This window comes from Pseudomonas wayambapalatensis (assembly GCF_049942315.1).
Classification (GTDB): domain Bacteria; phylum Pseudomonadota; class Gammaproteobacteria; order Pseudomonadales; family Pseudomonadaceae; genus Aquipseudomonas; species Aquipseudomonas wayambapalatensis.
Window position 1 is genome coordinate 1 of sequence record NZ_JBNFMU010000161.1, and the last position, 44,578, is coordinate 44,578.

The window sequence follows — 44,578 nt, forward strand, 5'->3', positions numbered from 1 at the left end:
GCCTGCGGATTCGACGCTGGCTATCGATGAAAGGCACACTGAGGTTGTGAAAACCATCTTGCCAGGGCGGGCCTGTTCGCGGGCAAGCCCGCTCCTACAGAAACAGTAGCCAGCAAAAAGCCCCGCATCCTTTCGGATACGGGGCTTCGGGCTCAAACATCCAGCAAGTGTCAATAGGCTTGTGGCCAGCACCCGCTGCAGGCTTCACCCATCAGGCCAGCGCCTCGCGTGGCTTGCCGAGCAGACGATCACAGACCACCGCGGCGGCCAGGGCGATCACCGAAGGCACCAGCCAGGCCAGGCCCTGCTCGCTCAGCGGCAAGTGCGCCACCGCGTCCGGCAGGATGTGCGCCAGGCTGCTGCCCTTGATCGCATCGACCATGCCGAACAGCAGCGAAACGAGCATGACCGGCGCGAGAATGCGTACCGGCGAGTTCCACAGGTCCTTCACGAAGCTCAGGCCCACGACCACGATGCATGGCGGGTAGATGGCGGTCAGCACCGGGATCGAGAACATGATCAGCTTGGTCAGGCCCAGGTTCGAGATCAGCAGCGAGAAGCCCGCCAGGATCACCACCAGGGCACGGTACGACAGCGGCAGGATCTGGCTGAAGTACTCGGCACAGGCACAGGTCAGGCCCACGGCAGTGACCAGGCAGGCCAGCGCGATCAGCACGGCCAGGAAACCACTGCCCAGCGAGCCGAAGGTGTGCTGCACGTAGGCATGCAGAACCGCAGCACCGTTGCTCGCGTTCGCAGCGATCTCATGGCTGCCGGCGCCGAGGCGGAACAGGCTGATGTACACCAGCGCCAGGCCGACACCGGCGATCAGGCCGGCGATGATGGCGTAGCGAGTGATCAGCTTGGGCGACTCCACACCGCGCGAACGGATGGCGTTGACGATGACGATGCCGAACACCAGGGCACCGAGGGTATCCATGGTCAGGTAGCCATTGATGAAGCCTTGGGAGAACGGAGCTGCGACGTAAGCCGGCTGCGCGTCACCAATCGAGCCCGCTGGCAGCGCGAAGGCAGCAATGCCGAGCACCGCCAGGGCGATGATCTTCAGCGGTGCCAGGAAGCGACCGACGGTATCGAGCAGCTTGCCCGGATACATCGACACGGCCAGCACCACAGCGAAGTACACCAGGCTGTAGATGAACAGCGCCAGCGGGCTTTCACCGGTCAGTGGCGCCACACCCACCTCGAACGAAACGGTCGCGGTGCGCGGGGTAGCGAACAGCGGGCCGACCGAGAGGTAGCAGACTGCCGCCAACAGGCCGCCGAAGAACTTGCCGATCGGGCTGCTCAGGGCATCCATCCCGCCACCGACCTTCGCCAGGGCAACCACGGTAATGACTGGCAGACCCACGGCGGTGACCAGGAAGCCCAGCGCCGCCATCCACACGTGCGGACCGGACTGCAGGCCAACGATAGGCGGGAAGATGATATTGCCCGCACCGACGAAAAGCGCGAACGTCATAAAGCCAAGCGCCAGGATATCCTGGCCTTTTAACACTTTCATTTAAGGAAGTACCACACTGCTGAAATCGGGATTCGAGAAGGGATTTCCACATGGATGAGGGAAATGCTGCCCGGCTTGATGAGCCAGACCCGTTTAGCGTGTCGTTCCCTTTTGGGGTACGGGCACAGAGTGAACGCGTAGGTTACAGAATTTGCCGGGCAAACGCACTGCAATGGTGCTGGTTGTCCGATGTGTGTATGTGTTTGACGTCTGCGTGACCGAGGATGGCTGGATTATCCTCGGATTGAAACCATCGTCTGCTGGAAAAATCCTATGGGCCCGATCGAATAATCTGAGTTGTCATTTCCGGGCCCATCGCGGGACGACCCAGAACGACAAAGGCCACCCGTAGGTGGCCTTTGTGCGCGTGGGGGGTATAGCGTGTTACTTACTTCTTGGCTTCCCAGCCAGTCAGCTCGGCCAGGGCCTTGCCGATGTCAGCCAGGGAACGCACGGTCTTCACGCCAGCGTCCTGCAGTGCAGCGAATTTCTCGTCTGCAGTGCCTTTACCGCCGGAGATGATGGCGCCAGCGTGGCCCATACGCTTGCCCGCAGGAGCGGTAACACCAGCGATGTAGGAAACGACAGGCTTGGTGACGTTGGCCTTGATGTAGGCAGCAGCTTCTTCTTCAGCCGAACCGCCGATCTCACCGATCATGACGATCGCTTCGGTCTTCGGGTCTTCCTGGAACAGCTTCAGGATGTCGATGAAGTTGGAGCCTGGGATTGGGTCGCCGCCGATGCCGACGCAGGTCGATTGGCCGAAGCCGGCGTCGGTGGTCTGCTTGACCGCTTCGTAGGTCAGGGTGCCGGAACGGGAAACGATACCGACCTTGCCTGGCAAGTGAATGTGGCCTGGCATGATGCCGATCTTGCACTCGCCCGGAGTGATGACGCCTGGGCAGTTAGGGCCGATCAGGGTGACACCCAGCTCGTCGCACTTGACCTTGGCGTCCAGCATGTCGAGGGTAGGAATACCTTCGGTGATGCAGACGATCAGCTTGATGCCGCCGAAGGCCGCTTCCAGGATCGAGTCCTTGCAGAACGGAGCCGGAACGTAGATGACCGAAGCGTCAGCGCCGGTAGCTTCCACAGCTTCCTTGACGGTGTTGAACACCGGCAGGCCCAGGTGGGTGGTGCCACCCTTGCCTGGGGTGACGCCGCCGACCATCTTGGTGCCGTAGGCGATGGCTTGTTCGGAGTGGAAAGTACCCTGCGAGCCGGTGAAGCCCTGGCAGATGACTTTGGTGTCTTTATTGATCAGGACGCTCATTACTTGCCCTCCGCAGCTTTGACAACTTGTTGAGCAGCGTCGGTCAGGCTGGTTGCCGCAATGATGTTCAAACCGCTTTCTGCCAGTACTTTAGCGCCCAGTTCGGCGTTGTTGCCTTCGAGGCGGACAACGACCGGTACTTTCACGCCGACTTCTTTCACTGCACCGATGATGCCTTCGGCAATCATGTCGCAACGAACGATACCACCGAAGATGTTGACCAGAACGGCCGCGACATTGCTGTCGGACAGGATGATCTTGAACGCTTCGGTAACGCGTTCCTTGGTAGCACCACCACCAACGTCGAGGAAGTTGGCTGGCTTGCCGCCGTGCAGGTTGACGATGTCCATGGTACCCATGGCCAGACCGGCACCGTTGACCATGCAGCCGATGTTGCCTTCCAGCGCTACGTAGTTCAGTTCGAACTTGGCAGCGTGGGCTTCACGGGCGTCGTCCTGGGACGGGTCGTGGAAGGTCTTCAGCTTAGGCTGACGGTACATGGCGTTGGCGTCGATGTTGATCTTGGCATCGAGGCAGTGCAGGTCGCCGTCGGCCTTGATCACCAGCGGGTTCACTTCCAGCAGGGCCAGGTCATGGTCCTTGAACAGCTTGGCCAGACCTACGAAGATCTTGGCGAACTGTTGTACTTGCTTGCCTTCCAGGCCCAGCTGGAAAGCCAGCTCGCGACCCTGGAACGGCTGAGCGCCGACCAGCGGGTCGATGGTAGCCTTGAGGATCTTCTCAGGAGTTTCGTGAGCGACTTTCTCGATGTCCACGCCACCTTCGGTGGAAGCCATGAACACGATACGACGGCTCGAACGATCCACTACAGCGCCCAGGTACAGCTCTTTGGCGATGTCAGTGCAGGATTCGACCAGGATCTTGGAGACTGGTTGACCGTTGGCGTCAGTCTGGTAGGTCACCAGATTCTTGCCCAACCACTGCGCAGCGAACGCCTTGGCGTCTTCCTTGCTGCGAACCAGCTTGACGCCGCCCGCCTTACCGCGACCACCAGCGTGGACCTGGGCTTTTACAACCCACTCGGAACCGCCGATCTTGTCGCAGGCTTCTGCGGCTTGCTCAGGGGTATCGACAGCGAAACCCTTGGAAACTGGCAGGCCGTACTCAGCGAACAGCTGTTTACCCTGATACTCGTGAAGATTCATGCTTTTTACCGTCTTCGTTAGGTACTGCGCTTCGGCGCTGCGCTGTTTCCAGAGCCGCGCCACCTGTGACCGTTAACCCCGGATTTTTCCGGTGGCCCGGTCCGGCGGACATTCCGCGGTGGATCTTGCACGCAAGACCCACGACGGGCAGCCCGCCGTGGTTTTTATAATTAACGCTTCTTACGGTTGGCCACGTGAATGGCACCGCCATTCACAGCCAGCGCTGCTTCATGCAACGCTTCGGACAGGGTCGGATGGCTGAAGACCATCATGCCCAGGTCCTCGGCACTGGTGCCGAATTCCATTGCGATCGCGCCTTGCTGAACCAGCTCGGCAGCCGATGGGCCGATCACGTGAACACCCAGGACGCGGTCGGTCTTGGCATCGGCGATGACCTTGACGAAGCCACCGGTGTCGTTGGCAGCCATCGCACGGCCGCTGGCCGCGAACGGGAAGGTGCCCACGTTAACCTCAACGCCTTCGGCTTTCAATGCTTGTTCGGTCTTGCCGACCCAGGCGATTTCCGGGTGGGTGTAGATAACCGACGGGATCAGGTCGTAGTTCATCTGAGCCTTGTGGCCCTTGATGCGCTCGACGACCATGATGCCCTCTTCCGAGGCCTTGTGTGCCAGCATCATGCCGCGAACTACGTCGCCGATGGCGTAGACGCCCGGCACGCTGGTGGCGCAGTAGTCGTCGACGAAGATGTAGCCACGCTCGTCGATGTTCACACCGCTATCGGCAGCCAGCAGATCGGTGGTCACAGGACGACGGCCGACCGCAACGATCAGCTTGTCGAAGACGATCTTCTGCTCGCCTTCGGCGTTGGTGTAGGTCACTTCGACTTCGTCGCCGTTGACTTTCGAGCCGGTGACGCGCGCGCCCAGCTTGATGTCCAGGCCTTGCTTGGTCAGGGTCTTCTGAGCTTCTTTCGACACGGCGGTGTCGGCAGCCATCAGGAAGGTGTCCAGCGCTTCCAGCACGGTCACTTCAGCACCCAGGCGAGCCCAGACCGAGCCCAGCTCCAGGCCGATGACGCCAGCGCCGATCACGCCCAGGCGCTTGGGTACCGATTGGAATTCCAGGGCGCCAGTGGAGTCGACGATCACATTCTGGTCGACCGGAGCCGGCGGAATGTCGATCGGACGCGAGCCGGAGGCCAGGATCACGTTCTCGGCTTCGATGACTTCGGTGGTACCGTCAGCCTTGGTGACTTCGACTTTCTTGCCAGCCAGCAGCTTGCCGTGGCCCTGGATCGAAGTAACGCCGTTGGCCTTGAACAGGGTGGCAACGCCACCGGTCAGGTTCTTGACGATGCCAGCCTTGCGACCAACCATCGCGGCGACGTCCATCTTCACTTCGCCAGTGGAGATGCCGTGGACGTTGAAGCTCTCTTTTGCTTCCTTGTATTTCCAGGAGCTGTCCAGCAGCGCCTTGGAAGGAATGCAACCTACGTTCAGGCAGGTGCCGCCCAGGGCCAGCTTGCCCTCGGCGTCGGTGTACTTCTCGATACAGGCAGTCTTCAGACCAAGTTGGGCAGCCTTGATGGCAGCAACATAGCCGCCAGGACCCGCACCAATCACCACTACGTCGAATTTCTGGGTCATAAAAGATTCCTTATCAGCTTCAAGCTACAAGCCGCACGCGGCAAGGCGACCTGCTCCGGTCGGGAGCCTGTCGCCTGCAGCGTGCAGCTGCGTGATTAGATGTCCAGCAGCAGACGGGACGGATCTTCCAGCAGGTTCTTGATGGTCACCAGGAAGGTTACCGCTTCCTTGCCGTCGATCAGGCGGTGGTCATAGGACAGCGCCAGGTACATCATCGGGCGAATGACCACTTGGCCATTGATCGCCATCGGACGCTGGATGATGTTGTGCATACCCAGGATCGCGGCCTGCGGCGGGTTGACGATCGGGGTCGACATCATCGAACCGAAGGTACCACCGTTGGTGATGGTGAAGGTACCGCCGGTCATCTCTTCGATCGACAGCTTGCCGTCACGGGCCTTCTTGCCGAAGGTGGCGATGCCGTTCTCGATCTCGGCCAGCGACATCGACTCGGCATTGCGCAGCACCGGTACCACCAGGCCACGGTCGCTGGAGACGGCAACGCCGACGTCCGCGTAGCCATGGTAAACGATGTCGTTGCCATCAATCGAAGCGTTGACTGCCGGGAAGCGCTTCAGCGCCTCGGTGGCGGCCTTGACGAAGAACGACATGAAGCCCAGGCGTACGCCGTTGTGGGTCTTCTCGAACAGGTCCTTGTACTTCGAACGCAGGGCCATGACTTCGGTCATGTCGACTTCGTTGAAGGTAGTCAGCATGGCCATGCTCGACTGGGCTTCGACCAGACGCTCAGCGATCTTGGCGCGCAGACGGGTCATCGGCACACGCTTCTCGGTGCGATCGCCAGCAGCGACGACAACCGGAGCAGCGGCAGCGGCAGCCGGCTTGGCAGCAGGTGCGGCAGGGGCCGACTTCTTGTTGGCGACTGCAGCCACCACGTCTTCCTTGGTGATACGACCGCCTTTGCCAGTACCGGAAACGGTGGCCAGGTCGATACCGTTCTCTTCGGCCAGTTTGCGCGCGGCAGGCGCGGCAACCGGGTCGTCCTCACCTGCATCGGCGGCGGCCGGAGCGGCAGCCGGAGCAGCGGCAGCAGCAGGCGCAGCAGCAGCGGCGCCACCTTCAACGATCGAACCCAGGACTTCGTCGGACAGTACGGTGTCGCCCTCGCCCTTGACGATGTCGCCCAGCACGCCATCAGCGGTGGCCAGAACTTCCAGGACGACCTTGTCGGTCTCGATGTCGACGATCAGCTCGTCACGCTTGACGGCTTCGCCCGGCTTCTTGTGCCAGGTGGCAACGGTGCCATCGGCAACCGATTCCGGGAAGGTTGGGGCTTTGATCTCGATAGCCATTATCAGTGTTTCCTTAAATTCGGTTTCAGGTGCGCGAAGGCGTTAGACAGTGAACGCGTCTTGCAGCAGTTTTTCCTGCTGCTCGGCGTGCTTCGATGCGTAACCACAGGCTGGCGCGGCAGAAGCGTCGCGACCGGCGTATTCCAGGACCAGCGCCTTGTTGTGGCGGCCCAGGATACGGCGCATGTGATGCTGGCTGCTGTACCAGGCACCCTGGTTCATCGGCTCTTCCTGACACCAAACTGCATGCTTGAGGTTGGTGTAAGGCGCCAGGATCTCGACCAGGTCGTCCTCAGGGAACGGATACAGCTGCTCGATACGCACGATGGCGATGTCTTCGCGGCCTTCGGCACGACGTTTTTCCAGCAGGTCGTAGTAGACCTTGCCGCTGCACAGCACCAGGCGCTCGACCTTGGCCGGATCGATGGCATCGATTTCCGGGATCACGGTCTGGAACGAGCCTTCTGCCAGATCTTCCAGCGTCGAGATGGCCAGCTTGTGGCGCAGCAGCGACTTTGGCGTCAGCACGATCAGCGGCTTGCGCAGCGGGCGGATGACCTGACGACGCAGCAGGTGGTAGATCTGCGCCGGCGTGGTCGGCACGCACACCTGGATGTTGTGCTCGGCGCACAGCTGCAGGTAACGCTCCAGACGGGCCGAGGAGTGCTCGGGGCCCTGGCCTTCGTAGCCGTGCGGCAGCAGCATGGTCAGGCCGCACAGACGACCCCACTTGTGCTCGCCGCTGGTGATGAACTGGTCGATCACCACCTGCGCACCGTTGGCGAAGTCACCGAACTGGGCTTCCCAGATCACCAGCGCATTCGGCGTGGTGGTGGAGTAGCCGTATTCGAAGGCCAGTACGGCTTCTTCCGACAGGTAGGAGTCGTACAGTTCGAACTTCGGCTGGCCTGGGAACAGGTTCTTCAGCGGAACGTAGGTGCTGGCGTCCTTCTGGTTGTGCAGCACCGCGTGACGGTGCGAGAAGGTGCCACGGCCGATGTCCTGGCCGGTCATGCGGATCGGGTGACCTTCGAACTGCAGGGTGGCGTAGGCCATGGTCTCTGCATAACCCCAGTTGATCGGCAAGCCACCGGCCTGCATCTTCTGACGGTCTTCGTAGATCTTGGCGACCTGGCGCTGGACGACGAAACCTTCTGGCAGCTCGAGCAGCTTGGCCGACAGTTCCTGAAGGGTCTTGAGGTCGAAGCGCGTGTCGTGACGCGCAGTCCAGGCATGGCCCAGGTACGGACGCCAGTCGACGAACAGCTCGCGATTCGGCTCCTTGACCAGACTCTTGACCACGTGCAGGCCGTTGTCCAGCGCGTTGCGGTATTCGTCGATCTTGGCCTGGGCGCGCTCGGCGTCGATGCGACCGGCTTGAATCAGCGCGTCGGCGTACAGCTCACGGGTGGTGCGCTGCTTGGTGATCTGCTGGTACATCAGCGGCTGGGTGCCGTTCGGTTCGTCGGCCTCGTTGTGGCCGCGACGACGGTAGCAGACCAGGTCGATCACCACGTCACGCTTGAACTGCATGCGGTAGTCGATGGCCAGTTGTGTCACGAACAGCACAGCTTCCGGATCGTCGCCGTTCACGTGCAGGATCGGCGCCTGGATCATCTTGGCCACGTCGGTGGCGTACTCGGTGGAGCGCGCGTCCAGCGGGTTGCTGATGGTGAAGCCGACCTGGTTGTTGATCACGATGTGCACGGTACCGCCGGTCTTGAAACCGCGGGTCTGCGACATCTGGAAGGTTTCCATGACCACGCCCTGGCCTGCGAAGGCCGCGTCGCCGTGGATCGAGATCGGCAGGACCTTGTCGCCAACGGTGTCGTTGCGGCGGTCCTGGCGGGCACGAACCGAACCCTCTACCACTGGCGAGACGATTTCCAGGTGGGACGGGTTGAACGCCATTGCCAGGTGGACTTCACCACCAGGGGTCATGACGTTGCTGGAGAAGCCCTGGTGATACTTCACGTCACCGGAGCCCAGCTCGTTCATCTTCTTGCCTTCGAACTCGTCGAACAGCTCGCGCGGGTTCTTGCCGAAGGTGTTGACGAGCACGTTCAGACGGCCACGGTGGGCCATGCCGATCACGACTTCCTTGGTGCCGTAGGAGCCGGAACGCTGAATCATTTCGTCCAGCATCGGAATCAGGCTTTCGCCGCCTTCCAGACCGAAGCGCTTGGTACCCGGGTACTTGGTGCCCAGGTATTTTTCCAGGCCTTCGCCCGCGGTAACGCGCTCGAGCAGGTGAGTCTGCACGTCAACGGAGAAGTCAGGACGGCCACGAACGCTTTCGAGGCGCTGCTGGAACCAGCTGCGTTGCTCGGAATCGACGATGTGGGTGAACTCGGCGCCAATGGTGCGACAATATGTCTTCTGCAGCGCCTCGAAGATTTCGCGTAGGCTCGCTTCCTCTTTGCCGATGAACAGGTCGCCGGCACGGAAGGTCGTATCAAGGTCGGCATTGGTCAAGCCGTAGTGATTGATCGACAGGTCTACGGGCGCAGGGCGCTGCCACAACCCCAACGGGTCGAGCTGGGCAGCCTGATGGCCGCGCATACGATAGGCCTGGATCAGTCGCAGCACTTCAACCTGCTTCTTCTCGTGTTCACTGCTCACGCTCCCGGCGGAAACCGGTTGGGCGCGGCGCTGGTTCTTTGCCAGCAGTACGAAATGGTCGCGGATCGTAGAGTGCGATACGTCGGTAGCGGTGCTGCCGTCGGCGGGCAACTTCTGGAAGTAGGTGCGCCACTCTTCTGGCACAGCGTTAGGGTCGTGCAGGTAGAGCTCGTAGAGCTCTTCCACATATGCAGCGTTACCACCTGAAAGGTGGGCGCTTTCCCACATGCGCTGCATCACGCTTTCTTGCATGCTTGGTCACCCTCGGTTAGGGGACGGATCGGCAAGAGCCACGCAAACCTGGAAAAGTCCGAACACAGCGACTAACCACGCCACCTGGATCCTGCAGATTTTCCGGGTACCAGCCCGGAAGCCCCTGCTGGTCTCATATCTTCATAGGTAATGAGCGCGGGCTTTTTGGGCCCTTGCTCGGGTTTTACCTCGGCGCGGGCTCACCACCCGCGCTTCGGCTTACTGCTGGTGCAACATTTTCGAATCAGGTGCCGCTTTGCAGCAGCATGTTACGTACGTGGCCGATCGCCTTGGTCGGGTTCAGACCCTTCGGGCAGACGTTCACGCAGTTCATGATCCCGCGGCAGCGGAATACGCTGAACGGGTCATCCAGCGACGCCAGACGCTCTTGCGTCTTGGTGTCACGGCTGTCGGCCAGGAAACGATAGGCCTGCAGCAACGCGGCGGGGCCCAGGAACTTGTCCGGGTTCCACCAGAACGATGGGCAGGAGGTCGAGCAGCAAGCGCACAGGATGCACTCGTACAGACCGTCCAGCTTGTCGCGATCTTCCGGCGACTGCAGACGCTCGATGGCCGGAGCCGGGGTGTCGTTCTGCAGGAATGGCTTCACCTTCTCGTACTGCTTGTAGAAGATGCTCATATCGACGACCAGGTCACGAATGACTGGCAAACCTGGCAGCGGACGCAGGACCAGCTTGTTGCCCTTGACCACACCCGACAGCGGGGTGATGCAAGCCAGGCCGTTCTTGCCGTTCATGTTCATGCCATCGGAACCGCAAACGCCTTCACGGCAGGAGCGACGGTACGAGAAGCCCTCGTCCTTCTCCTTGATCAGTGCCAGTACGTCCAGCACCATCAGGTCCTTGCCACCGGTATCGACGTCGAACGACTCCATCTTGGGCGCCGAGTCGGTGTCCGGGTTGTAACGATAAACTTCGACTTTCAACATAGCGGCCACCCTTAGTAAGTCCGGACTTTTGGTTCGAAGGCAGGAACTGTCTTCGGCGCAAAGTTGACGCCGCGCTTGGCAACGCGCTTCTCACCCGGGTAGTACAGGGTGTGGCACAGCCAGTTCTCGTCATCACGGTCTTCGAAGTCTTCACGGGCGTGAGCGCCGCGGGATTCTTTACGGGCTTCGGCCGCGATGGCGGTCGCCTCGGCAACTTCCAGCAGGTTCTGCAGCTCCAGCGCTTCAATACGCGCGGTGTTGAAGGCCTGGGACTTGTCGTTGATCTTGACGTTGGCAATGCGGTCACGCAGGCCGGCCAGCTGCTCGATACCCTTCTGCATGTATTCGCCAGTACGGAATACACCGAAGTAGTTCTGCATGCAGCTCTGCAGCTCGCGCTTGAGGCTTGCAACGTCTTCGCCGGTGGTACGCTCGTTGAGCTTGTTCAGGCGGTTCAGGGCAACGTCGACATCGGTGTCGCTCGCGTCGCGGTACTCGACGCCGTCGCTCAGTGCTTTTTCCAGGTGCAGGCCGGCAGCGCGACCGAAGACCACCAGGTCGAGCAACGAGTTGCCGCCCAGGCGGTTGGCACCGTGAACCGATACGCACGCCACTTCACCCACAGCGAACAGGCCTGGGATGATTTGATCCTTGCCTTCGGCGTCCATGGTGATGGCCTGGCCATGAATGTTGGTGGCAACGCCGCCCATCATGTAGTGGCAGGTCGGTACGACCGGAACCGGCGCGACCACCGGGTCGACGTGGGCGAAGGTCTTGGACAGTTCGCAGATACCTGGCAGGCGGCTGTGCAGCACTTCCTCGCCCAGGTGGTCCAGCTTCAGCAGTACGTGGTCCTTGTTCGGGCCCACGCCGTTGCCGGCGATGATTTCCTTGACCATGGAACGGGCGACCACGTCGCGGCCAGCCAGGTCCTTCGCGTTCGGCGCGTAACGCTCCATGAAGCGCTCGCCGTGGGCGTTGATCAGGTAGCCACCCTCACCGCGGCAACCCTCGGTGACCAGTACACCGGCGCCGGCGATGCCGGTCGGGTGGAACTGCCACATCTCGATGTCCTGTACCGGTACGCCTGCACGCAGGGCCATGCCGATACCGTCACCGGTGTTGATCAGGGCGTTGGTGGTGGAAGCGTAGATACGGCCCGCACCGCCAGTGGCCAGAACGGTGGCCTTGGACTTGATGTACATGGTTTCGCCGGTTTCGATGCAGATCGCGATCACACCGACGAAAGCGCCGTCCTGGTTCTTGACCAGGTCAACGGCGTAGTACTCGTTGAGGAAGGTGGTGCCCGCCTTCAGGTTGCCCTGATAGAGGGTGTGCAGCAGGGCGTGGCCGGTACGGTCGGACGCGGCGCAAGTACGCGCGGCCTGGCCGCCCTTGCCGAAGTCCTTGGACTGGCCACCGAACGGACGCTGGTAGATACGGCCGGTTTCGGTACGCGAGAACGGCAGGCCCATGTGGTCCAGCTCGAAGACCGCAGCCGGGCCTTCCTGACACATGTATTCGATAGCGTCCTGGTCACCGATGTAGTCGGAACCCTTGACGGTATCGTACATGTGCCAGCGCCAGTCGTCGTTCGGGTCGGCCGAAGCGATGGCACAGGTGATGCCGCCCTGGGCGGAAACGGTGTGCGAACGGGTCGGGAACACCTTGGTGACTACAGCGGTCTTGTGGCCGCCTTGAGCCAGCTGCAGTGCGGCGCGCATGCCCGCACCGCCGCCACCGATGATGATGGCGTCGAAGGAAATGGTTGGAATGTTAGCCATGAATCAGATACCCCAGAGAATCTGCACACCCCAGACGAAGTAAGCGAACATCGCAACGCCGCATACCGCCTGGAACAGGAAACGAATCGCAGTCGCCGACTTGCCGAACGACATCGGCGTCAGGTAGTCGGTGGCGATGGTCCACATGCCGACCCAGGCGTGAGCGCCCAGCGCGACAAGTGCCAGCAGACTGAAGATCCGCATCGCGTTGTTGGAGAACAGAGCGTGCCACTGGGCATAGTCGATGCCCGGGTGGATCGCGAGGTAGCCGATCAGGAAGATGAAGTAAGCCGCGAGAACGACCGCCGAGACGCGCTGCGCCATCCAGTCATAGAGGCCCGAACGCGACAGGTTCGTGACATTAGTTACCATACCCAAACTCCCGCCAGAACGATCAGCACCACGGAGATGACGATCACGATTTTCGAGCCCAGCTTGCCGCCTTCCAGCGTCTCACCGACACCCATGTCCATGATCAGGTGGCGAACACCTGCGACGAGGTGATACAGCAGGCCGGACAGCAGGCCCCAGGTCACCAGTTTGGCCAGCGGACTGGTCAGACACGCCTTCACCTCGGCAAAGCCTTCCTCGGAACCCAGCGACTTGCCCAATGCGTACAGCATGATGGCAAGGCCGAGGAACAGGATGACGCCGGAAATACGGTGAAGAATGGACGTGTACGCGGTGATCGGGAGTTTGATGGTCCTTAGGTCTAGGTTTACAGGTCGTTGGCTTTTCACGGCTTTTTTCACACTGAAGAGCCCCTAGCGAACAGGGCAAAGTTGTTGGTAAGTGTACTGGTCAGGTACCCACCACCGAAGAGAACACGACACCCAGCAGGGCGGGCTGGAAAGCCCCTGGGAGTCGGCTGCCGAGTATAGACAGTTAGGCTGCTTATGACAACGTGAGGGGCTCGCCCGAATAGCGCATTGCCTTTAGCGAACAAAAGGCGTAAATGGGCGGCAATTTCGTGAAAATCATGGGCTTGGAGGGTGTTTCAACCAGCCTTTAGGCAAATTGACATTCGAATTTATCCCTCTATAGTGGTGCGGGCCCTGCGTGGGGGGTCTGTCTGATGATTTCAAGCATTAATAGGAGGCCACATGGCTGACAAAAAAGCGCAGTTGGTCATCGAGGGCGCAGCCCCCGTAGAGCTGCCCATTTTAACCGGCACCGTTGGTCCCGATGTTATCGACGTCCGCGGGTTGGGGGCATCCGGTCACTTCACCTTCGACCCTGGTTTCATGGCGACCGCCTCGTGCGAGTCGAAGATCACCTACATCGACGGCGACAAGGGCGTGCTGCTGCACCGCGGCTACCCGATCGAACAGCTCGCCGAGCAATCGGACTACCTGGAAACCTGCTATCTGCTGCTCAACGGCGAACTGCCGAACGCAGAGCAGAAAGCCCAGTTCGTCAGCACCGTGAAGAACCACACCATGGTCCACGAGCAGCTGAAGTCCTTCTTCAACGGCTTCCGCCGCGACGCCCACCCGATGGCCGTCATGTGCGGCGTGGTCGGCGCCCTGTCGGCGTTCTATCACGACTCGCTGGACATCAATAACCCGCAGCACCGCGAAATCTCCGCCGTGCGCCTGGTCGCGAAGATGCCGACGCTGGCAGCGATGGTGTACAAGTACTCCATGGGCCAGCCCATGATGTACCCGCGCAACGACCTGTCGTACGCGGAAAACTTCTTGCACATGATGTTCAACACCCCGTGCGAGATCAAACCGATCAGCCCGGTGCTGGCCAAGGCGATGGACCGGATCTTCATCCTCCATGCCGACCACGAGCAGAACGCCTCCACCTCCACCGTGCGCCTGGCCGGCTCTTCGGGTGCCAACCCGTTCGCCTGTATCGCCGCCGGTATCGCTGCACTGTGGGGCCCTGCCCACGGCGGCGCGAACGAAGCGGTCCTGACCATGCTCGATGAAATCGGCGATGTCTCGAACATCGACAAGTTCATCGCCAAGGCCAAGGACAAGAACGATCCGTTCAAGCTGATGGGCTTCGGCCACCGCGTCTACAAGAATCGCGACCCGCGCGCCACCGTGATGAAGCAGACCTGCGACGAAGTCCTGCGCGAGCTGGGCATCAAGGACGACCCGCAGCTGGAACTGGCGATGCGCCTGGAAGAGATCGCCCTGACCGATCCTTACTTCATCGAGCGCTCGCTGTACCCGAACGTCGACTTCTACTCGGGGATCATCCTCAAGGCGATCGGCATTCCAACCAGCATGTTCACCGTGATCTTCGCCCTGGCACGTACCGTGGGCTGGATCTCGCACTGGAAGGAAATGCTCTCTGGCCCGTACAAGATCGGCCGTCCGCGCCAGCTGTACACCGGCGAGCCGCAGCGCGACATCACCGCACTGAAAGACCGCAAGTAAGCCGCCCAGGCTGAACGCAAAAAGGCTGCCCTCGGGCAGCCTTTTTCATTGGGCCTTTAGACGAAAGAACCTCAGTTCTTCTCGGCCCGCTCACGCAAGCCCTTCAGCGTATTGAACGGCGCATCCACCACGAACTTGTTGGCCAACCACGAAGGCACGCTACCACCCGGCTCGGTGTGCACCTGATAGGTCACCTCGGTACTGTCGCCCTTGGGCACCAGCTTCCAGAAGCCCTCGACCTGCGCCACGCGCACGAAGCCCTTTTCCTCCGGCAGGTACTTCGGCTCACCCTCGAGCTTGCGGGTAAGGCTGCCATCAGCCTCCTGCACCGTGGTGACATGCAGGATCGAATCGCGCGGCGTCACGGGCCATGGCGTATTGAATTGGGTGTAGGTCCAGCTCTGGTCACCTTCATGCTTGAGCAACTTCTGCGACTTGCACTCATGCACCCAGGCACAGGCGCCGACTACATCCTCCTGCAACGCCTTGACCTTGGCCAGCGGCGCCTTGATGACGATCACCCCGCGGTAGGCCTTGTACTTGGAGCCCGCCACCTCGCTGAGGAACACCTTGATGCCCTCCTCGTCCTTGGCCACCTGCCAATTCTCAGCCCAGGCCGTCGGCGCCAGCAATACACCCATGCCACACAGCAGTACAACGCGCTTGATCGATCTCATCATCTTGTTCCTTTTGTCGAAGATCCAAACGTCACGCCGCCGTCATCTGCTCCAGCCAGCCAATGATCCTGATCGCATCGTCGCGATCGCTACCGCAGACATCCACCTCCGCCTTGAACCCGCCACAGACCTTTGGCCGTTCGGGCTTGCCGAACAAGGCGCAAAGATTGTCCACGGACAGGTGCAGGCAACGCTCGCCCGCCGGCTTGCCCTGGGGCATGCCGGGGATCGGCGAACTGATGGACGGGGCAATGCAGCAGGCACCGCAGCCCTCACGGCATTTCATGACAACTGGACTCCCTGGAGCTGAACGGGACGGACATCCCTGGATACTAACCGCTCAAACATATGTTTGAAATTACCGAGCCGATGAAATCCGAAGTGACTCGGTAGTCAGTTGCGAAATTCGAAATCGATGGCAGCACCCTCGACATCACGGCGACTGTCGTTGCGCAACTGCAGCTGCATCTCGTTGCTGATCAGCCGGCCATTGAGCTGGAACGGGCTGTCATCGGATGCGGGTTTTTCGGGGAACATCGACGGCAGCAAGGGCTTGCGCGTCAACGGGGCATTGCCGACATCCGGCTTGAGGTTCTTCACCATCTCGCTCGGCAGGCTGAGATCGAGCTTGGGATTGGGCAGTGGCTTGCTGACCGGCTTGCTCTTTGGCTTAGGCTTGCTTGCCGGCTTGCTGGCCGCCTTCGCCGGGGTTTTTACCGCTTGCTTGGCGGTCTTGCCCTGGGACACTTCGCTCTTTGCATGCGTCTGCGCAGCCTGCACAGATGCCCCCGGCAACCAGGACAGCGCAAGACACAGCATCAGGGCAGTAGGGCGAAACGCATTCATGGGCATCAAGAGCATGGCATAAAAATGCTTATGCTCCCTGTTCCCTGCCCTTATGACAAGCTACAAAATCGAGACAGCAGACTCTCGACACAATTGTTGGGCCAGCAACCCCAAGGTCATCACCGCCCGCTCAGCCTCCTTGCTCCAGGGAATCCCGCAATTGAGGCGGATGCAGTGATTGAATTGCTCGGTGTTGCTGAAGATCAGGCCAGGCGCGATGCTGATGCCCTGCTCCAGCGCCCGAACATGCAGCTCCTGAGTATTGACTCGCCCCGGCAGGCTGACCCAGAGAATGAACCCACCCGTAGGCCGAGTCATCTGCGTGCCTTCCGGGAAGTGCTGCTGCACCGCCAGCTGATAGGCACTGAGGTTCTTGCGGTACTCCTGACGGATGAAGCGCAGGTGACGGTCGTAGCCGCCGTTCTCGAGATAGGCCGCTACGCCCATCTGGGTGACACTGCAGGCCGAGTGCGTAGTGAAGGTCTGCAGGCGCTGGATTTCGTCCTGGTAGCGCCCAGGAATCATCCAGCCGACGCGCACCCCTGGCGACAGTGTCTTGGAGAAGCTCGAACAGTAAATCACCCGATCCAGCCGGTCGAACGCCTTCAGCGCCTTGGTTCGCCCCTGCTCGAACATCAGCTCGCCATAGATATCGTCCTCGACGATCTGGATATCGAAGTCTGACGCCAGGCGCAGCAACTGTTTCTGCCGCTCTTCCGGAATGGTCCCGCCCAGAGGGTTGCTCAGGCGCGCCGTCAGCACCAGGGCCTTGATCGACCATTGGTTGGCGGCCAGTTGCAGCGCCTCGAGGCTGATGCCGGTGGACGGGTCGCTGGGGATCTCGATCACCTTCAGACCCAGCAGGTCCGCCAACTGCAGAAGCCCATAGTAGGTCGGTGACTCTGCGGCGATCAGGTCGCCAGGACGCGTCAACACGCGCAGCGCCATCTGCAGGGCGTCGACACAGCCATGGGTGACGATCACCTCGCGCGGGTCGACCAGCACGCCAGCGTCACGCATGCGAATGGCGATCTGCCGACGCAGCGGCTCGAACCCCGGGCTGAACATGTAGCTGAAGGCACGCGGGCTGTGGAACCGCGTCACCTTGGCGATCTGCTGGTGCAGCGCTCGAACCGGCAAGTAGTCCACATGCGGAACAGCAGCCCCGAAAGGGAACACACCGTCGCGGCGTGCTTCAGTGAGTACTTGCTGGATGATACTGGCACGGGTAACCAACCCGGGGCGTTCGACCCGGGCGATATCCGGGGTCTGCGCGGTCAGGGCGGGTGTCTGGTGGACATAGTAGCCAGACTGCGGACGGGCGCGAATCAGGCCCTGATCCTCGAGGTTGGCGTAGGCCTGCAGCACCGTGGCATGGCTGACATTGAGCTGGGCGCTCATCTTGCGCACGGAAGGCACGCGCTCGCCTGGCTGGTAGACACCGCGACGGATGTCATCGGCCAGTTGCTGGGCAATGCGCTGATACAACAGCAGGTTGGTCATGGTGATTCTCGAAGCGCGGACGGGTTCGTTGTTCTTGTACGACTCACAGTCGAGACAGAATACCGTAACAGTTGCAAAGTGTACTGGGACAGTTCCGAGAATAGTCGACATTACACTTGCTTGACAGCGGCGAACAGACGAACCGTCAGCACGGGTGCCAGGCAGCACCCGAACAGCCCTCAGCGCGGCGGCGCGAGTTTGCCCTTCTCATCGGAGAACACGATCTCCACACGGCGGTTCTGCGCCCTGCCCCGCTCCGAGGCGTTGACCTCGACCGGGTACTGGTCGCCATACCCCTGGACCTCGATGCGTTTCTCGTCGATGCCCAGGTCGACCAGCATGTCAGCCACCGACTGCGCGCGGTCACGGGACAGCTTCAGGTTGTCTTCAGCCGCCCCGGTGCTGTCGGTGTAGCCCTCGATTCGTACCACGCGGCGCGGATTGAGCTGCAGGAACTGCACCAGCTTGAGCACCGTGCGACTGGCGGAGTTCTTGAGTTCCGCCTCGCCGGTGTCGAACAGCACGTCCCCCAGCGTCATCACCAGGCCGCGATCGGCCTGCTCCGATGCCAGGGCGGCGATCTGCGATTCGACCCACTTGCCCTGCTGCTGCACGCTGGCCAGCTTCGCTTCACGCAGCGCCAACTGCAGACGTTGGCGCTCCAGGTCGAGCTTGGCCAGGCGCTCCTGGTTCAGCGCCAGATTGGCGTGCTCGCGGGCGATCTCGCTGTAGCGCTGGCTGAGGTAGGCATAGTGGCGTACGTCGGTGCCACTGCCGACATAACTGGCCAGGCGCTCTGCTCGCGCCAGCGACTCACCTGCACGGATCACATCACGCGGCGCACTGCGCAGCACGTCGGAGTTGTCCTTGACCTTCTGGAACGCAGCCGTGGCATCGTCCAGCGCCGACTCGCTGCGCTGGCTCGCGCAACCCTGCAGGCCGACGGCCAACGCCAGCACGACCAAGGCGGCGCCGGGCTTGAATGTACGGCTCATGGCTGTACCTCCAGCTGCTTGCGCAGGCGCTTGATCCGCGACTCGGTCACCTTCAACTGCTCTTCGCTTTTCTGGGTCAACACCTGAGCCTCGGCCAGACGTGCATCCAGCTCGGCCTGCTCGGCGCGCATGCGCGCATCACGAAAATCTTCGCTGGCCATGTTGGTCTTGGCCCGAGCGAACTTGTCTTCGGCCAGCTTGAACGCCTCGACCTGCTCAGTCGCGCCGACAGCCTTGGCCTGCTCCAGCGCCTGCTCGGACAGGCGCATCTGCTCATGAGGAGCCGGATCGTTGGCACAACCGGCCAGGGCTGCAAAAGCCAGGACCAGGATCAGTGGTTGGGTTCTCACGCATTCTTCCTACTGTTTGGGGGCGTCCCCGGTCATCTGCATCTGCGCTTTCCAGCGCTCCACATTCCGCTGCAGCACCGACTCGGAGGCGCCAGAGATCGGCAATTCTGTCAGCTTTTTAGCCAGTTGCCCACGCAGCCAGGCATCGTTACAGGCCGAATTGTGCGACACGGCCAGGTACAGCCCCGGACGATCCACTGGCAGGCCGCGCGCGACAAGGTCGTTGCTCATGCCCAGGCTCTGGGTCATGGCCATCCCCGAATAGCGCCCCGCCAATACGTAATCGACCTGCCCCAGCACCAGCTTCTGGAAGGCCTGGGTAAGATTCTGCGCAGGCACCAGCTTGAGCTGGGACTTGGCGAACGCTTCGAACGCCGGGGTCAGCCGTGCCTTCTCCGAAAGGCTGCCCTGATAGCGGGCCAGATCCGCCGGACCGTCGAAATCCAGTGCGGAGTCGTGGCGGGTCCAGACCAGGTACTCGTTGAGCTGCAGGGGTGGATGGATGTAGTCCAGCGCAGTCAACTGACCGACTTGCATCGGCGTGTCCAGCAACAGGTCCATCCGCCCGCTGCGCACCTCTTCCAGCGCCTGCTCGCGGCGCCCGGCATGCAGCACCTCGACCCGCACCCCCAACTCGTCCGCCACCTGACGCAGCAGGTCGACGTTAGCACCGATCAGGTGCCGAGAGTCTTTCGGGTCCTGCCAGGAGTACGGCGGTGCATCCGGGCTGCCGGTGGCCACCAGCTTTTCACATTTGCCGGCGGCCATCGCCTGCGAGGATGCCAAGGCCACCATGCAGGCCAGCAACCGACCCGTTCTGCCAAACGCCATTACCCTACTCCTTGCCAGCCATGCAAAAAAAAGCCCGACCCCTGTTACGAGGGTCGGGCTTCTTTATAAGTGAAGCGCTCGGATCAGACCAGCTTTTCCAGCTCCGGCACCGCCTCGAAGAGGTCGGCAACCAGGCCGTAGTCGGCCACCTGGAAGATCGGGGCTTCTTCGTCCTTGTTGATCGCGACGATCACCTTGGAGTCCTTCATGCCCGCCAGGTGCTGGATCGCGCCGGAGATACCGACGGCGATGTACAACTGCGGCGCGACGATCTTGCCGGTCTGGCCAACCTGCATGTCGTTCGGCACGAAGCCCGCGTCGACGGCGGCACGGGAAGCACCGACCGCAGCACCGAGCTTGTCGGCCAGGGCGTACAGATGCTTGAAGTTGTCACCGTTGCCCATGCCACGGCCGCCGGAGACGACGATCTTGGCAGCGGTCAGCTCGGGACGATCGGACTTGGCCAGCTCTTCGTTGACGAAGGCCGACTTGCCAGCATCATGGGCAGCAGCCACGGCTTCCACCGCAGCCGAACCACCTTCGGCGGCCACGGCGTCGAAGCCGGTGGTACGCACGGTGATGACCTTGACCGCAGCGCTCGATTGCACGGTGGCAATGGCGTTACCGGCATAGATCGGGCGCTTGAAGGTGTCGGCGGATTCGACCGAGACGATCTCGGAGATCTGGTCGACGTCCAGCAGCGCAGCAACGCGTGGCAGGATGTTCTTGCCGTTGGTGGTGGCCGGGGCCAGCACGTGGCTGTAGCCCTTGGCCAGCTCGACGATCAGGGGCGCTACGTTTTCAGGCAGGGCGTGGGCGTAGGCGGCGTTGTCCGCAACCAGCACCTTGGCAACGCCCGCGATCTTGGCAGCGGACTCGGCGACGCCACCGACGTTCTGGCCTGCGACCAGCACGTGCACATCACCACCGATCTTGGCGGCAGCAGCGACAGTGTTCAGGGTAGCCGGGGCAACGGCACCGTTCTCGTGTTCAGCGACAACCAGGATAGTCATTTAGATTACCTTCGCTTCGTTCTTCAGCTTCTCGACCAGTTCGGCCACCGACTTGACCTTGATACCGGCGCTGCGTGCAGCAGGCGCTTCGACTTTCACGGTCTTGGTGGTGGAGGCGGTGGATACGCCCAGCGCGTCTGGAGTCACAGTCTCCAGCGGCTTCTTCTTGGCCTTCATGATGTTCGGCAGCGACGCGTAGCGCGGCTCGTTCAGGCGCAGGTCGGTGGTGACGATCGCCGGCAGGTTCAGCGCGACGGTCTGCAGGCCGCCATCGATCTCGCGGGTGACGTTCAGCTTGTCGCCAGCCACTTCGACCTTGGAGGCGAAGGTGCCCTGGGCGTAGCCGGTCAGCGCAGCCAGCATCTGGCCGGTCTGGTTGTTGTCACTGTCGATGGCCTGCTTGCCGAGGATGACCAGCTGTGGCTGCTCTTTATCGACGATGGCCTTCAGCGCCTTGGCCACGGCCAGGGAGTTCAGCTCCTCGGCGGTCTCGACCAGGATGGCACGATCGGCACCCAGTGCCAGGGCGGTACGCAGTTGCTCCTGGGCAGCGGTCGGGCCGACGGCAACGGCGACGATCTCGGTCGCAACGCCCTTCTCTTTCAGGCGTACGGCTTCTTCCACGGCGATTTCGCAGAAGGGGTTCATGGACATCTTGACGTTTGCAAGGTCGACGCCGGAGTTGTCCGCCTTGACGCGAACCTTGACGTTGTAGTCGACCACTCGTTTGACAGCTACAAGAACCTTCATGGATTCCTCGTTACTCTCCGGTGAAAAGAATGTCGCCTGGGGCGTGCCCGGCGAATGCGCGTGGGTACAAGGACACCTCTGAAAACGTTCCGGGTCGAGCGAAATTTGCCATGACCGATCAGTCCTGTGCGGACTGGCGGGGCAAAACCCGCGGGTCATTTCCTGTCGTGGCGTGTAGACTCCACTACAAAAAGGGTTTCGGCCTGTATTCCCTGCTCTACGCCTGGTTTTTAGAGGTGCACCTGCGCCCGACGGTCAGCCTACGGCGAGCGTAAAACCGCTCGTATCTTGACCGTAACACCCAATCCGGTCAATACGGCAAATTGGCCAGCCTCCAGCCGCCCTCCTGTGATTTTACTGGGCTGCGGCAAATTCAAACAAACGTTTGTATTGGACCCGCCAAGTGGTGTAGATATAATGCGCGGCCAAGACAAAACGGTGTAGTCCGCCACCGGCACGGCTACAGCTGCCCCGACCGTGAGCGGGCATCCGACACCCATAAGACAAGCAACGCGATGAGCCTTGAGTAGGAGAGAACCTGTGGAACGCGAATACATGGAATTCGACGTGGTCATCGTCGGCGCAGGCCCGGCGGGCCTGTCTGCCGCCTGCCGCCTGAAGCAGAAGGCCGCCGAAGCCGGTAACGAGATCAGCGTCTGCGTGGTCGAGAAAGGCTCCGAGGTCGGCGCCCACATCCTCTCCGGTGCGGTCTTCGAACCCCGCGCGCTGAACGAGCTGTTCCCCGACTGGAAAGAACTCGGCGCCCCGCTGAACACCGAGGTCAAGCGCGACGACATCTATGTGCTCAAGGACCAGGGCAGTTCGGTCAAGGTGCCGGACCTGTTCGTGCCCAAGACCATGCACAACCAGGGCAACTACATCATCTCGCTGGGCAACCTGTGCCGCTGGCTGGCCCAGCAGGCCGAGAACCTGGGCGTGGAAATCTATCCCGGCTTCGCCGCCCAGGAAGCGCTGTTCGACGAAAACGGCGTGGTCCGTGGCATCGTCACCGGCGACCTGGGTGTCGACCGCGAAGGTCAGCCCAAGGACGGCCTGTACACCCCCGGCATGGAGCTGCGCGCCAAGTACACGCTGTTCGCCGAAGGTTGCCGCGGCCACATTGGCAAGCAGCTGATCAAGCGCTTCGACCTGGACAGCGAAGCCGATGTGCAGCACTACGGTATCGGCATCAAGGAAATCTGGGAGATCGACCCGAGCAAGCACGAACAGGGCCTGGTGGTGCACACCGCCGGCTGGCCGCTGGATGTAGTCAGCGCCGAGAACACCGGCGGCTCGTTCCTCTATCACCTGGAGAACAACCAGGTGGTGGTCGGCCTGATCGTCGACCTCTCCTATGCCAACCCTTACCTGTCGCCGTTCGACGAGTTCCAGCGCCTGAAGCACCACCCGGTGATCAGCCAATATCTGGAAGGCGGCAAGCGCATCAGCTACGGCGCCCGCGCCATCTGCAAGGGCGGCCTGAACTCGCTGCCGAAGATGGTGTTCAACGGTGGCGCGCTGATCGGTTGCGATCTGGGCACCTTGAACTTCGCCAAGATCAAGGGCAGCCACACTGCAATGAAGTCCGGCATGCTGGCCGCCGATGCAGTGGCCGACGCCCTGTTCGCCGGCAGCGAAGGCGGCGACGCCCTCAACAGCTACGTCGAGGCATTCAAGGCCAGCTGGCTGTATGAGGAGCTGTACGCCAGCCGCAACTTCGGCCCGGCCATGCACAAGTTCGGCCCGCTGTTCGGAGCAGCGTTCAACTATATCGACCAGAACTGGTTCGGCGGCAAGCTGCCCTTCACCCTGCACGACACCAAGCCGGACTACGCCTGCCTGAAGCTGGCCGCCGACGCCAAGAAGATCGACTACCCCAAGCCCGACGGCAAGCTCAGCTTCGACAAACTCAGCTCGGTGTTCCTCTCCAGCACCAACCATGAAGAAGAGCAACCCTGCCACCTGAAGCTGACCGATCCGAACGTGCCGATCGCCACCAACCTGCCGCTGTACGACGAACCCGCGCAGCGTTACTGCCCGGCCGGTGTCTACGAGGTGGTCACCCAGGAAGACGGCAGCAAGCGCTTCCAGATCAACGCGCAGAACTGCGTGCACTGCAAGACCTGCGACATCAAGGATCCGTCGCAGAACATCACCTGGGTCACCCCAGAAGGTGCCGGCGGCCCTAACTACCCCAACATGTAAGGCCTGCGCCATATGAAAAAGCCCCCTGGCAGCGATGCCAGGGGGCTTTTTCGTCTACGGCTGATGCTCAGGACAGCACCACCGCGTCCTGCTCGAACAACGCCCATCCACCCTGGCCATCGACCTCCAGCCGGTGGCTGTGGAACCCGGCCAGCGTGCTGCGATGCCCGACACTCACCAGCAAGGTTTCCGGCATTTCGTTGCGCAGCAGCGAATACAAGGCATGTTCCAAGCCTTCATCCATCGCCGAGGTGGACTCGTCGAGGAACACCACATGCGGCTGGTTGAACAATACTCGCGCAAACGCCAGGCGCTGCTGCTCGCCGATCGACAGGATGCGCGTCCAGTCGCGGCTTTCCTCGAGGCGCTCGGCCAGATGCGCCAGGTTCACTTGCCGCAATGCCTGTTGCATCCGCGCATCCTGCTCCTGGCCGACCTGGGCCGGGTAGGCGATGGCGGTGCGCAGATCCCCCAACGGCAGGTACGGCCGCTGCGACAGGAACAGCGCCTGCTCACCCAACGGCCGCGCGACCGCCCCTTCTGCATAAGGCCACAATCCCGCCAGGGCCCGAAGCAGCGTGGTCTTGCCGCTGCCCGAAGGCCCCTTGATCAGCAAGGCCTGCCCGGCCTGCAGCTTCAGGCTCAGGTCGGCAATCAAGCGGTGGCCATCCGGGCGCAGCACCTGCAGGCCAGCGATATCCAAGGCCCGCGGCAGCTCGCGGGTAGCCACGTGCGGTAGCTCGCTGGCCTGGTGGTTGGCATCGAGAAAACCGGTGAGACGATCGAGGGTCGCGCGGTAGCTGGCAAAGGTGTCGTAGGACTCACGGAAAAACGACAACGAATCCTGCACTTGTCCGAACGCCTGCGACGTCTGCATCACATCACCCAGCTTGATCGCTCCGCGGAAGAAACGCGGCGCCTGCAGGATGAACGGGAACACCACCGCGACCTGGCTGACACCCAGGTTGAAACCATTGAACTTCAGGCTCCGCCAGACCAACGCCCAGACATTGCCGATCAAGGCGAAGAAGCGCCCGAGCAACGTGCCCCGCTCGACCTGCGCGCCCTGGTAGAAGGCAATGTTCTCGGCATTCTCGCGCAAGCGCATCAGTGCGTAGCGAAAGTTCGCCGTGAGCTTTTCGTTGAGGAAATTCAGGCGAATCAACGGCCGCCCGAGGCGGAAAGCGATCCAGGTGGCGATGAGCACATAGACATAGACCGCAAACACCATCGCCCGCGGCACCTCCACCCCGGCAACCGCCAGTGGTGCCGACAGCCCCCAGAGAATGCCGGTGAACGCCACCAGCGATACCAGCGCACTCACTGCCCCGAGGGCCAGCGACACCGAGCCGGTAACGAAGGCGTTGACGTCCAGTTCGATACGTTGGTCAGGGTTGTCCACCGGCTCATCTAAGAATTGCCCGCGGTAGTAGGCATCGCCATGCATCCAGTCGGCAGTCAGGCGCTCGGTCAGCCAGACCCGCCAGTGGATGTTGAACGACTGGGTGACGTAGTAGTTGAACAGTGAACGCAGCACATGAATGGTTGCCAGTACCGCGAATACCCCGAGCAGGTACCAGAACGCCGTCTGGTCCAGGCCCTGCAGGGCGCTATAGAAACCGTTGTACCAGAACGAGAACAGCACGTTCATGCGCACCGAGAACAGCGCCAGGAACAACAACAGTGCAAATACGAGCAGCGGGCGCCAGCTGCGCCTGAAACTGAAGTACTCACCCGCCAACTGCCAGAACTGCTGGCCCCAGCGGGTAAAGCGCACCGCCAGGAAAGCGGCGGCGGTGAAGCCGACAAGTGTGATCAATGAAGAGACTGCAAGCCAGCTCAGGCTCTCTTGCAGGGCCTGGTGCCAGTTCATTTCCATGGTGGGGTTTCCGTGGCGAGTATTTACTCGAGCCTAGCACCGGCCGGGGTTGGCGAAGATGACGGAGGTTTCATGTTGGGCGTCGCCATGAACGCTAAACCGGCGACAAGCCGATGACGGTCCGCCCGATGCACCTGTCGAAAACCGCTTCCAGAGGCGAATGATCGCAAACAACTGCCGCTATGTTCGCAGCCACCCACTCATCAGGCTCGACTGACCACCAATCGATTTCAAAACCCGCGTTCAAGATCACATGTTCGTAAAGAATCCGCTGAGCTCGCCCATTTCCCTCGCGAAACGGATGGACCATGTTCAAATCGCCAAAGCTTTCTGCCACAGCGTGAACCAGATCCGCACGCGAATAGCCCTCATACCAACCTTGCTGTGCAAGGCTGCGGAATACTTTTGAAGCTTCGGCTTCAATGCGGCTCACATTGCAGAAACGTGTGCCGCCTTTGGAAATATCGAGCGTGCGAATTTCTCCAGCCCACGCATAGATATCCTGAAAAAGCGCGCGATGAAGCCTCTGGAGATAGGGAAGATCGTAAGGAGGGAGCTCGAATGGGAGCTGACTGGCAGCGAGCTCGGAAAAGTCCCGCTCGGCCCTGGCAAGCGCTGAATCATCACGAAGATCAAGCAGATTGCACAGGACGACCGTACCGGGATAACAGTAGGCGTCCTGTCCGACACCATACTTGTCCAAAGATCAATCCTGCTTGCGGTAATGACGCAACAACTCTTCCTTGGACGGGAGCTTACGCTCCGCGGAGTCAGGCGTGACATCAAACCCCTCAAGCCGCAGACTGGCTGCGTAGTTCGAGCGGCGAGTTTTTTCCCAAGCTGCTCTTTTGGTTTCCAAGCTGATGCCTTTCACCGTTCAACGCCTCTCACGGGGTGATGGAAGTTCGATTATAGCGAAATCGGCCAATACCTGCGCGGCCTCGGCATGGGCGATGCCGAGGCCTGGTAACTACCCCAACGCCTCCCGCACCTTCGAATCGAGCCCTTCCCCCGCATGGGCCTCGATCCACTCGCTCAACTGACGCCGCATCGCCGGGGTCCAGAAGCTGTTCAGGTGTTGTCTCACCCCCTGCACCGCCAGCGCACGATCAGGCTCGCTGTCGAAATAGTGGGCGATCTGGTTGGCCATCTTGACCAGGTTGTCACTGCTCATCGGCGCACCTCGGCTTTTTCCTGGCCTTCGGCCTTACGCCGCTCCTTGAGCAGGCGCTGCTGTTCGTCACTGAAATGCTGGTAGCGCTTCTGCCATTCCGAGGGCTGGAAGACTCGCACCACCTCAACCGCCGTGACCTTGTACTCGGGGCAGTTGGTGGCCCAGTCGGAGTTGTCGGTGGTGATCACGTTGGCGCCAGACTCAGGGAAGTGGAAGGTGGTGTACACCACGCCTGGCGCCACCCGCGCACTGACCCGCGCACGCAAAACGCTCTGCCCCGCACGGCTGCCCACGCCAACCCAGTCGCCGTCGCGGATGCCGCGGCTTTCGGCATCGCTGGCGTGGATCTCCAGACGATCCTCATCGTGCCAGGCAACGTTGTGGGTGCGACGGGTCTGGGCGCCAACGTTGTATTGGCTGAGGATGCGGCCGGTGGTCAGCAACAACGGATAACGGGCATTGACCTTCTCGTCGGTGGGCACATAACCGGTGAGCATGAATCGCCCCTTGCCGCGCACGAACTGGTCGATGTGCATGGTCGGGGTGCCGTCGGGCGCGGCCTCGTTGCACGGCCATTGCAGGCTGCCGCGGCGGTCGATCTCGGCATAGCTGACGCGGTGGAAGCTCGGCGTCAGGCGGGCGATTTCGTCCATGATCTCGGACGGGTGCCGGTAGTCCATGCGATAGCCCAGGGCATTGGCCAGGGCCACGGTCGCCTCCCAGTCGGCCTTGCCGGCCAGCGGCTCCATCACCTTGCGCACCCGCGAGATACGGCGTTCGGCGTTGGTGAAGGTGCCGTCCTTTTCCAGGAACGAACTGCCCGGCAGGAACACATGGGCGAACTTGGCGGTTTCGTTGAGGAAGATGTCCTGCACCACCACGCACTCCATGGCCATCAGTGCCGCGGTGACGTGCTGGGTGTTCGGGTCGCTCTGGGCGATATCCTCGCCCTGGCAGTACAGCGCCTTGAAGCTGCCGTCGAGCGCGGCCTCGAACATGTTGGGGATACGCAGCCCCGGGTCGGGCTGCAAGGTCACGCCCCAGGCCTGCTCGAATTCGCTGCGCACCGCCTCGTTGGAGATGTGCCGGTAGCCCGGCAACTCGTGGGGGAAGGAGCCCATGTCGCACGAGCCCTGGACGTTGTTCTGACCACGCAACGGATTGACGCCCACGCCTTCGCGACCGATGTTGCCGGTTGCCATGGCCAGGTTGGCGATGCCCATCACCGCGGTGCTGCCCTGGCTGTGTTCGGTGACGCCCAGGCCATAATAGATCGCCGCATTGCCGGCGCCCGCATACACCCGCGCCGCCTCGCGGATCTGCTCGGCAGGCACGCCGCACACCGGCCCAAGCGCCTCGGGTGAATTCTCGGCCAGGCCGACGAACTCACGCCAACGCGTGAACTCGGCACTCTCGCAGCGCGCGTCGATGAATGCCTGGTCGAGCAGCCCTTCATCGACGATCACATGGGCCAGGGCATTGAGCATGGCGACGTTAGTGCCCGGACGCAGTTGCAGGTGCAACTCGGCACGGGCGTGGGGCGAGTCGACCAGGTCGATGCGGCGCGGGTCGATGACGATCAGCCGCGCGCCCTGGCGCAGGCGGCGCTTGAGTTGCGAGCCGAACACCGGGTGAGCGTCGGTCGGGTTGGCGCCGATCACCAGGATCACGTCGGCCTGCATCACCGAGTCGAAGCTCTGGGTTCCGGCGGATTCGCCCAGGGTCTGCTTCAGGCCATAGCCGGTCGGCGAATGGCAGACCCGCGCGCAGGTGTCCACGTTGTTGTTGCCAAAGGCGGCACGCACCAGCTTCTGCACCAGATAGGCTTCTTCGTTGGTGCAACGGCTGGAGGTGATACCGCCGATCGAATCGCGCCCGTACTTGAGCTGGATGCGTCGGAACTCACTGGCGGCATAGGCCAGCGCCTCATCCCAGCTGACTTCCTGCCATGGGTCTTCAAGGCGCTTGCGGATCATCGGCGTGGTGATGCGATCCGGGTGAGTGGCGTAGCCCCAGGCGAAGCGCCCCTTGACGCAGGCGTGGCCGTGGTTGGCGCCGCCGTTCTTGTCCGGGACCATGCGCACCAGTTGATCGCCCTTCATCTCGGCGCGGAACGAGCAGCCCACCCCGCAATAGGCACAGGTGGTGATCACCGCGCGCTCCGGCTGGCCGAGCTGGACCAGGCTCTTCTCGGTCAGGGTCGCCGTCGGGCAGGCCTGCACGCAGGCGCCGCACGACACGCACTCGGAGGCGAGGAAATTCTCGCCTCCGGCCGCCGCCACCCGCGACTCGAAGCCTCGGCCACTGATGGTCAGGGCGAAGGTGCCCTGAATGTCTTCGCAGGCACGCACGCAGCGGCTGCAGACGATGCACTTGCTGGGCTCGTAGTCGAAGTACGGGTTGGAGACGTCCTTGGCCTCGTTGAGATGGTTGGCCCCGTCATAGCCATAGCGCACTTCGCGCAGGCCCACCTGGCCGGCGACCGTTTGCAGCTCGCAGTTGCCGTTGGCCGAGCAGGTCAGGCAGTCCAGTGGGTGATCGGAGATGTACAGCTCCATGACATTGCGCCGCAGGTCGGCCAGCCGCGGCGTCTGGGTACGCACCACCATGCCTTCGCTGACCGGCGTGGTGCATGAAGCCGGATAGCCGCGCATGCCGTCGATCTCGACCATGCACATGCGGCATGAGCCGAAGGCTTCGAGGCTGTCGGTGGCGCACAGCTTGGGGATGCTGGTGCCCAGCAGCGCGGCAGCGCGCATCACCGAGGTGCCTGCAGGGACGCTGATCGCGCGGCCGTCGATGTTCAGGCTGACCTGCAGGTCACTGTCGCGGGCAGGCGTGCCCAGGTCGATGTCGCTGTTGGCGGGGTCGAAATAATGGATCATTGGGCGGCCTCCGGGCTGGCCAGACCGAAATCGGCAGGAAAATGCTTGAGGGCGCTGGCCACGGGGTAAGCGGTCATCCCGCCCATGGCGCACAGCGAGCCGTACTGCATCGTGTCGCACAGGTCACGCAGCAGGTGGGCCTGATCCTCGCGCGCAGCAGGATCGCTGCTGGCGATCAGGCGATCCACCACTTCCATCCCGCGGGTCGACCCGATCCGGCACGGCGTGCACTTGCCGCAGGACTCCTCGGCGCAGAACTGCAGGGCGAAACGCGCCATGCCAGCCATGTTCAGTGTGTCGTCAGCGACCACCACACCGCCATGGCCGATCATCGCGCCGATGGCGGCGAAGGCCTCGTAGTCCAGCGGCGTATCGAACTGCGACGGCGGCACCCAGGCGCCCAGCGGGCCGCCGACCTGCGCGGCCTTCAACGGACGACCACTGGCGGTACCACCGCCATACCCCTCGACCAGCTCACGCAGGGTCAGGCCAAAAGCCCGCTCGACCAGCCCGCCCTGGCGCACATTGCCCGCCAGTTGGAACGGCAAGGTGCCCAGTGAACGGCCCATGCCAAAGTCGCGATAGAACGCGGCACCTTTTGCCAGGATGATCGGCACAGAAGCCAAGGTCAGGACGTTATGCACCAGCGTCGGCTGGCCGAACAGGCCCTCGAGCGCCGGCAGTGGCGGCTTGGCGCGCACGATGCCGCGCTTGCCTTCGATCGACTCCAGCAGCGCCGTCTCCTCGCCGCAAATATAGGCGCCAGCGCCCACACGCACCTCGAGCTCGAACGCCACGCCGCTGCCAGTGACGTCCAGATAACCCGCTTCGCGGGCCAGCATCACGGCCTCGTTGAGCACACGGATGGCGTCCGGGTATTCGGAGCGCACATAAATGTAGCCCTTGCTTGCGCCGACAGCGAGGCCGGCGATGATCATGCCTTCGATCAGCAGGAAGGGATCGCCCTCCATCAGCATGCGGTCGGCGAAGGTGCCGGAGTCGCCTTCGTCGGCATTGCAGACAATGTACTTCTGCCCGGCCGGCGCCTGGCGCACGGTGCGCCACTTGATGCCGGCCGGGAACGCGGCCCCGCCCCGACCACGCAGGCCGGAATCGAGCACTGCGGCAACCACTGCATCGCCGTCCATCAATGCAGCCTTGCGCAAGCCCTCGAAGCCGCCATGGGCCTGATAGTCGTCCAGCGACAACGGGCGTGTGATACCGGCGCGCGCGAACAGCAGGCGCTGCTGGGTCTTCAGGTAGGGGATCTGTTCGACAGGGCCCAATGCCAGTGGATGCTCGCCCCCCTTGTCCAGAGCCTCCAGCAGGCCCGGCACATCTTCCGGCATGACCGGCCCGAAGCCCAGGCGCCCTTCGGCGCTTTCCAGCTCCAGCAATGGCTCGAGCCAATACAGGCCACGCGAGCTGGTGCGCTGGATCTGCAGCGGCAGTTGCCGCTGTGCAGCCTCACGTTCGAACGCCTCGGCGACCTGGTCGGCGCCCACTGCGCGAGCCAGCGAATCGCAGGAAATACACAGCTTGATCATGCGCCCGCCTCCACCCTGCAGCTTTTCACCAAAGCCTGCAGACGCTCGGGCGTGAGCCGCGCATGCACCTGGCCGTCCAGCTCCAGCGCTGGCGAGCAGGCGCAAGCGCCGAGGCAGTACACCGGGCGCAGACTCAATGCTCCGTCGGCAGTGGTGCCATGGTCGTCCAGCCCGAGCTGTTCGCGCAGTTGCGCGGCCAGGGCTTCGGCGCCGCGGCTCTGGCACGACTCGGCGCGGCACAGGCGCAGGGTGTGGCGTGCCGGGGGCGAAGTGCGGAAATCATGGTAGAAGCTGATCACCCCACGCACCTCGGCGAGGCTGAGGTTCAGCGCATGGGCGATCTCGGGGACTGCTTCATCGGGTACATGGCCCAGGCCTTGCTGGATGGCGTGGAGGATCGGCAACAGCGCACCGGGCACCTCCTTGTGGTTGTCCAGCACACGCTGGATCAAGGGCAGGTCAAGCGTCTCTTCAGGCATACAGCGGACCTCGGCAACCCGGATCCGCCCGAGGGTGCGGGCAGGTGTCCGGCGGTGTTCTGCTGTGGCGTTCCGGGCCTGTCACGGTCACAGGATCACGGTCGCCTTCCTCGTCCAAGCCGGTGCGTCTGTGCGCACTCGGTCGTCGGACATCCTGATAAGAATGGCACCGTTGCCGGGAAACGGTAGCGTGCAAACGACAGGGCGCATCCTGAAACCGACGCGAGCGACATTACGCATCCGATCAGTTGCACTGAGGCAGTGTAGTGATCTATGCCGGACACTCCTTTAGGCGGGAATACTCGCCACAGACAGGTGCCTGATGACCAAGCAACGTCGCACCTTTACCCCTGAGTTACCGCCCGCGGCTACAAAGCCTGCAATACGCTGCCCGCCCCCTGTGGGAGCGGGCTCGCCCTCCAAGCAGCCACCCCGCAAATCAAACCGGCATAGCCATTGATCCCAGGACAGTAAACACCTGAGTCTACGCGCGCTTACTTCGCCGCCTCGGACAATTGCTGGATCAATGCCACTGTCAGATAAAGCCTTGGCGCGATGCTCGACAACTCGATGTACTCGTCATCGGCATGCAATCCCGCCCCCACCACGCCCATGGTTTCAAGCACTGCCGGCTTCTCGCTGCCGGGCACGTAGGCATAGCCCGCATCAGTCCCGAAACGCATGGCAATCGGCTCGATATTGCGATCGATCTTCGCGTAGAGCGTCTGGGCGGTTTTCGCCAACTGCTCGGAGCCGGCGTTCTTCGCCAGCGGCGGGCGGCCCTTGTCGAGGCGTACCGTCACTTCGGTGCCCTCAATGAGTTTCTTCTGTACGAGCCGTTGCGCGTCGGCCAGCACCCGGTCGCTCTCGCTCAGGTCCGAGTAGCGCATGTCCGCCTCGGCCGTGGCGCTGGCGGGAATGATGTTGCGCTTGTCGCCCGCCTTGACCATCGTCCAGTTGACCGTGGTGCCTTTGGCCGGGTCGCCAAGGTCCTTCAACTGCAGCATCTGGTGGGCCAACTCCATGGCCGCATTACGCCCAGCCTCAGGTGCGGAGCCTGCGTGGGAAGACTTGCCTTTCACTTCGAGAAATATGCCATTGATGCCATTGGTCGCGACTGTTACCGCGTCCTTGTCCGGCGGCTCGTACGAGAACACGTAGTCATGCTTGCGCGCCAGTTCCGCGATGATCGCCTTCGAGCCGCTGGAGCCGGTTTCCTCATCCGGGTTGAACAATACGGTCAAGGTGCCGAAGCCTTTGAACTTCTCGTCCTGCAGCAGCTTCAGCGAATGCAGGATCATCGCCACACCACCTTTGGCATCGGCCACGCCAGGACCATACGCACGCTCGCCCTCGACCTTGAACGGCCGCTTGGCCGCAGTGCCGGGCAGGAACACCGTGTCGTAGTGGACCATCAGCAAGAACGACTTGCTGCCGGTGCCCTTGAAGGTGCCAACGATGTTGTCACCCGCCGACGGGCTGGCCGGGCTGGTCTTGACCTCGGCACCCAACGCCTTGAGCCGCTCGACCAGCAGGGCGCTGACGGTTTTCAGCCCCCGGCGCCTGGCCGGTTCCGGTATCGACATTGACCAGTTGCTTGACGGTGGCGAGATAGGCCTTCTGCTCGGCTTCGGCCTTTTTCAATAGCGCGTCGGGAGCCAGGTTGGCGGCGAGTGCGGAAAACGACAGGAATGACAAGGCGATGGCAGCGGCGATCGATGAGCGTCGGATGGGCATGCGAAGTCCTTTATCAATGCAAGGGGAACCTGCAGCTTTGACCATCGATGGCGCTGGCGCCAGCTTTGTAGACCATTTGATGAAGTGCAGGCCATTGGCCTTGATCCACGAAGCCCCGCGATTGCGGGGCTGGGAATTCAGGCAAAGACCTTGATTGTCAGTGCGGTGATGCCCGCCACTGCTGTCACCAGACCGGTGGCGATGCCGATCGGGTACCAGAAGGTTTCTCGGGTCAATTTGCCTGCTTCGGTATTGAGCTTGCGAGTCTCTGCCATCAGTTTGGCGATCTCGACGTGAATCTTTTCCGCTTCGGCTTGGGGCATGTCGTATGGATGCATGAGTCTTCCCTTCGGATGCCGGCTGTTTGTGGGTTTCGACATGGCGCGAGTTGATTGAGGCGAACAATCTACCGTAAGGCGGATGCTCGGCAAAGTCAGCGGGAAGCTATCCAGGCCGTAAGGGGTTTCGCGGGCAATGTTTCCCTGACGGACTGACCATCGGGGCCGCGGCAAGCAAGGCTCTACAGGCAAATACCTGGTGCTCTTGGTAAACTGGCGTCTTGAACGCCTCCTGTGCGGCTCTGTTGGTATAGCGCCCCGAGCGAAAAGCACAACGCGACAAAATTGTTGGTAATCGGTATTGAATACGTTGAACGAACGGACTGCATCACAAGCCTCAAAGCCACAAACCACGCGCCCTGAACCCTCCCGCCGGTTCAGCGTTGCACCCATGATGGATTGGAGTTCTACTTCCTAAAGCCCTTTCAGTTCAAGGCTTTCCGCCAAGTCATCCTGACTACGTAACAATTTCGTACCACCCTTGCGTGTCTACCCAATCCGCTTTAGGCCATAACTCCTTGGCCGATTCACTTGTGAACGCCATGGGTGACCACTTTCGACCCAGAGCTGCCTTTCGCAGAGGGCTGCAAGCGACCATAAGTGAGCAGCTGCATTACATCCCCAGGCAATGGCCTTGCAACAACTTATCAGAATCGTTGGCCGTCCACTGCCAGTCGAAAAGCAGGTCTGGACTGAACGCCGCCCCTTGTTCGCGACGCTCTGCCATAGGCAGTTCCAGGTCGAAAGCCGGTGCCGCTACAGCGGAGGTCGCTCCAACTGAACCCACTCCTGCACGGTCGGACGCTGCCATTGTCGCTGAGCATAATCCTCTAGTCGAACGGGAAGGCGATCTCCATTTAGTAACAGTCGATTCAGCATCAAAGCGAGATCGACATCGGCGATAGACCATTCGCCAAAAAGGTAGTCCGGGCTATCGTCCAGCAGCAGTTGCGCCGCCTCCACCAACTTTTGCGACGAGGACTCAGCCGAGACTGACAAAGCACCGTATTTAACGCCGTAGAACACGCCAAGCGTGGAGCGCTCCTGGCGGATAGGTAGCAAATCACTTCGCAGCCAGGCTTGAACTTGCCGCGCCTTGGCACGTTGCAGCGGGTTTGTCGGGTAAATCGGCGCCTGAGGGAACAGGTCTTCCAGGTACTCGGTGATTGCGGATGATTCAGACAATGCAAATTCGCCATGCCTCAGAGTGGGTACTCTCTGAGTCAGCGAAAGACGGGAATAGTCCCGTGCATGATGCTCCAGTGTGTCCAGGTCAAGGGTATTCATCTTGAACTCGATTCCCTTTTCACGAAGCGCCACAAAACATGACATGGCGTAAGGGCTGGTGAATTGAGCGTCAACGTATAAGCACAGCCTTGAATCGTTCATACCGTCATCTCCATATGCAGGAGAAACTACGATAGGGGTTCAGGTGCTATAAATAAAATTCATGTTTTTTATAGAGCCATTCCTGTTAGGAATGCCACAGAATTTCAAAATGGCTGTGTGCGGGGGACAATGGCGGAACTGCACGGGCCGCTGGGTTTTCTGCTGCATCACTACCGCTCGCGAGTATTCGTGGCTTGTCCTCCATGTGAGGGAGGACAAGGATGGTCAGTTCGACTCAGACGCGCTTACCGACCCATTGCCGCCTGTGGTGACGTTTCGCAAATCAGGCAACGGTGGACACAAACAGGCCCGGTGCAGTCAATCAAAGCCTCACAGGGATGCCCAGGAACGACTGGCATGGATTGTCTTCCGACGCTGATCACAGATCGGCTGGTTCCCACCCCCCTTCAGTAAAGGATTCATCCATCATCCAAGAGCTGTTCCCCTGCTGGAAGGTGGTTCGCTACTTGGATCGTTGTGTCCCATGGCCGTAGCCAGAAGACGGGGCTCTGATCTATGTCCGAGATATCGCCCTGCCTGCCATCGCAGCGGATCGTGAATGGCACTGGATGATCCGCATGCGCAACGATGCTGGCTGCACCCTGAGTAGCATCAGTTTGTATGATCAGCCTGGAAACACGTACCACAATGATGGATTGGGCAGGCACTTCCTGCCATACCTTTCAGGCCACACCCTCTAACCGCGTACCATTTTTGTACCATTCGAATTATCTGCAGCCATCGCTTTAAGCAAAGCCCTCCTTGTCAATGAGCGGCAGCACGTCACTTTCAAAAATCGAATGGGCTAACCGTCCATTGGGCTTGTACCCCTTGATCCCCTCCAGCGGCTCAATAAAACCGCCAACCGCGACGATGACGTACTTCAAATGAGTACCTTTGAATTCTGAGGTGCGCGGAGGAAGATGTTGAATCACCGAAGCCATCCCTGGACTCTGCTGTTTGAGGAATTGTTCAAAAGGTATTTGATGTCGACGCAACCCTTGGAGTAGTCCATGGTTTGCCAAATCCTCTGGAAACCAGCTTCCTCTTGTAAACCTATCCTCCAGAACGATCGACGGCAGCATAGACCTCTGCTTGACACTATATAACTGGTGCTTGACTGTCAAATCAACTATGCAATACGGGGGCGCGACAACAATGGCATGCGGCGCAACAAACTCACCCTCATCAAAGCTCCAAAAATAACGAGCTGCCTCTCCAGAACTGCTAGGAAAAGCAATAGTAAGGCATGATTTGGCCACATAATTCCATACACCCAAGCGGTCTAACATCCGCCCAAGCATGCCAGATGTGTCGACACATGCCCCTATTCGTCCATCACGCTCGACCTCAGCCCTCAGCACCTCTGCTGCTATGTCAATTCTTCTACGCGCTTCCTCTAAGTACTCAGAAGTGTAGTTTTTTACTTCTACATACTGAGCGTACAACTCCAGATAGCGCGAATCTTTCCGCTCCTGCTTGAGAAAATTAGGATCATCGCAAAACCCAACATTCTCAAATGAAATGTCATGGGATCTGAATTTCAGCTCAAGTTCACGTTGCTTTACCGGATTGGCAAGTTTCCAAGTCATGTCTTCTTTCCCTCGTTAAGTAGGCCACCAAGCCATCACAATATCAACATGCGCGATGTATGCTAGTTTAACCCAGCAGTAAACACATCCCAATGTGATGCGGCAGGAGCAAAAAAGGCGCCAAGCTCGCAAGATCGGGGCTTCGGCGCCTTTTGCATCATGGAATCAGCTCCGAGTCCCCCCACACAGGCCGAGACGAGCGCCCCATTGGTCATGTCTAAACTAGGGATAAGGATTTGAATCTCGATCGGCTTACTCAAGAGGCTGGATAGGACCACAATATCAGCTATGATCTCGTGGTCAATCCGGCTTGTGTGGCTTAAAGCGCCCTGAAAAATACCTCAAGTTTTGCCCTACAATCTCAGCAATGGACATCACTTATGGATGAAAAAGCTTCCCTAACCGCTGACACACTCGAGCTCTTGCTTCTGAATCAGGTAGCGATAAGGGCTGCTCTTGAGGAGCTATCTTTATGGGTTAGTCAGAGGGGATCTGTCCACATCCACGAGAATGTCATGGGTGCCCTGCGAGCCTTACACCTGAACGCTGACGCGATCTCAGCCAGCATAGCAGAGCTGCGCGAGTAAACTGGCCGAGCCGATCAATCCCTATCTTGAACTTACTCAGGGTTTCTTTGCCATATATTCATTAACAACTTCTGACATTAGCTGCTTCTGATTTGCCTTCCGAGGGAAAAGTTGCCAAATCGCGACAATTATCGAAAAGATAAATGCAGCCACCGAAACATACAAACTCAGATTACTACTACTCAAATATTGCTCAATAAGACTATTTTTCAGCTTGATTGCCGAATTCAAATTCATCAATTCATCTTTGATTTTTTCGTACTCATCCTTATTAAGCTTGTAGGAAATCCCACGAAAATCACGCAAACTTTGCTCATCCAAACCATCAAAAGGATTGACTCTATTATGATCTAGAACAAGAGCGTCCACCTTAGATATAAAATCAATATCTTTATCTTCAAGGCCGTCAACAGCTGTAAGTTTCATAACCTTTAGATCATTGAGCACGAGCAATAAGCTCAAAGTATTTTTCTGATAATAGAGATGCGGTTTAACCAGCGGCCAAATCGTGTCAACTGGATTACTATCAATCTCATGCTGATAAACTAGCTTCACGTCATCAAAACTTGCATTCTTTTGAATCGCATTAGTCAACGCGGCACGTAACTCTCCACGCGACACATATCTTTCCGCCTTCTCAGTCATCACGCTCAAGAGTGCTGCGAAAGCCGCCACTATGAAAGCGATAATTGTTGACTTCACCAAGTTCTTGATACGCTGTGAGCGCGTTTTTTTACGAAGATCCTTAGAAATGTTCGACACTAAATGATCGATAAACTCTTTGGGAGCATCGGAAAGGCCTTGACTTTTTAGCTGACCTTCGATCTCCCTCCGTAACTCAGCATGAGACTTATCGCGCCATTTATCCTCAATCTCCAATTGAAACTCAGTTGGTTGAGCACCTTTTAATAGCCCTTTTTCACTCGCACCAGAGCCCTCTTGCACTTCGACTTCGGGATCCTTCGTCCCAGAAGCTGCCGAATCAACATCGACTTCCTTCAATCCACCCCAACTTTTTTCCACGATATCGCCTTCCCTGCTTCTTAAGCTTATCTTATCTTTTTTTGCGTTTAAGCAAACAACATCATCTTATGCACCATCCCCCCCCAATCGATCGTCCTTAGTCGCAAGCGCCGTCGAAGAACTGCTACTAAACATTTTATCAAAATGATTAAGGAATGTTTCCGTCAAATGACCATGATAGTAACCATATACAACTGTCGGCATCACTACTTTTTGCCTACCAAGGATGTTAAAAACTAACGCTCCATCAATAACCTTCGGCCGGAACCACGCTTTATTCTTCCAATCATCAGCGACATGAGTAAAATCCCCATCCTTATCCCTTACCCAAGTCGTAACCTTCCCCTTCAAATCTTCCTGATCTATTCGCTCATTAAACTTATCCAGCAGCGCTTTAGGATCCGACGTAAAGAAATTCACTGCCATTTTACTTCTCGCCTTTAAGAGACTTGTCAACCTTTCGATATTAGCAAAGCAGCCTACGCTCGCCCAACCCTCATTTCATCAAACCTGAAATTCAGCTTCGCCCTACAGCGTTACGAACTCCGAAATGAGGGCTCTGAGATTTTGGCTGATGCTTAAGGAGCGGCCATGGTGTCTGAATGAGAAAAAGCGCCCAAGCCTTATATGTAAAGGGCTTGGGCGCTTTTTTATGTCTGCGGGGAAAGCCCACAAGAGGCATAGAGGGCCATGGAATGGCGCTCGGTTTGCCCCATTTTTGCCCCATTTTTGCCCCACTCCGCTCTACCGAACTCGCCACAATTGGTCGATCTGCGTGGTGTATGACCTACTCATCAGCTCGCGGCGCATACCCCAATCGGGGGCGCGGGGTACACTGCTCGCCCTCACTGTCCCTCGCCCATATCGGTCATTGATCTGGTCTACTACCGACATCAGCTTGTCGCTCGCCAAGGGCTGCGAGATCGCGAATAGATCGTCCGTGAACTCACCTGGCTGTCGTAAGTCGAGTAGTAACACTTCGGCCTTGCTGTACCGGTAGCCCGCCCTGAAAACACGCTCTACTGCACTGGTCGCCGCCCTGGTGAGCAGCAGCGTGTCGTTCGTGGGGTAAGGCAGCTCCACAAGCGCCCCCTGCGCATGGTGCAGCTCATCAGGGTTGAACATGCCAGTACGGATACTCACCCGCATGCGCTTGCATTTCGAGCCCTGCGCCCGCAGCTTTTCAGCCGCTCGCCCGGTGTAGGTGGCCACGGCCTGCTTGATCGGGGCAAGCTCACTCAGCCGCTTGCCGAACATCCTGCTGCAGCAGATCTCCTGCTTCGGAGGTACTGCCTCATCCAGTTCGAGGCAGGGAACGCCAGCCAGTTCGCGCGCGGTCTTCTCCACCACCACGCTGAACTTGTCCCGCAACATGCGCGGATCAGCCTTTGCCAGGTCCATGGCTTTCTGAATCCCCATGCTCTGCAGGTGCTCGGTCATCCTCCGCCCAATACCCCACACCTCCTTGATCTCGGTATTACGCAGCACCCAGTCACGCTCAAAATCCGTCGTGATATCGACCACGCCGCCCGTGTGCGACTGCAGCCGCTTTGCGGTGTGGTTGGCCAGCTTCGCGAGGGTCTTGGTGCGTGCGATGCCGACACCGACCGGTATGCCGGTACGCTGCAGCACCTTGCCCCGTACCTCGCGGCCGAACTGGGTCAAGCTGCCCTGCACACCTGTGAGATCGGCGAAGCATTCGTCGATCGAATAGACCTCAGCCGCAGGCACCATCGATTCGATGATCGACATCACGCGCTCACTCATGTCGCCATACAGCGCGTAATTGGAGGAGAACGCCACCACGCCGTGCCGCTTAAGCCTCTCGCGGCATTGGAAGTACGGTTCTCCCATCTTCACGAACGGTTTGGCGTCGTAGCTGCGTGCGATCACGCAGCCGTCGTTGTTGCTCAGTACCACGATAGGGGTTTTGGCCAGATCCGGCCGGAACACGCGTTCGCAGCTCGCGTAGAACGAGTTGCAATCGATCAGCGCGAATACCTGGTCACTGCGCATGATCACGCACGCTGTAGCGAACAACACCCCAGATGACCAGGTCGTCGCCCTCCATCACGTACCGGGGCGGATAACTGGGGTTCTCGGACTGAAGCATCACCACCCCACCCCGCTTGTGCAGGCGTTTGCAGACAGGCTCAGCGTTGATCGCAGCGATCACAATGTCGCCATGCTCTGCGTCCTTGCTACGGTCTACGATAAGAAGGTCGCCGGAGAAAATGCCAGCACCCTGCATGCTGTCGCCCTCCACCTGCACCAGGTACACATGGGGCGCCCGCAGCTCGAATAGTTCATCGAGCGAGATGTGACGCTCCAGATGATCCGCCGCTGGCGAGGGGAAGCCTGCAGGCACTCGAAACGAGTACACGGGCAGCAATGCAGGGCCACCGGTCGGGACTCCCAGGAAAGTGATGGTCATGAGGGGTTATTCCAGATAGATAACTGTATATATGTACAGTTAACTGTCAGATCTTTCCCCCGTCAACGCGAGGCGTGCGGAAGCCGACGAACGAGCGAGGTGAGGTATGTGCGGGCGTTACTCGATCTACGAATCCATGGACAACTACCTCCGACAGTTGAGCCTCGACCTGGTCGTGATCAATGGCTATGACCACGAGCAGATCAATCGATACAACGTCGCCCCCTCCACCCGAGTGGAGGTGATTCGACCTGCGCCGGAAGGGTTGAGGGTGGATCGAGTGAAATGGGGATGGGCGCCGTTTTGGGCGAAGGGGAAGCGTCCTGACCCGATTAATGCGCGGGCAGAAACGGTGGTGACGGGAAAGTTCTTCAAATCGCTTTGGCCGAATGGCCGAGCCTTGGCACCGGCGAATGGCTGGTACGAGTGGATAGCCGATCCTGCGGACCCAAAGCGCAAGCAACCCTACTACATCCAGGCAGCGGACGAGGCCCCGCTGTTCTTCGCGGCGCTGGCCGAAGCTCACCCAACACTTGAACCAGACGAACGGGACGGCTTCGTGATCATCACCGCTGCAGCTGACCAAGGTCTCGTCGATATACACGACCGCAAACCTCTTGTGCTCTCGCCCGAGGTTGCTCGTGAGTGGATCTCGCCAGATACATCGATGGAGCGCGCAGAAGAGATAGTGCGGACCGGTTGCCGAGCCGCAGGCGATTTCAAGTGGCATGCAGTCCGTAAGGATGTAGGTAGTGTCCGCAACCAGGGTCCTGAATTGATATTACCTGCGGATTGAAAGAACCTCAGCCAGTCCTCGGACAGCTCTTGCGCCTGTCTTGATACTAGGCTTGAGTTGCTTGCGTTCGGACGAACGCCTGACACTCTTGATAGACTAGGACACCTTTTTTCTTGAGGCCGATCTGGACGGTATAGCTGACCGTTCCATCGGCCTTTTTCCTTGCTTTGATCGTTGCCATTTTTCCGGTGGTACAAGGGTGATTGGCGGTGGTAAATCGCGCCACTGTCACACCAAAACACCTGAAAACTCCGGGAAATGGCACAAACCGTGTAGAACAGAATGTCTCTAGAAATAGCCTCAAACCCACAAACCACGCGCCCTGAACCCTCCCGCCGGTTCAGCGTTGCACCGATGATGGACTGGACCGACCGCCACTGTCGGTACTTCCTGCGCCTGCTCTCCCAACGCGCCCTGCTCTACACCGAAATGGTCACCACCGGCGCCCTACTCCACGGCGATGCGGAGCGTTTCCTGCGTCATGACGAGTCCGAGCACCCGCTGGCTTTGCAGTTGGGCGGCAGCAACCCGGCTGAACTCGCCGCCTGTGCTCGCCTGGCCCAGGAAGCGGGTTACGACGAGGTCAACCTCAATGTCGGCTGCCCCAGCGACCGGGTGCAGAACAACATGATCGGGGCCTGCCTGATGGGCCATCCGGCGCTGGTGGCCGACTGCGTCAAGGCGATGATCGATGCGGTCGAGATTCCGGTGACGGTCAAGCACCGCATCGGCATCAATGGCCGCGACAGCTATGCCGAGCTGTGCGACTTTGTCGGCCAGGTGCGCGACGCCGGCTGTCGCAGCTTTACCGTGCATGCGCGGATCGCGATCCTCGAGGGCCTGTCGCCAAAGGAGAACCGCGAGGTGCCGCCGCTGCGCTACGAGGTGGCGGCGCAGTTGAAACAGGACTTCCCGGACCTTGAGCTGGTGCTCAACGGCGGGATCAAGACCCTCGACGAATGCCGCACGCACCTGCAGACCTTCGACGGCGTGATGCTGGGGCGCGAGGCTTACCACAACCCGTACCTGCTGGCCGAGGTGGATCAACAACTGTTCGCCAGCGACGCGCCTGTCGTGACGCGCAGCGAGGCGATGGCGCGGCTGATGCCGTATCTGGTGGCGCATGTGGAGAGTGGCGGGGCCATTCATCACATCACCCGGCACATCCTCGGCCTGGGCCAGGGCTTCCCGGGGGCGCGCCGGTTCCGCCAGTTGCTGTCGGCAGACATTCACAAGGCGGCCGAGCCGCTGAAGGTGGTCGAGCAGGCGGCAGAGTTGCTGGTCGGACGCTAGGGAACCCTGGGCGGGGGGTTGGACTCGAAGGGGGATTCGACGCCCCCATCCTGGGGCTGCCATGTGGCCAGCGCGGGGCCAGCCCGCGCCCGCATGACGCAGGATAACCTTAGCCTGTGTTTGGCCTTGAGTGGCCGTCAGGGCTCGGGTAATGTCAAGACACTCACAGGACAGAGCATCAGGACAGAGCACGCCCATGACCTCAAAGCTGGAACAACTCAAGCAGTTCACCACCGTGGTCGCCGACACCGGGGACCTGGATGCCATCACCCGTCTCAAGCCGGTCGATGCCACCACCAACCCTTCGCTGCTGCTCAAGGCCGCGGCCATCTCGGGTTACGCCGACCTGCTCAAACAGGTCAAGGCCGACGCCAAAGGCAACGTCGACCTGGCCTGCGACAAGTTCGCGGTAGCCGTGGGCGCGGGCATTCTCAAGGTCATCCCCGGCCGTATCTCCACCGAGGTCGATGCACGCCTGTCGTTCGATGAGCCGGCGTTGCTGAACAAGGCTCGCCAGTTGATCGACCTGTACAAAGCTGCCGGCATTTCCAAGGATCGCGTACTGATCAAGCTGGCCTCTACCTGGGAAGGCATCCGCGCCGCCGAGAAGCTGGAAAAGGAAGGCATCCAGACCAACCTCACGCTGCTGTTCTCCTTTGCCCAGGCCCAGGCCTGTGCCGACGCCGGGGTGTTCCTGATCTCGCCGTTCGTGGGCCGGATCTACGACTGGTACAAGAAGAGCACCGGCAAGGAGTACGTCGGCGCCGAGGATCCAGGCGTGCAGTCGGTGACACGCATCTACGACTACTACAAGACCAACGGCTACGACACCGTGGTCATGGGCGCAAGCTTCCGTAACGTCGGGCAGATCGAGCAACTGGCCGGGTGCGATCGCCTGACCATCAGCCCTGAACTGCTGCAGCAGTTGAGCGACGACCAAGGCGAGCTGCCGCGCATCCTCACACCAGGCAATGCTGGCGAAGCCAAGCAGGTGCTGAACGAGAGCCAGTTCCGCTGGGCGATGAACGAAGATGCCATGGCCACCGAGAAGCTGGCCGAAGGCATTCGCCAGTTTGCGCGCGACCAGGAGAAGCTCGAGGCGTTGATGGCCGACAAAGGCTGATACATATCCGAGTTGTGGAACGGGCGGGAAGTACTGAGTATTTCCCGCCCGTTTGCGTTTGTGTATTCGAAAAAGAGGCTGCCGGCCCATCGCGGGACAAGCCCGCTCCCACAGCGGCACTTATCCCATGGCAGGGAACATGCTTCTGTGGGAGCGGGCTTGTCCCGCGATGGGCCGGCAGCCTCTTTTTCGAATACACAAACTCAAACGGGCGGGAAATACTCAGTACTTCCCGCCCGTTCCACAAC

At 60.4% G+C, this 44,578-nt stretch carries 38 protein-coding genes and 3 pseudogenes; 6 read left to right on the top strand and 35 right to left on the bottom strand.

Going from position 1 to position 44,578, the window contains the following annotated elements; translation table 11 throughout:
* Positions 1 to 211: 211 nt before the first annotated feature.
* From brnQ to sdhC, 10 genes are all read right to left on the bottom strand, one after another.
* Positions 212 to 1,525, bottom strand: a complete 1,314-nt coding sequence (brnQ, locus tag ACPZMI_RS10290; RefSeq protein ID WP_054894250.1) for a branched-chain amino acid transport system II carrier protein — start codon at positions 1,523 to 1,525, stop codon at positions 212 to 214.
* Positions 1,526 to 1,913: 388 nt separating this feature from the next.
* Positions 1,914 to 2,798 carry a succinate--CoA ligase subunit alpha gene (gene sucD, locus ACPZMI_RS10295; RefSeq protein ID WP_016393102.1) on the bottom strand — a complete coding sequence of 295 codons (885 nt, stop codon included), beginning with the start codon at positions 2,796 to 2,798 and terminating at the stop codon, positions 1,914 to 1,916.
* Complete coding sequence (sucC, locus tag ACPZMI_RS10300; RefSeq protein ID WP_011534748.1) at positions 2,798 to 3,964, bottom strand: ADP-forming succinate--CoA ligase subunit beta; 1,167 nt, start codon at positions 3,962 to 3,964, stop codon at positions 2,798 to 2,800. Before sucC ends, sucD begins: the two co-directional genes overlap by 1 nt.
* A 170-nt stretch (positions 3,965 to 4,134) precedes the next feature.
* The gene (lpdA, locus tag ACPZMI_RS10305) at positions 4,135 to 5,571 is read right to left on the bottom strand and encodes a dihydrolipoyl dehydrogenase (RefSeq protein WP_054894251.1); all 1,437 of its coding nucleotides are present in this window, start codon (positions 5,569 to 5,571) and stop codon (positions 4,135 to 4,137) included.
* Between the two features lie 95 nt (positions 5,572 to 5,666).
* Positions 5,667 to 6,884, bottom strand: coding sequence for a 2-oxoglutarate dehydrogenase complex dihydrolipoyllysine-residue succinyltransferase (gene odhB / locus ACPZMI_RS10310; protein ID WP_426352169.1), 1,218 nt, complete (start codon positions 6,882 to 6,884; stop codon positions 5,667 to 5,669).
* A 42-nt stretch (positions 6,885 to 6,926) separates the two neighbouring features.
* Entirely contained in the window at positions 6,927 to 9,758 is a 2,832-nt protein-coding gene (locus ACPZMI_RS10315; protein ID WP_186666232.1) for a 2-oxoglutarate dehydrogenase E1 component, read from the bottom strand.
* Between the two features lie 244 nt (positions 9,759 to 10,002).
* Positions 10,003 to 10,707 (bottom strand): succinate dehydrogenase iron-sulfur subunit, encoded by a 705-nt coding sequence (locus ACPZMI_RS10320; protein ID WP_012315348.1) that lies wholly within the window; start codon positions 10,705 to 10,707, stop codon positions 10,003 to 10,005.
* Positions 10,708 to 10,718: 11 nt separating this feature from the next.
* Positions 10,719 to 12,491 carry a succinate dehydrogenase flavoprotein subunit gene (sdhA, locus tag ACPZMI_RS10325; protein WP_054894254.1) on the bottom strand — a complete coding sequence of 591 codons (1,773 nt, stop codon included), beginning with the start codon at positions 12,489 to 12,491 and terminating at the stop codon, positions 10,719 to 10,721.
* Between the two features lie 3 nt (positions 12,492 to 12,494).
* Positions 12,495 to 12,863 carry a succinate dehydrogenase, hydrophobic membrane anchor protein gene (gene sdhD / locus ACPZMI_RS10330; RefSeq protein ID WP_054894255.1) on the bottom strand — a complete coding sequence of 123 codons (369 nt, stop codon included), beginning with the start codon at positions 12,861 to 12,863 and terminating at the stop codon, positions 12,495 to 12,497.
* A complete protein-coding gene (sdhC, locus tag ACPZMI_RS10335) occupies positions 12,857 to 13,243 on the bottom strand; it encodes a succinate dehydrogenase, cytochrome b556 subunit (RefSeq protein ID WP_023628897.1) in 387 nt (128 codons plus the stop codon). Before sdhC ends, sdhD begins: the two co-directional genes overlap by 7 nt.
* Before the next feature lie 351 nt (positions 13,244 to 13,594).
* Here sdhC and gltA point away from each other — a divergent pair, with 351 nt between their 5' ends.
* Entirely contained in the window at positions 13,595 to 14,884 is a 1,290-nt protein-coding gene (gene gltA, locus ACPZMI_RS10340) for a citrate synthase (RefSeq protein ID WP_054894257.1), read from the top strand.
* 71 nt (positions 14,885 to 14,955) lie between these two features.
* On the opposite strand, the gene ACPZMI_RS10345 is transcribed toward gltA, so the two are convergent.
* The 9 genes from ACPZMI_RS10345 to ACPZMI_RS10385 form a co-directional block, all read right to left on the bottom strand.
* Positions 14,956 to 15,564, bottom strand: coding sequence for an START domain-containing protein (locus ACPZMI_RS10345; protein ID WP_426352170.1), 609 nt, complete (start codon positions 15,562 to 15,564; stop codon positions 14,956 to 14,958).
* Between the two features lie 28 nt (positions 15,565 to 15,592).
* Positions 15,593 to 15,847 (bottom strand): YkgJ family cysteine cluster protein, encoded by a 255-nt coding sequence (locus tag ACPZMI_RS10350; protein WP_186666234.1) that lies wholly within the window; start codon positions 15,845 to 15,847, stop codon positions 15,593 to 15,595.
* A 107-nt stretch (positions 15,848 to 15,954) separates the two neighbouring features.
* Positions 15,955 to 16,407: a hypothetical protein gene (locus ACPZMI_RS10355; RefSeq protein ID WP_186720093.1), complete on the bottom strand. Its 453-nt coding sequence runs from the start codon at positions 16,405 to 16,407 to the stop codon at positions 15,955 to 15,957.
* 60 nt (positions 16,408 to 16,467) lie between these two features.
* A complete protein-coding gene (locus ACPZMI_RS10360; RefSeq protein WP_186666236.1) occupies positions 16,468 to 17,910 on the bottom strand; it encodes an aminotransferase-like domain-containing protein in 1,443 nt (480 codons plus the stop codon).
* Between the two features lie 179 nt (positions 17,911 to 18,089).
* Complete coding sequence (locus ACPZMI_RS10365) at positions 18,090 to 18,905, bottom strand: OmpA family protein (protein ID WP_186707977.1); 816 nt, start codon at positions 18,903 to 18,905, stop codon at positions 18,090 to 18,092.
* Positions 18,902 to 19,255 (bottom strand): DUF4398 domain-containing protein, encoded by a 354-nt coding sequence (locus ACPZMI_RS10370; RefSeq protein ID WP_065864902.1) that lies wholly within the window; start codon positions 19,253 to 19,255, stop codon positions 18,902 to 18,904. The genes ACPZMI_RS10365 and ACPZMI_RS10370 overlap by 4 nt, the downstream gene beginning before the upstream one ends.
* A 9-nt stretch (positions 19,256 to 19,264) precedes the next feature.
* The gene (locus tag ACPZMI_RS10375; RefSeq protein WP_186707975.1) at positions 19,265 to 20,086 is read right to left on the bottom strand and encodes a substrate-binding periplasmic protein; all 822 of its coding nucleotides are present in this window, start codon (positions 20,084 to 20,086) and stop codon (positions 19,265 to 19,267) included.
* Between the two features lie 83 nt (positions 20,087 to 20,169).
* Positions 20,170 to 21,099 carry an electron transfer flavoprotein subunit alpha/FixB family protein gene (locus tag ACPZMI_RS10380; protein ID WP_186666242.1) on the bottom strand — a complete coding sequence of 310 codons (930 nt, stop codon included), beginning with the start codon at positions 21,097 to 21,099 and terminating at the stop codon, positions 20,170 to 20,172.
* Complete coding sequence (locus tag ACPZMI_RS10385) at positions 21,100 to 21,849, bottom strand: electron transfer flavoprotein subunit beta/FixA family protein (protein ID WP_186711010.1); 750 nt, start codon at positions 21,847 to 21,849, stop codon at positions 21,100 to 21,102.
* A gap of 540 nt (positions 21,850 to 22,389) precedes the next feature.
* Here ACPZMI_RS10385 and ACPZMI_RS10390 point away from each other — a divergent pair.
* The gene (locus tag ACPZMI_RS10390) at positions 22,390 to 24,054 is read left to right on the top strand and encodes an electron transfer flavoprotein-ubiquinone oxidoreductase (RefSeq protein WP_186666247.1); all 1,665 of its coding nucleotides are present in this window, start codon (positions 22,390 to 22,392) and stop codon (positions 24,052 to 24,054) included.
* A 67-nt stretch (positions 24,055 to 24,121) separates the two neighbouring features.
* On the opposite strand, the gene ACPZMI_RS10395 is transcribed toward ACPZMI_RS10390, so the two are convergent.
* The 10 genes and pseudogenes from ACPZMI_RS10395 to yfcF form a co-directional block, all read right to left on the bottom strand.
* The gene (locus ACPZMI_RS10395; RefSeq protein WP_426352171.1) at positions 24,122 to 25,933 is read right to left on the bottom strand and encodes an ABC transporter ATP-binding protein/permease; all 1,812 of its coding nucleotides are present in this window, start codon (positions 25,931 to 25,933) and stop codon (positions 24,122 to 24,124) included.
* Between the two features lie 94 nt (positions 25,934 to 26,027).
* Positions 26,028 to 26,636, bottom strand: coding sequence for a Fic/DOC family protein (locus tag ACPZMI_RS10400; RefSeq protein WP_426352172.1), 609 nt, complete (start codon positions 26,634 to 26,636; stop codon positions 26,028 to 26,030).
* A gap of 3 nt (positions 26,637 to 26,639) precedes the next feature.
* On the bottom strand, positions 26,640 to 26,807 hold the full coding sequence (locus tag ACPZMI_RS10405; protein ID WP_186666252.1) for a YhfG family protein: 168 nt from the start codon (positions 26,805 to 26,807) through the stop codon (positions 26,640 to 26,642).
* Between the two features lie 96 nt (positions 26,808 to 26,903).
* Positions 26,904 to 27,107 (bottom strand): formate dehydrogenase subunit delta, encoded by a 204-nt coding sequence (locus ACPZMI_RS10410; protein ID WP_065861968.1) that lies wholly within the window; start codon positions 27,105 to 27,107, stop codon positions 26,904 to 26,906.
* On the bottom strand, positions 27,104 to 29,992 hold the full coding sequence (gene fdhF, locus ACPZMI_RS10415) for a formate dehydrogenase subunit alpha (protein WP_426352173.1): 2,889 nt from the start codon (positions 29,990 to 29,992) through the stop codon (positions 27,104 to 27,106). The genes ACPZMI_RS10410 and fdhF overlap by 4 nt, the downstream gene beginning before the upstream one ends.
* Entirely contained in the window at positions 29,989 to 31,539 is a 1,551-nt protein-coding gene (locus ACPZMI_RS10420; RefSeq protein WP_186666256.1) for a formate dehydrogenase beta subunit, read from the bottom strand. Before ACPZMI_RS10420 ends, fdhF begins: the two co-directional genes overlap by 4 nt.
* Positions 31,536 to 32,018, bottom strand: a complete 483-nt coding sequence (locus ACPZMI_RS10425; protein ID WP_186666258.1) for a formate dehydrogenase subunit gamma — start codon at positions 32,016 to 32,018, stop codon at positions 31,536 to 31,538. The genes ACPZMI_RS10420 and ACPZMI_RS10425 overlap by 4 nt, the downstream gene beginning before the upstream one ends.
* 494 nt (positions 32,019 to 32,512) lie before the next feature.
* Positions 32,513 to 33,755 (bottom strand): annotated as a pseudogene (locus tag ACPZMI_RS10430) (M20/M25/M40 family metallo-hydrolase).
* Positions 33,756 to 33,892: 137 nt separating this feature from the next.
* Positions 33,893 to 34,078 carry a hypothetical protein gene (locus ACPZMI_RS10435; RefSeq protein WP_186720091.1) on the bottom strand — a complete coding sequence of 62 codons (186 nt, stop codon included), beginning with the start codon at positions 34,076 to 34,078 and terminating at the stop codon, positions 33,893 to 33,895.
* A gap of 771 nt (positions 34,079 to 34,849) precedes the next feature.
* Positions 34,850 to 35,482 carry a glutathione transferase gene (yfcF, locus tag ACPZMI_RS10440; RefSeq protein WP_186666262.1) on the bottom strand — a complete coding sequence of 211 codons (633 nt, stop codon included), beginning with the start codon at positions 35,480 to 35,482 and terminating at the stop codon, positions 34,850 to 34,852.
* A 357-nt stretch (positions 35,483 to 35,839) separates the two neighbouring features.
* Here yfcF and ACPZMI_RS10445 point away from each other — a divergent pair.
* A pseudogene (locus tag ACPZMI_RS10445) lies at positions 35,840 to 36,120 on the top strand (GNAT family N-acetyltransferase); the annotation flags it as partial.
* A gap of 108 nt (positions 36,121 to 36,228) precedes the next feature.
* Here the strand turns inward: ACPZMI_RS10445 and ACPZMI_RS10450 are convergent.
* The 5 genes from ACPZMI_RS10450 to ACPZMI_RS10470 form a co-directional block, all read right to left on the bottom strand.
* Positions 36,229 to 37,074: a hypothetical protein gene (locus ACPZMI_RS10450; RefSeq protein WP_426352174.1), complete on the bottom strand. Its 846-nt coding sequence runs from the start codon at positions 37,072 to 37,074 to the stop codon at positions 36,229 to 36,231.
* A 623-nt stretch (positions 37,075 to 37,697) separates the two neighbouring features.
* Positions 37,698 to 38,684: a hypothetical protein gene (locus ACPZMI_RS10455; RefSeq protein ID WP_426352175.1), complete on the bottom strand. Its 987-nt coding sequence runs from the start codon at positions 38,682 to 38,684 to the stop codon at positions 37,698 to 37,700.
* Positions 38,685 to 38,750: 66 nt separating this feature from the next.
* Positions 38,751 to 39,110, bottom strand: a complete 360-nt coding sequence (locus ACPZMI_RS10460) for a hypothetical protein (RefSeq protein ID WP_153774977.1) — start codon at positions 39,108 to 39,110, stop codon at positions 38,751 to 38,753.
* A 318-nt stretch (positions 39,111 to 39,428) separates the two neighbouring features.
* The gene (gene umuC / locus ACPZMI_RS10465) at positions 39,429 to 40,700 is read right to left on the bottom strand and encodes a translesion error-prone DNA polymerase V subunit UmuC (protein WP_426352176.1); all 1,272 of its coding nucleotides are present in this window, start codon (positions 40,698 to 40,700) and stop codon (positions 39,429 to 39,431) included.
* Entirely contained in the window at positions 40,690 to 41,118 is a 429-nt protein-coding gene (locus ACPZMI_RS10470) for a LexA family protein (RefSeq protein ID WP_186666270.1), read from the bottom strand. Before ACPZMI_RS10470 ends, umuC begins: the two co-directional genes overlap by 11 nt.
* Positions 41,119 to 41,224: 106 nt before the next feature.
* On the opposite strand from ACPZMI_RS10470, the gene ACPZMI_RS10475 reads away from it, so the two are divergent.
* Complete coding sequence (locus ACPZMI_RS10475) at positions 41,225 to 41,914, top strand: SOS response-associated peptidase family protein (RefSeq protein ID WP_426352177.1); 690 nt, start codon at positions 41,225 to 41,227, stop codon at positions 41,912 to 41,914.
* Between the two features lie 49 nt (positions 41,915 to 41,963).
* On the opposite strand, the pseudogene ACPZMI_RS10480 reads toward ACPZMI_RS10475, so the two are convergent.
* A pseudogene (locus ACPZMI_RS10480) lies at positions 41,964 to 42,095 on the bottom strand (site-specific integrase); the annotation flags it as partial.
* A gap of 101 nt (positions 42,096 to 42,196) precedes the next feature.
* On the opposite strand from ACPZMI_RS10480, the gene dusA reads away from it, so the two are divergent.
* Together dusA and tal are read left to right on the top strand one after the other, a co-directional pair.
* Entirely contained in the window at positions 42,197 to 43,207 is a 1,011-nt protein-coding gene (gene dusA / locus ACPZMI_RS10485; protein ID WP_186666274.1) for a tRNA dihydrouridine(20/20a) synthase DusA, read from the top strand.
* 196 nt (positions 43,208 to 43,403) lie between these two features.
* The gene (gene tal, locus ACPZMI_RS10490) at positions 43,404 to 44,330 is read left to right on the top strand and encodes a transaldolase (protein WP_186708358.1); all 927 of its coding nucleotides are present in this window, start codon (positions 43,404 to 43,406) and stop codon (positions 44,328 to 44,330) included.
* Positions 44,331 to 44,578: the final 248 nt, after the last annotated feature.

What these genes read in the sequence shown, in the direction of transcription:
- brnQ (WP_054894250.1), bottom strand. Translation starts at nt 1,525, where the DNA reads ATGAAAGTGTTAAAAGGCCAGGATATCCTGGCGCTTGGCTTTATGACG.
- sucD (WP_016393102.1), bottom strand. Translation starts at nt 2,798, where the DNA reads ATGAGCGTCCTGATCAATAAAGACACCAAAGTCATCTGCCAGGGCTTC.
- sucC (WP_011534748.1), bottom strand. Translation starts at nt 3,964, where the DNA reads ATGAATCTTCACGAGTATCAGGGTAAACAGCTGTTCGCTGAGTACGGC.
- lpdA (WP_054894251.1), bottom strand. Translation starts at nt 5,571, where the DNA reads ATGACCCAGAAATTCGACGTAGTGGTGATTGGTGCGGGTCCTGGCGGC.
- odhB (WP_426352169.1), bottom strand. Translation starts at nt 6,884, where the DNA reads ATGGCTATCGAGATCAAAGCCCCAACCTTCCCGGAATCGGTTGCCGAT.
- ACPZMI_RS10315 (WP_186666232.1), bottom strand. Translation starts at nt 9,758, where the DNA reads ATGCAAGAAAGCGTGATGCAGCGCATGTGGGAAAGCGCCCACCTTTCA.
- ACPZMI_RS10320 (WP_012315348.1), bottom strand. Translation starts at nt 10,707, where the DNA reads ATGTTGAAAGTCGAAGTTTATCGTTACAACCCGGACACCGACTCGGCG.
- sdhA (WP_054894254.1), bottom strand. Translation starts at nt 12,491, where the DNA reads ATGGCTAACATTCCAACCATTTCCTTCGACGCCATCATCATCGGTGGC.
- sdhD (WP_054894255.1), bottom strand. Translation starts at nt 12,863, where the DNA reads ATGGTAACTAATGTCACGAACCTGTCGCGTTCGGGCCTCTATGACTGG.
- gltA (WP_054894257.1), top strand. Translation starts at nt 13,595, where the DNA reads ATGGCTGACAAAAAAGCGCAGTTGGTCATCGAGGGCGCAGCCCCCGTA.
- ACPZMI_RS10345 (WP_426352170.1), bottom strand. Translation starts at nt 15,564, where the DNA reads ATGATGAGATCGATCAAGCGCGTTGTACTGCTGTGTGGCATGGGTGTA.
- ACPZMI_RS10350 (WP_186666234.1), bottom strand. Translation starts at nt 15,847, where the DNA reads ATGAAATGCCGTGAGGGCTGCGGTGCCTGCTGCATTGCCCCGTCCATC.
- ACPZMI_RS10355 (WP_186720093.1), bottom strand. Translation starts at nt 16,407, where the DNA reads ATGAATGCGTTTCGCCCTACTGCCCTGATGCTGTGTCTTGCGCTGTCC.
- ACPZMI_RS10360 (WP_186666236.1), bottom strand. Translation starts at nt 17,910, where the DNA reads ATGACCAACCTGCTGTTGTATCAGCGCATTGCCCAGCAACTGGCCGAT.
- ACPZMI_RS10365 (WP_186707977.1), bottom strand. Translation starts at nt 18,905, where the DNA reads ATGAGCCGTACATTCAAGCCCGGCGCCGCCTTGGTCGTGCTGGCGTTG.
- ACPZMI_RS10375 (WP_186707975.1), bottom strand. Translation starts at nt 20,086, where the DNA reads ATGGCGTTTGGCAGAACGGGTCGGTTGCTGGCCTGCATGGTGGCCTTG.
- ACPZMI_RS10380 (WP_186666242.1), bottom strand. Translation starts at nt 21,099, where the DNA reads ATGACTATCCTGGTTGTCGCTGAACACGAGAACGGTGCCGTTGCCCCG.
- ACPZMI_RS10385 (WP_186711010.1), bottom strand. Translation starts at nt 21,849, where the DNA reads ATGAAGGTTCTTGTAGCTGTCAAACGAGTGGTCGACTACAACGTCAAG.
- ACPZMI_RS10395 (WP_426352171.1), bottom strand. Translation starts at nt 25,933, where the DNA reads ATGGAAATGAACTGGCACCAGGCCCTGCAAGAGAGCCTGAGCTGGCTT.
- ACPZMI_RS10410 (WP_065861968.1), bottom strand. Translation starts at nt 27,107, where the DNA reads ATGAGCAGTGACAACCTGGTCAAGATGGCCAACCAGATCGCCCACTAT.
- fdhF (WP_426352173.1), bottom strand. Translation starts at nt 29,992, where the DNA reads ATGATCCATTATTTCGACCCCGCCAACAGCGACATCGACCTGGGCACG.
- ACPZMI_RS10420 (WP_186666256.1), bottom strand. Translation starts at nt 31,539, where the DNA reads ATGATCAAGCTGTGTATTTCCTGCGATTCGCTGGCTCGCGCAGTGGGC.
- ACPZMI_RS10425 (WP_186666258.1), bottom strand. Translation starts at nt 32,018, where the DNA reads ATGCCTGAAGAGACGCTTGACCTGCCCTTGATCCAGCGTGTGCTGGAC.
- ACPZMI_RS10435 (WP_186720091.1), bottom strand. Translation starts at nt 34,078, where the DNA reads ATGCCCCAAGCCGAAGCGGAAAAGATTCACGTCGAGATCGCCAAACTG.
- yfcF (WP_186666262.1), bottom strand. Translation starts at nt 35,482, where the DNA reads ATGAACGATTCAAGGCTGTGCTTATACGTTGACGCTCAATTCACCAGC.
- ACPZMI_RS10450 (WP_426352174.1), bottom strand. Translation starts at nt 37,074, where the DNA reads ATGACTTGGAAACTTGCCAATCCGGTAAAGCAACGTGAACTTGAGCTG.
- ACPZMI_RS10460 (WP_153774977.1), bottom strand. Translation starts at nt 39,110, where the DNA reads ATGGCAGTGAATTTCTTTACGTCGGATCCTAAAGCGCTGCTGGATAAG.
- umuC (WP_426352176.1), bottom strand. Translation starts at nt 40,700, where the DNA reads ATGCGCAGTGACCAGGTATTCGCGCTGATCGATTGCAACTCGTTCTAC.
- ACPZMI_RS10470 (WP_186666270.1), bottom strand. Translation starts at nt 41,118, where the DNA reads ATGACCATCACTTTCCTGGGAGTCCCGACCGGTGGCCCTGCATTGCTG.
- ACPZMI_RS10475 (WP_426352177.1), top strand. Translation starts at nt 41,225, where the DNA reads ATGTGCGGGCGTTACTCGATCTACGAATCCATGGACAACTACCTCCGA.
- dusA (WP_186666274.1), top strand. Translation starts at nt 42,197, where the DNA reads ATGTCTCTAGAAATAGCCTCAAACCCACAAACCACGCGCCCTGAACCC.
- tal (WP_186708358.1), top strand. Translation starts at nt 43,404, where the DNA reads ATGACCTCAAAGCTGGAACAACTCAAGCAGTTCACCACCGTGGTCGCC.